Origin of the sequence: Streptomyces roseolus (genome assembly GCF_014649855.1) — a bacterium.
GTDB lineage: Bacteria > Actinomycetota > Actinomycetes > Streptomycetales > Streptomycetaceae > Streptomyces > Streptomyces roseolus.
On sequence record NZ_BMTV01000008.1, the window covers coordinates 136,579 to 194,118 of the forward strand.

At 72.9% G+C, this 57,540-nt stretch carries 49 protein-coding genes and 3 tRNA genes (1 of these 52 only partly in view); 26 read left to right on the forward strand and 26 right to left on the reverse strand.

All coding sequences use genetic code 11. The features are described 5' to 3' along the window. The first annotated feature begins 36 nt into the window (after positions 1-36). Positions 37-585 (forward strand): YcxB family protein, encoded by a 549-nt coding sequence (locus IE245_RS11930; protein ID WP_189946779.1) that lies wholly within the window; start codon positions 37-39, stop codon positions 583-585. A 64-nt stretch (positions 586-649) separates the two neighbouring features. On the opposite strand, the gene IE245_RS11935 is transcribed toward IE245_RS11930, so the two are convergent. From IE245_RS11935 to IE245_RS11950, 4 genes are read right to left on the reverse strand one after another with little or no spacing between them, the layout of a single operon-like run. Continuing rightward, a complete protein-coding gene (locus IE245_RS11935; protein WP_189946780.1) occupies positions 650-1,060 on the reverse strand; it encodes a Fur family transcriptional regulator in 411 nt (136 codons plus the stop codon). 58 nt (positions 1,061-1,118) lie between these two features. Further along, positions 1,119-2,015, reverse strand: a complete 897-nt coding sequence (locus IE245_RS11940) for a metal ABC transporter permease (RefSeq protein ID WP_189946781.1) — start codon at positions 2,013-2,015, stop codon at positions 1,119-1,121. A 2-nt stretch (positions 2,016-2,017) separates the two neighbouring features. After that, positions 2,018-2,782, reverse strand: coding sequence for a metal ABC transporter ATP-binding protein (locus IE245_RS11945; RefSeq protein WP_189946782.1), 765 nt, complete (start codon positions 2,780-2,782; stop codon positions 2,018-2,020). Between the two features lie 9 nt (positions 2,783-2,791). Further along, the gene (locus tag IE245_RS11950; protein ID WP_189946783.1) at positions 2,792-3,790 is read right to left on the reverse strand and encodes a metal ABC transporter substrate-binding protein; all 999 of its coding nucleotides are present in this window, start codon (positions 3,788-3,790) and stop codon (positions 2,792-2,794) included. 166 nt (positions 3,791-3,956) lie between these two features. Here IE245_RS11950 and IE245_RS11955 point away from each other — a divergent pair, with 166 nt between their 5' ends. Together IE245_RS11955 and IE245_RS11960 are read left to right on the forward strand one after the other, a co-directional pair. Beyond that, on the forward strand, positions 3,957-5,339 hold the full coding sequence (locus tag IE245_RS11955; RefSeq protein ID WP_189946784.1) for a glycine--tRNA ligase: 1,383 nt from the start codon (positions 3,957-3,959) through the stop codon (positions 5,337-5,339). A 203-nt stretch (positions 5,340-5,542) separates the two neighbouring features. Further along, a complete protein-coding gene (locus IE245_RS11960) occupies positions 5,543-5,719 on the forward strand; it encodes a DUF6243 family protein (RefSeq protein ID WP_189946785.1) in 177 nt (58 codons plus the stop codon). 60 nt (positions 5,720-5,779) lie between these two features. Here IE245_RS11960 and IE245_RS11965 read toward each other — a convergent pair whose 3' ends face one another. Further along, positions 5,780-7,222 (reverse strand): MFS transporter, encoded by a 1,443-nt coding sequence (locus IE245_RS11965; protein WP_373305311.1) that lies wholly within the window; start codon positions 7,220-7,222, stop codon positions 5,780-5,782. Between the two features lie 101 nt (positions 7,223-7,323). Here IE245_RS11965 and IE245_RS11970 point away from each other — a divergent pair, with 101 nt between their 5' ends. From IE245_RS11970 to IE245_RS11985, 4 genes are all read left to right on the forward strand, one after another. Then, positions 7,324-8,196, forward strand: coding sequence for an MmyB family transcriptional regulator (locus tag IE245_RS11970; protein ID WP_189946787.1), 873 nt, complete (start codon positions 7,324-7,326; stop codon positions 8,194-8,196). Between the two features lie 161 nt (positions 8,197-8,357). Beyond that, a complete protein-coding gene (dusB, locus tag IE245_RS11975; RefSeq protein WP_189946788.1) occupies positions 8,358-9,494 on the forward strand; it encodes a tRNA dihydrouridine synthase DusB in 1,137 nt (378 codons plus the stop codon). 358 nt (positions 9,495-9,852) lie between these two features. Next, on the forward strand, positions 9,853-12,564 hold the full coding sequence (ppdK, locus tag IE245_RS11980; protein ID WP_189946789.1) for a pyruvate, phosphate dikinase: 2,712 nt from the start codon (positions 9,853-9,855) through the stop codon (positions 12,562-12,564). 497 nt (positions 12,565-13,061) lie between these two features. Next, on the forward strand, positions 13,062-14,090 hold the full coding sequence (locus IE245_RS11985) for an ArsR/SmtB family transcription factor (protein ID WP_189946790.1): 1,029 nt from the start codon (positions 13,062-13,064) through the stop codon (positions 14,088-14,090). Here the strand turns inward: IE245_RS11985 and IE245_RS11990 are convergent. Next, complete coding sequence (locus IE245_RS11990) at positions 14,060-15,220, reverse strand: PhoX family protein (RefSeq protein ID WP_189946791.1); 1,161 nt, start codon at positions 15,218-15,220, stop codon at positions 14,060-14,062. The two genes, IE245_RS11985 and IE245_RS11990, sit on opposite strands and share 31 nt — an antisense overlap. A gap of 390 nt (positions 15,221-15,610) precedes the next feature. Here IE245_RS11990 and IE245_RS11995 point away from each other — a divergent pair, with 390 nt between their 5' ends. Beyond that, on the forward strand, positions 15,611-16,078 hold the full coding sequence (locus tag IE245_RS11995; RefSeq protein WP_189946792.1) for a group III truncated hemoglobin: 468 nt from the start codon (positions 15,611-15,613) through the stop codon (positions 16,076-16,078). A gap of 91 nt (positions 16,079-16,169) precedes the next feature. Next, the gene (locus IE245_RS12000; RefSeq protein WP_189946793.1) at positions 16,170-16,583 is read left to right on the forward strand and encodes a VOC family protein; all 414 of its coding nucleotides are present in this window, start codon (positions 16,170-16,172) and stop codon (positions 16,581-16,583) included. 16 nt (positions 16,584-16,599) lie between these two features. On the opposite strand, the gene IE245_RS12005 is transcribed toward IE245_RS12000, so the two are convergent. The 6 genes from IE245_RS12005 to IE245_RS12030 all read right to left on the reverse strand — a co-directional run bounded on the left by IE245_RS12005 (position 16,600) and on the right by IE245_RS12030 (position 23,585). Further along, the gene (locus tag IE245_RS12005; RefSeq protein ID WP_189946794.1) at positions 16,600-17,367 is read right to left on the reverse strand and encodes an SDR family NAD(P)-dependent oxidoreductase; all 768 of its coding nucleotides are present in this window, start codon (positions 17,365-17,367) and stop codon (positions 16,600-16,602) included. Between the two features lie 74 nt (positions 17,368-17,441). Continuing rightward, positions 17,442-18,800 (reverse strand): MFS transporter, encoded by a 1,359-nt coding sequence (locus IE245_RS12010; protein ID WP_189946795.1) that lies wholly within the window; start codon positions 18,798-18,800, stop codon positions 17,442-17,444. A 93-nt stretch (positions 18,801-18,893) separates the two neighbouring features. After that, a complete protein-coding gene (locus IE245_RS12015) occupies positions 18,894-19,478 on the reverse strand; it encodes a TetR/AcrR family transcriptional regulator (RefSeq protein WP_189946796.1) in 585 nt (194 codons plus the stop codon). Between the two features lie 56 nt (positions 19,479-19,534). Next, positions 19,535-19,870, reverse strand: a complete 336-nt coding sequence (gene nirD / locus IE245_RS12020; protein ID WP_189946797.1) for a nitrite reductase small subunit NirD — start codon at positions 19,868-19,870, stop codon at positions 19,535-19,537. Beyond that, positions 19,867-22,398 carry a nitrite reductase large subunit NirB gene (gene nirB / locus IE245_RS12025; RefSeq protein ID WP_189946798.1) on the reverse strand — a complete coding sequence of 844 codons (2,532 nt, stop codon included), beginning with the start codon at positions 22,396-22,398 and terminating at the stop codon, positions 19,867-19,869. The genes nirD and nirB overlap by 4 nt, the downstream gene beginning before the upstream one ends. Then, on the reverse strand, positions 22,395-23,585 hold the full coding sequence (locus tag IE245_RS12030; RefSeq protein ID WP_189946799.1) for an NAD(P)/FAD-dependent oxidoreductase: 1,191 nt from the start codon (positions 23,583-23,585) through the stop codon (positions 22,395-22,397). Before IE245_RS12030 ends, nirB begins: the two co-directional genes overlap by 4 nt. Before the next feature lie 180 nt (positions 23,586-23,765). Between IE245_RS12030 and IE245_RS12035 the strand changes: the two genes are divergently transcribed. Continuing rightward, positions 23,766-24,548: a sulfite exporter TauE/SafE family protein gene (locus IE245_RS12035; RefSeq protein WP_189946800.1), complete on the forward strand. Its 783-nt coding sequence runs from the start codon at positions 23,766-23,768 to the stop codon at positions 24,546-24,548. A 9-nt stretch (positions 24,549-24,557) separates the two neighbouring features. Here IE245_RS12035 and IE245_RS12040 read toward each other — a convergent pair whose 3' ends face one another. The 4 genes from IE245_RS12040 to IE245_RS12055 all read right to left on the reverse strand — a co-directional run bounded on the left by IE245_RS12040 (position 24,558) and on the right by IE245_RS12055 (position 27,689). After that, positions 24,558-25,178: a class F sortase gene (locus IE245_RS12040; RefSeq protein WP_189946801.1), complete on the reverse strand. Its 621-nt coding sequence runs from the start codon at positions 25,176-25,178 to the stop codon at positions 24,558-24,560. A gap of 136 nt (positions 25,179-25,314) precedes the next feature. Continuing rightward, positions 25,315-25,827 carry a GVDTG sorting domain-containing protein gene (locus IE245_RS12045; protein ID WP_189946802.1) on the reverse strand — a complete coding sequence of 171 codons (513 nt, stop codon included), beginning with the start codon at positions 25,825-25,827 and terminating at the stop codon, positions 25,315-25,317. Positions 25,828-26,069: 242 nt separating this feature from the next. Next, on the reverse strand, positions 26,070-26,879 hold the full coding sequence (locus IE245_RS12050; protein ID WP_189946803.1) for a sporulation protein: 810 nt from the start codon (positions 26,877-26,879) through the stop codon (positions 26,070-26,072). Positions 26,880-26,888: 9 nt separating this feature from the next. Further along, a complete protein-coding gene (locus IE245_RS12055; protein ID WP_189946804.1) occupies positions 26,889-27,689 on the reverse strand; it encodes an aminotransferase class IV in 801 nt (266 codons plus the stop codon). A gap of 78 nt (positions 27,690-27,767) precedes the next feature. On the opposite strand from IE245_RS12055, the gene IE245_RS12060 reads away from it, so the two are divergent. The 5 genes from IE245_RS12060 to IE245_RS12080 are packed head-to-tail and all read left to right on the forward strand — an operon-like array spanning position 27,768 to position 32,752. Then, entirely contained in the window at positions 27,768-28,379 is a 612-nt protein-coding gene (locus IE245_RS12060; protein ID WP_189946805.1) for an NADPH-dependent FMN reductase, read from the forward strand. A gap of 9 nt (positions 28,380-28,388) precedes the next feature. Then, complete coding sequence (locus IE245_RS12065; protein ID WP_189946806.1) at positions 28,389-30,134, forward strand: ABC transporter ATP-binding protein; 1,746 nt, start codon at positions 28,389-28,391, stop codon at positions 30,132-30,134. Next, positions 30,131-31,993: an ABC transporter ATP-binding protein gene (locus IE245_RS12070; RefSeq protein ID WP_189946807.1), complete on the forward strand. Its 1,863-nt coding sequence runs from the start codon at positions 30,131-30,133 to the stop codon at positions 31,991-31,993. The genes IE245_RS12065 and IE245_RS12070 overlap by 4 nt, the downstream gene beginning before the upstream one ends. Before the next feature lie 19 nt (positions 31,994-32,012). After that, positions 32,013-32,357 (forward strand): divalent-cation tolerance protein CutA, encoded by a 345-nt coding sequence (gene cutA, locus IE245_RS12075; RefSeq protein ID WP_189946808.1) that lies wholly within the window; start codon positions 32,013-32,015, stop codon positions 32,355-32,357. Further along, positions 32,354-32,752 (forward strand): gamma-glutamylcyclotransferase family protein, encoded by a 399-nt coding sequence (locus IE245_RS12080; RefSeq protein ID WP_229851228.1) that lies wholly within the window; start codon positions 32,354-32,356, stop codon positions 32,750-32,752. Before cutA ends, IE245_RS12080 begins: the two co-directional genes overlap by 4 nt. Here the strand turns inward: IE245_RS12080 and IE245_RS12085 are convergent. The 3 genes from IE245_RS12085 to IE245_RS12095 form a co-directional block, all read right to left on the reverse strand. Further along, positions 32,718-34,799, reverse strand: coding sequence for a molybdopterin oxidoreductase family protein (locus IE245_RS12085; protein ID WP_189946810.1), 2,082 nt, complete (start codon positions 34,797-34,799; stop codon positions 32,718-32,720). The two genes, IE245_RS12080 and IE245_RS12085, sit on opposite strands and share 35 nt — an antisense overlap. Positions 34,800-34,872: 73 nt before the next feature. Next, on the reverse strand, positions 34,873-35,550 hold the full coding sequence (locus tag IE245_RS12090) for a SanA/YdcF family protein (RefSeq protein ID WP_189946811.1): 678 nt from the start codon (positions 35,548-35,550) through the stop codon (positions 34,873-34,875). A 35-nt stretch (positions 35,551-35,585) separates the two neighbouring features. Beyond that, complete coding sequence (locus IE245_RS12095; protein WP_189946812.1) at positions 35,586-36,308, reverse strand: aquaporin; 723 nt, start codon at positions 36,306-36,308, stop codon at positions 35,586-35,588. A gap of 75 nt (positions 36,309-36,383) precedes the next feature. Between IE245_RS12095 and IE245_RS12100 the strand changes: the two genes are divergently transcribed. The 6 genes from IE245_RS12100 to IE245_RS12125 all read left to right on the forward strand — a co-directional run bounded on the left by IE245_RS12100 (position 36,384) and on the right by IE245_RS12125 (position 44,009). Further along, a complete protein-coding gene (locus IE245_RS12100) occupies positions 36,384-37,115 on the forward strand; it encodes a hypothetical protein (RefSeq protein ID WP_308436604.1) in 732 nt (243 codons plus the stop codon). Between the two features lie 248 nt (positions 37,116-37,363). Beyond that, the gene (locus tag IE245_RS12105) at positions 37,364-38,164 is read left to right on the forward strand and encodes a sirohydrochlorin chelatase (protein ID WP_189946813.1); all 801 of its coding nucleotides are present in this window, start codon (positions 37,364-37,366) and stop codon (positions 38,162-38,164) included. Positions 38,165-38,199: 35 nt separating this feature from the next. Further along, positions 38,200-39,501, forward strand: coding sequence for a deoxyguanosinetriphosphate triphosphohydrolase (locus IE245_RS12110; protein WP_189946814.1), 1,302 nt, complete (start codon positions 38,200-38,202; stop codon positions 39,499-39,501). Positions 39,502-39,685: 184 nt separating this feature from the next. After that, positions 39,686-40,945, forward strand: coding sequence for an NAD(P)/FAD-dependent oxidoreductase (locus IE245_RS12115; RefSeq protein WP_189946815.1), 1,260 nt, complete (start codon positions 39,686-39,688; stop codon positions 40,943-40,945). A gap of 29 nt (positions 40,946-40,974) precedes the next feature. Next, positions 40,975-42,879, forward strand: a complete 1,905-nt coding sequence (gene dnaG, locus IE245_RS12120; protein WP_189946816.1) for a DNA primase — start codon at positions 40,975-40,977, stop codon at positions 42,877-42,879. A 122-nt stretch (positions 42,880-43,001) separates the two neighbouring features. Then, complete coding sequence (locus IE245_RS12125) at positions 43,002-44,009, forward strand: RNA polymerase sigma factor (protein ID WP_189946899.1); 1,008 nt, start codon at positions 43,002-43,004, stop codon at positions 44,007-44,009. Between the two features lie 63 nt (positions 44,010-44,072). Here IE245_RS12125 and IE245_RS12130 read toward each other — a convergent pair whose 3' ends face one another. From IE245_RS12130 to IE245_RS12145, 4 genes are read right to left on the reverse strand one after another with little or no spacing between them, the layout of a single operon-like run. Then, complete coding sequence (locus IE245_RS12130) at positions 44,073-46,001, reverse strand: ABC transporter ATP-binding protein (protein WP_189946817.1); 1,929 nt, start codon at positions 45,999-46,001, stop codon at positions 44,073-44,075. Then, entirely contained in the window at positions 46,001-47,734 is a 1,734-nt protein-coding gene (locus tag IE245_RS12135; protein WP_189946818.1) for an ABC transporter ATP-binding protein, read from the reverse strand. The genes IE245_RS12130 and IE245_RS12135 overlap by 1 nt, the downstream gene beginning before the upstream one ends. Before the next feature lie 42 nt (positions 47,735-47,776). Then, entirely contained in the window at positions 47,777-49,225 is a 1,449-nt protein-coding gene (locus IE245_RS12140) for a xylulokinase (RefSeq protein WP_189946819.1), read from the reverse strand. 35 nt (positions 49,226-49,260) lie between these two features. Continuing rightward, positions 49,261-49,575 carry a YtxH domain-containing protein gene (locus IE245_RS12145; RefSeq protein WP_189946820.1) on the reverse strand — a complete coding sequence of 105 codons (315 nt, stop codon included), beginning with the start codon at positions 49,573-49,575 and terminating at the stop codon, positions 49,261-49,263. Between the two features lie 147 nt (positions 49,576-49,722). On the opposite strand from IE245_RS12145, the gene IE245_RS12150 reads away from it, so the two are divergent. The 3 genes from IE245_RS12150 to IE245_RS12160 all read left to right on the forward strand — a co-directional run bounded on the left by IE245_RS12150 (position 49,723) and on the right by IE245_RS12160 (position 50,123). After that, positions 49,723-49,795: transfer RNA gene (locus IE245_RS12150), tRNA-Asn, on the forward strand. Between the two features lie 5 nt (positions 49,796-49,800). Further along, positions 49,801-49,873: transfer RNA gene (locus tag IE245_RS12155), tRNA-Asn, on the forward strand. A 176-nt stretch (positions 49,874-50,049) separates the two neighbouring features. Next, positions 50,050-50,123: transfer RNA gene (locus tag IE245_RS12160), tRNA-Ile, on the forward strand. 493 nt (positions 50,124-50,616) lie between these two features. Here the strand turns inward: IE245_RS12160 and IE245_RS36865 are convergent. Next, complete coding sequence (locus tag IE245_RS36865; protein WP_229851230.1) at positions 50,617-51,060, reverse strand: hypothetical protein; 444 nt, start codon at positions 51,058-51,060, stop codon at positions 50,617-50,619. Here IE245_RS36865 and IE245_RS36870 point away from each other — a divergent pair. Further along, positions 51,041-51,616 carry a L,D-transpeptidase family protein gene (locus IE245_RS36870; RefSeq protein ID WP_229851231.1) on the forward strand — a complete coding sequence of 192 codons (576 nt, stop codon included), beginning with the start codon at positions 51,041-51,043 and terminating at the stop codon, positions 51,614-51,616. The two genes, IE245_RS36865 and IE245_RS36870, sit on opposite strands and share 20 nt — an antisense overlap. A 75-nt stretch (positions 51,617-51,691) precedes the next feature. On the opposite strand, the gene IE245_RS37685 is transcribed toward IE245_RS36870, so the two are convergent. Both IE245_RS37685 and IE245_RS12175 read right to left on the reverse strand, forming a co-directional pair. Beyond that, complete coding sequence (locus IE245_RS37685; protein ID WP_189946821.1) at positions 51,692-53,299, reverse strand: peptidoglycan recognition protein family protein; 1,608 nt, start codon at positions 53,297-53,299, stop codon at positions 51,692-51,694. A gap of 241 nt (positions 53,300-53,540) precedes the next feature. Further along, on the reverse strand, positions 53,541-54,083 hold the full coding sequence (locus IE245_RS12175) for a hypothetical protein (protein WP_229851232.1): 543 nt from the start codon (positions 54,081-54,083) through the stop codon (positions 53,541-53,543). 1,250 nt (positions 54,084-55,333) lie between these two features. Between IE245_RS12175 and IE245_RS12180 the strand changes: the two genes are divergently transcribed. Further along, positions 55,334-57,540: the 5' end (the start) of a golvesin C-terminal-like domain-containing protein gene (locus IE245_RS12180; protein WP_229851245.1), read on the forward strand. It continues 5,494 nt past the right edge of the window; only the first 2,207 of its 7,701 coding nucleotides appear in the window; it begins with the start codon at positions 55,334-55,336; the stop codon falls past the right edge of the window.

Here is a 57,540-nt window from a genome sequence, read left to right on the forward strand (position 1 = left end):
GGAGGGGCCGCCGCGGGTGACGCCACGATCCGGCGCGTGAACGGGACCACGGACGACCCCACGCTCCACGACCGGATCGAGCTCACCTGCCTCCCCGTCCTCGCCGACGTGCGCGAGGCGGTGGGCGTCACCCTGGACGCCGCCCGCTGGTGGCGGGTGCTGCGCCGGGCCGCGTACGGCTCCGCCGCCCTGGCCTTCCTCGCCGCCGCCCTGGAGCTGCTGCTCCCGGGCGAGCCGGACCCGGGGACGGTGGCCCGGACGGCGGGGCTCGGCGCCGCCGCCGTCGCCGTGGCCCGGCTGATGGGCCCGGTCGTGGCACGGGCGGTCTTCCTCGCCGTCCGCGCGCAGGGCGAGGCCCGGGCCGTCGTCGACGCCGAGGGCGGCCGGTGGACCGCCCGGGACGTCGAGCAGCTCATCCGCTGGCCGATGCTGCCGCGGTACGTGGAGACCGACCGGCTCTTCGTGCTGCTCACGCCCCGGAGGACCGGCTCCGGCTTCGCCTACCTGCCCAAGCACGGCCTCGCCGGCCCCGCCGACGCCGAGCGGCTCCGCGCCCTGCTCGACCGGCACGGCGCCCGCGTCTGACGGCGCGCGAGGGCCCGCACCGGACGCCGTCCGGTGCGGGCCCTCGCGCGGGCCGGCCATCGGCTCACTTCGCCGCGCACTCCGCGCAGGTGCCGAAGATCTCGACGGTGTGCGCCACGTTCACGAAGCCGTGCTCCGCCGCGACCGTCTCCGCCCACTGCTCCACCATCGGGCCCTCGACCTCGACGGCCTTGCCGCAGGCGCGGCAGACGAGGTGGTGGTGGTGGTCGTCGGACGAGCAGCGGCGGTAGACCGTCTCCCCGTCGCTGGTGCGCAGCGCGTCCACCTCGCCCGCGTCCGCCAGGGACTGGAGGGTGCGGTAGACGGTCGTCAGGCCGACGGAGTCGCCGCGGTGCTTGAGCATGTCGTGCAGCTCCTGGGCGCTGCGGAACTCGTCCACCTCGCTCAGCGCGGCCGACACGGCGGCGCGCTGCCTGGTCGAGCGGCCGCGTACGGGGGGTCCTGCCGTCGCCACGGGGCCTCCTTGATGTATCCGTTGCCCCCGTCATTCTGCCAGTCCCCCCTGGGCCGGGTCAGACCCTGACGTCGTCGGCCGGTCGCCGGGTGTCCGGCACGCAGCGGGCGTCGCACTCCGCCGACGCCCGTTCGGCGGTCCGGGCCCGCCGCCGGGCGAGCGGTGTCGCCAGGACGGCCAGGGCGATGAAGACGCCGATCGCGAGGAGCACGATCGTCGCGCCCGGCGGTACGTCCTGGTAGTACGAGGTGATCGTGCCGGACAGGGTGACGCCGGTGCCGATGAGGACGGCGAGCACGAAGGTGGCCTTGAAGGACCGGGTCAGCTGCTGGGCCGCCGCGACCGGGACCACCATGAGCGCGCTGACCAGGAGCAGGCCGACGACCCGCATCGCGACGGTCACGGTGACGGCGGCGGTGATCGCGACCAGCAGGTTGAGCAGCCGCACCGGCAGGCCGGTGACGCGGGCGAACTCCTCGTCCTGGCTGACGGCGAAGAGCTGCCGGCGCAGGCCGACGGTGACGAGGACGACGAAGGCGGCGAGCAGCGCGATCGCGGTGACGTCCTCCGACGAGACCGTGGAGAGCGAGCCGAAGAGGTACGAGGTCAGGTTGGCGTTGGAGCCGGTCGTCGAGAGGCTGGTCAGCATGACGCCGCCAGCCATGCCGCCGTAGAACAGCAGCGCGAGCGCCAGGTCGCCGCGGGTCTTGCCGTACGCCCGGATCAGCTCCATCACGACCGAGCCCGCGATGGCGACGAGGGTCGCCGTCCACACCGGGCTGGAGTTGAGCAGGAAGCCGAGGCCCACGCCGGTCATCGCCACGTGACCGATGCCGTCGCCCATCAGCGCCTGGCGGCGCTGGACGAGGTAGATGCCGACGGCGGGGGCGGTGATGCCGACGAGGACGGCCGCGAGGAGCGCCCGCTGCATGAAGGCAGGTTCGAGGAAGTCCATGGTCAGCTCAGCAGTCCCGTGCGGAGCGGCTCGTCGGCCGCGTGGGGGTGGACGTGGTCGTGGCCGGGCAGCGCGTGCTGGCCGACGGCCTTCGGGGGCGGGCCGTCGTGGACGACGCAGCCGTCGCGCAGGACGACGGCCCGGTCGATCAGCGGCTCCAGGGGGCCCAGTTCGTGCAGGACGAGGAGGACCGAGGTGCCGCCGGCGACCTGTTCGCGCAGGGTGGCGGCGAGGATCTCCTGGCTGCCGAGGTCCACGCCGGCCATCGGCTCGTCCATGATCAGGAGGTCGGGTTCGGAGGCGAGCGCGCGGGCGATGAGGACCCGCTGGTGCTGGCCGCCGGAGAGGGCGGTGACGGCGTCCTTGGCACGGTCGGCGAGGCCGACCAGCTCCATGGCCCGCTGCACGGCGGCCCTGTCGGCCCGGGTCGCCCAGCCGAACCTGCGGCGGGCGAGCCGGCCCGAGGCGACGACCTCGCGGACGGTGGCGGGGACGCCGCTCGCGGCGGTGGTGCGCTGGGGGACGTAGCCGATGCGGGCCCAGTCGCGGAACCGCTTCCGGTCGGTGCCGAACAGCTCGATGGAGCCGCCGGTCAGCGGCACCTGGCCGATGACCGCGCGGACGGCGGTGGACTTGCCGGAGCCGTTGGCGCCGAGCAGGGCGACGACCTCGCCGCGGCCGACGGTGAGGTCGACGCCCCGCAGCACGGGGCGGGCACCGAGCGCGGCGGTGGCTCCGCGGACGGAGATGACGGGGTCGTCGTTCACGGGTGTCTCCTACTTGGCGCCGAGCGCGGTCTTCAGGGCGGCGAGGTTGGCCTGCATGACCTCGATGTAGTCATCGCCCCGGGACCCGTCCGTGATTCCCTCCAGCGGGTCGAGGACGTCGGTCTTCAGACCGGTGTCCTGTGCCAGGGTCTTCGCGGTCCTGTCGCTCGCGAGGGTCTCGAAGAAGACGGTGGTGACCTTGTCGGCCTTCGCGATGTCCTGGAGCTCCTTGATGCGGGCGGGGCTCGGCTCCGACTCGGGGTCGACGCCGGAGATGCCCTCCTGGTCCAGGTGGTAGCGCTCGGCGAGGTAGCCGAAGGCGGAGTGGGTGGTGATGAAGGTGCGGGTCGTGGTGTCCTTCAGGCCCGTCTCGAACGCGGTGTTCAGGTCGCCGAGCTTCTTCACCAGGGCGGCGGTGTTCGCCTTGTAGTCGGCGGCGTGGTCCGGGTCGGCCTTCTCGAAGGCGGCGCCGACGCCCTTGGCGACCTCGGCGTACTTCACGGGGTCGAGCCAGACGTGCGGGTCGGCGCCGGCCTCGGAGCCGTGGTCGTGGCCCTCGTGGGACTCCTCCTCGGCGTGCTCCTCGCCTTCGTGGGCGTGGTCGTGGCCTTCGCCGGCGCCGGTGCCGTGGGCTTCGAGGGTGGTGAGGGTCGAGGCGTCGACAGTGGTCTTCACGCCGGCCTGGGCGATGGCCTCGTCGACGGCGGGCTGGATGCCCTTGAGGTAGAGGAGGACGTCGGCCTCGCCGAGCTCGCCGATCTGCTTCGGCTTGAGCTCCAGGTCGTGGGGTTCGACGCCGGGCTTGGTGAGCGTGGTGACGGCCACGTGGCCGCCGCCTATCTGCTCGGCCAGGTACTGCATGGGGTAGAAGGACGCGACGACGTCCAGCTTGCCGGCGCTCCCCTTGTCCGCCGCGTCGGAGGTCCCGCCGCAGGCGGTGAGGGTGACGAGGCCGAGGGTGACGGCTCCGGCGACGGCGGTGGTGGGTATCAGACGGCGTACGTTCATGACACTCATTTTCAACAAAATTGGAAACGGTTGTCAATTGCCCGGGGCGGCTCCGGGCTGTGGTCCCGGCCACCCCGGAGCCACCGGCCTACCGATTTGATACGGGGCCCATGGGCGCCGGTAACCTGTGGCATTCGCACTTCGTCGTCGTAATGAAGAGAGCACCGTGGCCGCCGACAAGATCGACACCATCGTCAGCCTGAGCAAGCGCCGTGGCTTCGTTTTCCCCTGCAGTGAGATCTACGGCGGTCAGCGCGCCGCCTGGGACTACGGGCACCTGGGCGTCGAGCTCAAGGAGAACATCAAGCGCCAGTGGTGGCGTTACATGGTCACCTCGCGCGAGGACGTCGTCGGCATCGACTCGTCGGTCATCCTGGCGACCGAGGTCTGGGAGGCCTCCGGTCACGTCGCGACCTTCACCGACCCGCTGACCGAGTGCACCTCCTGCCACAAGCGCTTCCGCGCCGACCACCTGGAGGAGGCGTACGAGGAGAAGCACGGCCGCCTCCCCGAGAACGGCCTCGCCGACCTCAACTGCCCCAACTGCGGCAACAAGGGCACCTTCACCGAGCCGAAGAACTTCTCGGGCCTGCTCTCCACCCACCTCGGCCCGACCCAGGACTCCGGCTCCGTCGCCTACCTGCGTCCCGAGACCGCCCAGGGCATCTTCACCAACTTCGCCCAGGTGCAGACGACCGCGCGCAAGAAGCCCCCGTTCGGCATCGCGCAGATGGGCAAGTCCTTCCGGAACGAGATCACTCCGGGCAACTTCATCTTCCGGACCCGCGAGTTCGAGCAGATGGAGATGGAGTTCTTCGTCAAGCCGGGCGAGGACGAGCAGTGGCAGGAGTACTGGATGCAGCAGCGCTGGAACTGGTACACCGGCCTCGGCCTGCGCGAGGAGAACATGCGCTGGTACGAGCACCCGCAGGAGAAGCTCTCCCACTACTCGAAGCGCACCGCCGACATCGAGTACCGCTTCTCCTTCGGCGGCAGCGAGTGGGGCGAGCTGGAGGGCGTCGCCAACCGCACCGACTACGACCTGACCGCCCACTCCAAGGCGTCCGGCGCCAACCTGACGTACCTGGACCAGGAGTCCGGCGAGCGCTACACGCCGTACGTCATCGAGCCCGCCGCCGGTGTCGGCCGCACCATGCTCGCCTTCCTCCTCGACGCGTACACCGAGGACGAGGCCCCCAACGCCAAGGGCGTCATGGAGAAGCGCGTCGTCATGCGCCTCGACCACCGCCTGGCCCCGGTCAAGGCCGCCGTCCTGCCGCTCTCCCGCAACGCGCAGCTCTCCCCGAAGGCCAAGGGCCTCGCGGCGGACCTGCGGCAGAACTGGAACATCGACTTCGACGACGCCGGCGCCATCGGCCGCCGCTACCGCCGCCAGGACGAGATCGGCACCCCGTACTGCATCACCGTCGACTTCGACACCCTCGAGGACAACGCGGTGACCGTGCGCGAGCGCGACACCATGAAGCAGGAGCGCGTCTCCCTCGACCAGATCCAGGGCTACCTCGCCACCCGCCTCATCGGCTGCTGACCCGGCCGTACGCCTGCGGGAAGCCCCCGGTCCGATCCCGGACCGGGGGCTTCCCGCGTCACGGGACGGAAAACCGGGTGCACCGGTGCCGACCGCCCCGCTACCGTGCGGGCATGCACGCACACCTCCCGATCTACGAGTGAGAGCGGCGCCGCTCCGGCGGACCGACGACCACCGCACACCTCACCGAAGGGGAGCACCCCATGGCCAAGGGCCGTAACAACCTCCTCGGCGTCGGCGGACAGCGCAAGAAGCTGTCCCGCGCCGAACAGAACGGCGCCCGGCAGGGCCGCGCCGCCGACCGCCGCTCCGCGGAGGAGAAGAAGCAGGACCTTCTCCGGAAGATGCGCGAGCGCAACCAGGACGGCGCCGCCGAGTAGTCACCCGCACCGGAGGGCCCGGGCCGCACACCAGCGGTCCGGGCCCTCCGTCGTGTCCGCTCAGGCCGTCGCCCTCGGCAGACGGAGGGCGTACAGGCCGGTGAGGAGGGCCAGGGCCAGCTGGACGAGGAGGGTCGCCGCCAGGGCCGTGCCCATCGGGGCCGTCGCCGCCAGCGTCAGGAAGAGCGAGCCCAGCGTCGCCACGCCCAGCGCGAGCGCCGCCTGCTGGGTCGTCACCATCACCCCGCTGCCCACGCCCGCCCGGTCCGCCGGCACCTCGGCGAGGACCACTCGGAAGAGGACCGGCAGCTGGAGCCCCTGGCCGAGGCCCGCCACCGCCATGCCCGGCGCCAGCGTCCACGGGGTGACGTCCGGCCAGGAGGACCAGGCCGTCCACGCCATCGCGCCGAGGCCGGCCGCCTGGAGCAGGGCGCCCGCCGGGACGACCCGGGTGCCCCAGCGGGCCACCAGGCGCGGGCCCGCGAGCGAGGCGGCGAAGAAGGCGAGCGCCATCGGCGCGAGGGCCGCGCCCGAGGCGACCGGTCCGAGTTCCAGGCCCTGCTGGAGGGCGATCGCGATCACCAGGATGAAGCCGCCGAAGCCGCCCGACAGGGGCAGGACGAGCACGAGGCCCCGGCGGAGCGGGATCAGGCGGAGGAGGGACGGCGGGACCAGCGGGGTGCCGCCCCGGAGCTCCGTGCGCCGCTCCGTGCGCCAGAACGCCGCCGCGAGCAGCGGGAACGCGGCGAGCGCGCCCCACGTCCACAGCGGCCACCCCGCCGCCCTGCCCTCCGTCAGCGGGGCGAGCAGCGACACCAGGGCCAGGGCCAGGAGGACCGTGCCCCGCACGTCCAGGGGCGCCGGGGCCGCCGCCCGGGTCTCCGGGACCGTGCGGAGCGCCAGCGGCAGGACGAGCAGCACCGCCGGCACGTTCACCAGGAAGACCGCCCGCCAGCCGAGCCCCGCCAGGTCCGCGGCGACCAGCAGGCCGCCCAGGATCTGACCGGTGACGAACGCGAGCCCGGTGGTCGCCCCGTACAGCCCGATCGCCCGCGCCCGGCGGGCGCCCGTCGTCGAGGAGTGAAGGGTCGCGAGCACCTGCGGCAGCAGCAGCGCCGCGGTGGCACCCTGTGCCACCCGGGCCGCGACCAGGGCCCAGGCGCTCGGAGCGAGGCCGCAGAGCAGGGACGTCACGCCGAAGGCCACCAGGCCCGCGAGGAAGAGCCGGCGCCGGCCGAAGAGGTCGCCGAGCCGGCCGCCGAGCACCAGCAGCACGGCGTACGCGAGGCCGTATCCGGCCACGACCAGTTCGAGGAGCGACTCGTCCGCGCCGAGGTCGCCGCCGATCGACGGCAGGGCGACGTTGACGATGAAGAAGTCGACCAGGGGCAGCGCGGCCCCCAGCAGGACGGTGAAGAGGCCCAGGGAGCCGAGGGCCGACGCCGGGGCGCCCGGGACGGGGGGAGAGGGACGGGTGGGGGAGCGGTGGGTCGTCGTGGTCACGTCTCCGACCTTCGGCGTCCCGCCTGCCTGGTACCAGAGTCTTCTTGTCCTGGTACCAGAACTGCCTGGCACCGGACTCCGCGGACGGGCACGCTGGGATCATGAGCATCGTCGTGACGACCGGGCCGGAGGCCCGGCGGCGGGAACTCGCCGCCTTCCTGCGCAGCCGGCGCGAGCGCGTCGCCCCCGAACAGGTCGGCCTGGTCCGGGGCCGCCGGCGCCGCACCCCCGGCCTGCGCCGCGAGGAGGTCGCCCAGCTCTCCGCCGTCGGCGTGACCTGGTACACGTGGATCGAGCAGGCCCGTGACATCCAGGTCTCCCCGCAGGTCCTCGACGCCCTCGCCGGGGCCCTCCTCCTCGACCCGACCGAGCGCGCCCACCTCTTCGCCCTCGCCGGACAGCCCGACCCCCGGCCCGGCCTGCCCAGTCCGGCCGTCACGCCCGCCGTGCGGGCGATGCTCGACCAGCTGGAGCCCGTGCCCGCCGCCGTCCAGAACAGCCGCTTCGACATCCTCGCCCACAACCGCGTCTTCGGGCGGCTCTTCCGCGACCTCGACGCGCTGCCGCCGGAGGACCGCAACACGCTCTGGCTCGCCTGCACCGACCCCGAGTTCCGGGCCGCCGTCACCGACCCCGACCTGATCGCCCGCCTCGCGGGCAAGCTGCGCGCCCGGATGGCCGGCTGCCTGGCCGAACCCGCCTGGAAGCGGCTGGTCCAGCGGCTCGAAGCGGCCTCGCCCGAGTTCCGCGAGGTCTGGGCCCGGCACGACGTCGTCTCCTCCGGGAGCATGGCCAAGGTCGTCCGGAACGCGCTCGTCGGGCCACTGAGCTTCGAGCACACCAACCTCTGGCTCCAGCCCGGCCCCGGACCCGTCCTCGTCACGTACGTGCCGCTGGACGAGGAGACCCGGGCCGGCTGCGCCCGGCTCCTGGGGCTGGTGACCGGGGAACGGGACGCCCGGGCCGCCGCCTGAGGCGTACGGGGAGCGGTGGCGCGGACGCGGGGCCCCGGGCTCGGCCGGGGCGGTGACGCGGACGAGGCGGTGGCGCGGACGCGGGGCCCCCGGGCCCGGGCGCGGGCGGGGCGGGGGCGTACGCCCGACGGCCGCTCCCCGCGGTACGGGACAATGGGGCCATGACCGCGTTCTCCCCCCTCTCCATCGGCCCGCACCTCGTGCAGCCCCCGGTGGTGCTCGCCCCCATGGCCGGCATCACCAACGCCCCCTTCCGCACCCTCTGCCGCGAGTTCTCCGGTGGCAAGGGCCTCTTCGTGAGCGAGATGATCACGACACGGGCGCTGGTGGAGCGCAACGAGAAGACGATGCAGCTCATCCGCTTCGACGAGACCGAGAAGCCGCGCTCGATCCAGCTGTACGGGGTGGACCCGGTCACCGTCGGCAAGGCGGTGCGGATGATCGTCGACGAGGACCTCGCCGACCACATCGACCTGAACTTCGGCTGCCCGGTGCCCAAGGTGACCCGCAAGGGCGGTGGCTCGGCGCTGCCGTACAAGCGGCCGCTGCTGCGCGCGATCCTCCACGAGGCCGTGACGAACGCCGGCGACCTGCCGGTCACGATGAAGATGCGCAAGGGCATCGACGACGACCACATCACCTATCTCGACGCGGGCCGGATCGCGGTCGAGGAGGGCGTGACGGCGATCGCCCTGCACGGGCGGACGGCGGCGCAGCACTACGGCGGCACGGCCGACTGGGACGCGATCGCGCGGCTCAAGGAGCACGTGCCGGAGATCCCGGTGCTCGGCAACGGCGACATCTGGTCGGCGGACGACGCGGTGCGGATGATGCGCGAGACCGGCTGCGACGGCGTCGTCGTGGGACGCGGCTGCCTGGGCCGCCCCTGGCTCTTCGCGGACCTGGTGGCCGGTCTGGAGGGCACCGGGGGGTACCGGACGCCGGGGCTCCGGGAGGTCGCGGAGGTGATGGTGCGCCACGCGACGCTGCTCGGGGAGTGGATCGGCGACGAGTCGCGCGGTGTCATCGACTTCCGCAAGCACGTGGCCTGGTACCTGAAGGGGTTCTCGGTCGGTTCGGAGATGCGGAAGCGGCTCGCGATCACCTCGTCCCTGGAGGAGCTGAGCGCTCAGTTGAGCGAGCTGGACCTGGACCAGCCGTGGCCGGCCGGGGCGGACGGCCCCCGGGGCCGTACGTCCGGAAACAACCGGGTCGTCCTGCCGGACGGCTGGTTGAAGGACCCGTACGACTGCGCCGGCGTGAGTGAGGACGCGGAGCTGGACACGTCCGGGGGCTGAGATTTCCGAGCGACCGGGCGAGTGATCCTCGCCACCCTTGAGGGGGGTGGTGCTCAGATGAGCAGCTTGCCGAGGGTTGTACGCCTTGAAGGGGTGGCACTGGGTGCCACCCCTTTTGTGTTCAAGAGTTGAACGCAAATGCGCAGGGAAGTCGCTCATCTGAGCGTGTTGTCCCTGGATTGGGTCAAGCGGGCTTCGGGGCGTGAATGCGGAAGCTTCGCATCGGTAACTTTCGAAGTGGGGGCGGACGGGTGGTTACGGCCGTGTGACCGGTAGGCGTACCTCCCCAGAAGCCTTCGATCTGGGTATGTTCCTCGCCGTCAGGGCAGCCAACCGAGTCGTCGAGGAGTCGGGACCCGTGTCGGAAAACAATGATCAGAAGTTCGTGTACGACTTCACCGAGGGCAACAGGGACCTGAAGGACCTGCTCGGTGGCAAGGGGGCCAACCTCGCCGAGATGACCAACCTCGGCCTCCCGGTCCCCCCCGGCTTCACGATCACCACCGAGGCGTGCAAGGTCTACCTCGAGTCCGGCTCGGAGCCCGTCGCCCTGCGCGACGAGGTCACGGCCCACCTCGACGCCCTCGAGCAGAAGATGGGCAAGAAGCTCGGCCAGGCCGACGACCCGCTGCTCGTCTCGGTCCGCTCGGGCGCCAAGTTCTCCATGCCGGGCATGATGGACACGGTCCTCAACATCGGCCTCTCCGACGAGTCCGTCACCGGCCTCGCCCGCCAGGCCGACAACGAGCGCTTCGCCTGGGACTCGTACCGCCGCCTCATCCAGATGTTCGGCAAGACCGTCCTCGGCGTCGACGGCGAGCTCTTCGAGGACGCCCTCGACGAGGCCAAGGCCGAGAAGAAGGTCGCCAGCGACACCGACCTGGACGCCGCCGACCTCAAGAAGGTCGTCGAGCGGTTCAAGGAGATCGTGAAGGCCGAGACCGGCCGCGACTTCCCGCAGGACCCGCGCGAGCAGATGGACCTCGCCATCGAGGCCGTCTTCAACTCGTGGAACACCGACCGCGCGAAGCTGTACCGCCGCCAGGAGCGCATCCCCGGCGACCTCGGCACCGCCGTCAACGTCTGCTCCATGGTCTTCGGCAACCTCGGCCCGGACTCCGGCACCGGCGTCGCCTTCACCCGCGACCCCGCCTCCGGCCACCAGGGCGTCTACGGCGACTACCTGCAGAACGCGCAGGGCGAGGACGTCGTCGCCGGCATCCGCAACACCGTGCCGCTCGCGGAGCTCGAGTCGATCGACAAGAAGTCGTACGACCAGCTCATGCAGATCATGGAGACGCTGGAGACCCACTACAAGGATCTCTGCGACATCGAGTTCACCATCGAGCGCGGCCAGCTCTGGATGCTCCAGACCCGCGTCGGCAAGCGCACCGCCGGTGCCGCCTTCCGCATCGCGACCCAGCTGGTGGACCAGGGCCTCATCGACGAGGCCGAGGCGCTCCAGCGCGTCACCGGCGCCCAGCTCGCCCAGCTGATGTTCCCGAAGTTCGACGAGAACGCCAAGGTCGAGCAGATCGGCCGCGGCATCGCCGCCTCCCCGGGCGCGGCCGTCGGCAAGGCCGTCTTCGACTCGTACACGGCCGTCAAGTGGTCCCGGTCCGGCGAGAAGGTCATCCTGATCCGCCGCGAGACCAACCCGGACGACCTGGACGGCATGATCGCCGCCGAGGGCATCCTGACCTCGCGCGGCGGCAAGACCTCGCACGCCGCCGTCGTCGCCCGCGGCATGGGCAAGACCTGTGTCTGCGGCGCCGAGGAGCTGGAGGTCGACACCAAGCGCCGCCGCATGACCACCGCCTCCGGCGCGGTCATCGAGGAGGGCGACGTCGTCTCCATCGACGGCTCCACCGGCAAGGTGTACCTCGGCGAGGTGCCCGTCGTGCCGTCCCCGGTCGTCGAGTACTTCGAGGGCCGCATGCACGCCGGCGCCGACGACGCCGACGAGCTGGTCCAGGCCGTCCACCGGATCATGGCCTACGCCGACCGCGTCCGCCGGCTGCGGGTCCGCGCCAACGCCGACAACGCCGAGGACGCCTCCCGCGCCCGCCGCTTCGGTGCCCAGGGCATCGGCCTGTGCCGCACCGAGCACATGTTCCTCGGCGAGCGCCGCCAGTACGTCGAGCGCCTGATCCTCGCCGACACCGACGCCGAGCGCGACGAGGCCCTCAAGGCCCTGCTGCCGCTCCAGAAGGCCGACTTCGTCGAGCTCTTCGAGGCGATGGACGGGCTGCCGGTCACGGTCCGCCTGCTCGACCCGCCGCTCCACGAGTTCCTGCCCGACATCACCGAGCTGTCGGTGCGCGTCGCCCTCGCCGAGTCCCGCAAGGAGCCGCACGAGAACGACCTGCGCCTGCTCCAGGCCGTGCACCGGCTGCACGAGCAGAACCCGATGCTGGGTCTGCGCGGCGTCCGCCTCGGCCTGGTCATCCCCGGCCTGTTCACCATGCAGGTCCGGGCGATCGCCGAGGCCGCGGCCCAGCGGATCGACGCCAAGGGCGACCCGCGCGTCGAGATCATGATCCCGCTCGTCGGCACCGTCCAGGAGCTGGAGATCGTCCGCGAGGACGCCGAGCAGGTCATCGCCGAGGTCCAGGCGGAGACCGGCGTGGAGCTGAGGCTGGCGCTCGGCACCATGATCGAGCTGCCCCGCGCGGCCGTCACCGCCGGCCAGATCGCCGAGGCCGCCGAGTTCTTCTCCTTCGGCACCAACGACCTCACCCAGACGGTCTGGGGCTTCTCCCGCGACGACGTGGAGGCCAGCTTCTTCACGGCCTACCTGGAGAAGGGCATCTTCGGCGTCAGCCCCTTCGAGACCATCGACAAGGACGGCGTCGGCGCGCTGGTCCGCTCCGCGGTCCAGGCCGGCCGGGCCACCCGCCCCGACATCAAGCTCGGCGTCTGCGGCGAGCACGGCGGCGACCCGGAGTCGGTGCACTTCTTCCACGAGGTCGGCCTCGACTACGTCTCCTGCTCGCCGTTCCGGATCCCGGTGGCGCGCCTGGAGGCCGGCCGCGCGGCGGCCGAGGCGAAGGGCAGCGACAGCCGCTGACCCCGCGAGGGGCCTGCCGGGCCCCCCGAGCCCCCGGGACCGCCGTCGGCCATCCCTTCCGAACCCTCACCGGCGGACGGCGGTCCCGGAACCGAAAAAGACGGGACGGACACCTTGTGCGGAGGTGTCCGTCCCGTCGTTTTCACGTCAATTTCATGCGTAATTACGTCCGCATTGAATTATTGGAAATTGAACGTCTGTGTTTGCGGGCGTTTCGGTCGCGGCCCCCGGATCCCCACCCGGGGGCCGCTCCCTTTTCACTGTGTCGGGCAGGTGAGCCGCAACCCTCGCCGACCGCCGCCGGACGGGCAAAGCCCCCCACGGTCTTCACCACGTCACCTCGGTCCTGAAGGTTTCCTGCCCGACCCGCACAGCATTTCCGTTGGGCTGTGTTCGCCGCGATGCTTTTCATCTGTGGCTGAAACACCCTGGTAACGTGCTGTGATGGTGTGCATACTCGATCGCGGGGTGGTTGCGAGTGCACAGGTGGGGACTTCATGCTTCGTATTCATTTCACCGCGGACGATCTGGCGGGTGTGCGGATCGCCGCCCGTCCTGACGTCCTGTGGGAAACGATTCTCAGCTTTCACCGTTTAAGGGACCGGCGCGGCCCGGTGGTGTTCGGCGGATGGCGCACGGAAACCAGGGCGCGGCTCGGCGGGGAGACCCGGCTGCTCGCCGCCCTCGTCCCGAGCCGCGGCTATTTCCCCGACTTCCTCACCCCGGCGGAGGGCCTCCACGGCCTCGACGACGGCCTGGGGGCGGTCCGCGGGACGCCGCCCGGCCGGCTCCGCTCGGAGCTCTCCCTGCTGGCGGCCGACCGCTCGGGCGGCCGCACCGTGCCGCACTCGCTGCGGGCCCTCGCCGACGGCGGCACGGAGCCCTTCGACCGGCTCCTCGGGGCGCTGCGCAGCTATCACCGGGCGGCCGTGGAGCCGTACTGGGCGCACATCCGGGCCCGGGTGGAGGCGGACCGGGCGCGGCGGGGCCGGGCCGTCCTGGACGGCGGCGCGGAGGAGCTCCTCGACTCGCTGCCGCCGATGCTGACCTGGCGGGCGCCGGTCCTGGAGGCGGCGTACCCGGTCGACCGGGACGTGCACCTGGACGGGCGGGGGCTGCTGCTCCAGCCCTCGTACTTCTGCCGGGGCACGCCGGTGATGCTGCGGGACCCGGCGCTGCCGCCGGTGCTCGTCTACCCGGTGACCCACGGGGAGGAGCCGACGGTCCGGCCGCCGCGCGTCTCCTCGCTGGCGAAGCTGGTGGGCCAGACCCGCGCGGAGGTCCTCCAGGCCATCGGGGACGGCGGGACGACCAGCGAGCTGGCCCGCCGGGCCGGGGTCTCGCCGGCCTCGGCCAGCCAGCACACGGGCGTGCTGCGGGAGGCCGGGCTGATCGCGACCCTCCGGCACGGGAACGCGGTGCTGCACACGCTGACGCCGCTGGGCGCCGCGCTCCTCGGGGGAGGCGAGGCCCAGCGGCGTCGTGACGAGCGCTGTTACGCGCGGAACGGGCCGGTCACCTCGTAGGTGATGCCGCCCGAGGAGCTGCCGGTGGTGCCGCGCTGGCTGGAGAAGTACAGCCGCCGGCCGTCGGGCGAGAAGGCGGGGCCGCATATCTCGGAGCCGGACTGGCCGGTGATCCGCAGGAACGGCGCGACGGTGTCGTCGGGCGTGATCAGGCAGATCTCCATGTTGCCGCCGTCCTCGGCGATGAACAGGTCGCCGGAGGAGGAGCCGGTGACGTTGTCCACGCCGGTGAGCGGGGCGGCGCCGCCGGGCACCAGCGAGTCGTCGTAGGCGAGTTCGTAGGTGTTGTTCGTGAGGTTCAGCTGCCAGAGGCGGTTGTCGCCCTTGGTGGTGAACCAGACCTTGTCGTCGGCGTAGTGGCAGCCCTCGCCGCCGTTGAACTTCTTCGCGCCGGAGACCTGGGTGCGGGTGGTGGTCGGGGAGCCGTCCGGGTCCGGCACGTTCTGCCAGGTGAAGGAGCCGGAGGTGGCCGTGCCGGCCTTGAGGACCTGGAGGGTGCCGGAGGAGAGGTTCCCCCAGGTGGTCGGGACGAACCGGTAGAAGCAGCCGTCCGACTCGTCCTCGGTCAGGTAGACGACCTTGCGGACCGGGTCGGCGGCGGCGGCCTCGTGCTTGAAGCGGCCCATGGCGTCCCGGCGGACGGCCGCGTTCACGCCGTACGGGTCGGTCTCGTAGACGTAGCCGAGGCTGACCTCCTCGCAGGAGAGCCAGGTGTTCCACGGGGTCTTGCCGCCCGCGCAGTTCTGCCGGGTGTTCGACAGGATGCGGTAGGCGCCGGTGATCGTGCCGGCCGAGTTGAACTTCACGGCGCTCGCGCCGCCGCTCGGGTTGATCTCCGAGTTGGAGACGTAGATCCAGCCGGTGCCGTCGGCGTAGCAGGCGCCGCCGTCGGGGGCGTTGTGCCAGGTGTACGAGGTGCCGGGGACGGTCTGTCCCGAGCGGGCGATGACGCGGCTGGTGAATCCGGCCGGCAGCATGATGCCGTTCGCGTCCGCCGAGCCGAGCGCGCCGTAGGGGCCGGCGCCGGGCTGGGCGGGGGCGGCGTAGGCGGCGCCCGCCATCAGGGTGCCGCCGAAGGCCGCCGCCGACGTGCCGATGACCGCTCCGCGCAGGAAACTGCGTCGCTCCACGTCTTCTCTCCAGGGGTGTGGTGACCGCCCGCCGCCCGGTCAGCGGCGGGGTCGCGCGAGGGGAATCTAGGAGGGCGGAATTGACTGTGCATCAACAAACGGTGACGGGGAAGGGGCGCGTGCGGGGCGGGGGAGTCGGCGCGGACGGGAAGCGCCGGGTTCGCGCCATGGTCGCCCCGCACCGTGGACGGGCACCGGCGCGCGGGCGCCCGGACCCGCGCCGGGTCCGGGCCGCGGTCGTCCCGCGCCGTGCGCGCCCGGTCGCCGCCGTCAGGGCCTCGTCCGAGGACTTCCCGGCGGGGCGCGTGCCGCCGCCCGTACCCGCGAAGGGAGTCACGGGCGGGACCTTCGGCACTGGGGGAGCGGGGCCGGGACCGGCAGACTGGACGCATGCGCGACATCCGGGAGCCCACCGACATCGGCGGCCGCGACGACCTCGACGTGCTGCTGCGCCGCTTCTACGGGGCCGCCTTCGCCGATCCCCTCATGGGGCCCTTCTTCACCGAGGTCGCCGGCACCGACCTGGAGGTCCACCTCCCGCGCATCGCCGACTTCTGGGAGCGGGCCCTGTTCCGTACGGCCGCGTACGCGCGGGACGCCTTCGCGCCGCACGCGGCGCTGCACTCCGCCCGTCCGCTCACCCCCGCCCACTTCGGGCGCTGGGTGCAGCTCTGGCACGCCACCGTCGACGGGCTCCACCGGGGGCCGCTCGCGGACCGGGCCAAGGCGACGGGGGAGCGGATCGCCGTCTCGATGCTGAGGCGGCTCGGCGGCCCCGGCGCGGAGGCCGAGGCGGCCTCCGGCGGGACCGGCGGTTTCGTCCCGCTGGCGGCGCTCGCCCTGCGCTCGGCCTCCTGAGCGAAAAAACTTCTCCGGGGAGCGATGAGTTCGGGCCACCCCGCCCGTCCTACCTCTCGACAGCACCGCACGACGGAGAAGAGAGCAGACCATGGCCCCGCAGATGATCTTCGTGAACCTGCCCGTGAAGGACCTCGACGTCAGCAAGGCCTTCTACGAGAAGCTCGGCTACTCGATCAACCCGCAGTTCAGCGACGAGACCGCCGCCTGTGTGGTGATCAGCGACACCATCTTCGTCATGCTGCTCACCGAGGAGAAGTTCGCCGGCTTCACCGCCCCGGGCAAGGCGATCGCCGACGCCTCGGCCACCACCCAGGTGCTGCTGACCCTGAACGCCGAGAGCCGCGAGAAGGCCGACGAACTGGCCGACCGGGCCCTGGAGGTGGGCGGCGGCCCGGCGAAGGAGGCCATGGACATGGGCTTCATGTACGGCCGTTCCTTCGCCGACCCGGACGGCCACCACTGGGAGGTCTTCTGGATGGACCCGGCCGCCACGCAGGGCTGAGCGCCCGAGCCGGGGATCAGGCGGAGACGCCGCCGTCGACCACCAGGTCCGTGCCGACGGCGGAGCCCGCCGCGTCCGACGCGAGGTAGAGGACGGCCGCCGCGATCTCGGCGGCCGAGGAGATCCTGCCGAGCGGCGACTGCTCCTTCATCCGGACCTCGCGCTCGGCCTCCGTCTCGCCGGGCAGCAGCGACATCGTGGACTCCGAGGCGCCGGGGCTGACCGCGTTGATCCGCACCCCGTCGGCGATGTGGTCGCGGGCCGCGGCACGGGTGAGCGCCGAGACGGCCGCCTTGGAGACCTGGTAGCCGAAGACGCCCGGGATCCGGACGTGCGCGCCCAGGTTGGACGAGATGTTGACGATCGCCCCGCCGCCGTGCGCCCGCATGTGGGCGACCTCGGCCTGGAGGGCGTTCAGGACCCCGGTGACGTTGGTGTCGAGCAGGGCCTGCCAGTCGTCGAGGGGGAAGTCGGCGGCGCTGTGCCCGCCCCGGAAGATCCCCGCGTTGTTGACGGCGACGTCGAGTCCGCCGTACGCCTCGACCGTGCTCCGGACCAGTGCGCGGGCGGACGCGGGGTCCGTGACGTCGGCGGTGACGGCGGTGGCGGTACCGCCCTCGGCCTCGATCAGGGCGACGGTCGCGTCGAGGGTCGCGGCCGTGCGTCCCGCGGCCACCACCCTCGCGCCCTCGGCGGCGAAGGCGCGGGCGATCTCCCGGCCGAGGCCGGAGCCGGCGCCGGTGACGAGGACGGAACGGCCGGTGAAGCGTGCGGAAGCGGACATGGGAACTCCCCTGTCGTCGGAGGTCGGTCGGAATCGCCGGTCGAGTGGAATCGCCGGCCGCGCGGAATCGTCGGTCACGTGGCGAGACGGACGGTGAGGAGGGCGAGGGCGGCGAAGAGCGCCGCCGCCGCGGCGAGCGGCGCGGCCGGGCCGCCGAGGGTGAGCAGGGCGGCGAAGAGCACGGTCGGCCCGAGCTCCATCGCCGTGTTCAGGACGCCGCCGGCGAGCCCGGCCCGGTCGGCCGGGACCCGTTCGGTGGCGAGGACGGCGGCGCCCGCGAAGGAGAGCGCCCCGCCGGCGGGCAGCAGGAGCAGTCCGGGCAGCAGCCCGTACGCGTAAGGGAGTTCAGCGCCGGTTGCGAGCAGCGCGAGCCCCGCACCGGCCGCGCCGAGTCCGGCGGCGGTGACCCGGCCGGGCCCGTACCGGCCGAGCAGCGGCCCCGCGCACCGGCCGGCGCCGAGCAGCGCGGCGGCGAAGGGCACGAAGGCGGCCGAGGTGAGCGCGACCGAGTAACCGCGCTGCCGCTGGAGGTCGAGCGAGAGCAGGACGAAGACGGTGGCGGTGCCGGCGGCGGTGAGCGCGATCGCGGTGAGCCCGAGGAGCCGCCGCCGGTCGCGCAGGAAGTCCGGCGGGAGCAGCGGGTCGGCGGCCCGGCGTTCGGCGCGGGCGAAACCGGCGAGCAGGGCGAGCCCGCCGAGCAGCGGTACGAGGACGGGCGCGGAGTCCCACGGGTGGGCGTCGGTCAGCACCAGGCCGGTGCTGGCGAGCACGATCCCGGCGGTGGCGAGCAGGGCGCCCGGCAGGTCGAGGGCGCGGTCCGCGCCGGGCGGGGTGGCGGGCAGCAGCCGGGGCGCGAGGAGCAGGGCGGCGAGCGCGACGGCGACCGGCACGGCGAAGGAGGCGCGCCAGGAGGCGGCGGCGGTGAGGGCGCCGGAGAGCAGGTTCCCGGCGGTGGCGCCGAGCACGGAGAGGCCGCCCCAGGTGCCCATCGCCCGTCCGTACGCGGCGGGTCCGGGGTACAGGGCGCGCAGCGCGCCCATCGCGGCCGGGGCGACGAGCGCGGCTCCGGTGCCCTGCGCGAAGCGGGCGCCGAGCAGGGCGGCGTAGCCGGGGGCGAGCGGGGCGAGCGCGGAGGCGGCGGCGAAGAGGAGCAGTCCGGCGGTGAGCGCCCGGCGGGCGCCGTACCGGTCCGCGAGCCGGCCGCCGAGCAGCAGGAGCCCGGCGAAGGTCAGCCCGTAGGCGGCGCTGAGCAGGATCAACCGCCCCTGGTCCAGGCCGAATTCGTCGGCGATCCGGGGAAGCGGCACGGCGAGCGAGGCGAGCGTGAAGACGAGCGTCGCCTGCACGGTCCCGAGCAGGGCGAATCCCCGGCGGGCAGCCCGGTGGCCCCCCGGGGGCGTGATCGGTGTCGCGGTTCCCTCGTACGTCGTCATGCCGTCCCCCCGTACCCTCCATATTTGACCGTACGTTCCAGAATGAGGCCCGAGAAAAGGCGCCCCCGCAAGGGCGCCCGTCCTTCCGGCCGCTCAGTCGAGCAGCCGCAGGGCCTCCTCCGCCGCGTCCCGGACCCTGGCCGGGTCCGTCGACGCCTTGCCGACCACCCGGATCCCCTGGAGCAGGACCAGGAGCATCCGGGAGAGGGCGCGCGGATCGCGGTCCCCCGGCAGTTCCCCCTGCGCGCGGGCCCGGGTGAGCGCCGCGTGCAGCAGGGTCTCGATCTGCTCCCAGCTGAGCTCCACCCGGCGGGCCACCGCCGGATCGCGCGGGGCCAGCTCCGCCGCCGAGTTGGTGACGAAACACCCGCTCAGGCGCAGTCCCTCCGCCGTCGCCTCGGCGGCGAAGCGGCGGACGAGCGCCCGCACGGCCGGCAGCGCCGGGCCCGGCGCGGACAGCTCCTCGACGAGCCGGGGGTCCCGGGTCTCCAGGTAGCGGTCCATCGCCTTCAGGTACAGCTCGTGCTTGCTGCCGAAGGTCGCGTAGAGGCTGGCCCGGCCGATCCCGAGGTGCTCCACGAGGTCCGCCATCGACGTCGCCTCGTAGCCGCGCGCCCAGAACAGGTCGAGCGCCGCCTGGAGCGCGGCCCCGGGGTCGAATTCCTTGGTCCTGGCCACGCGAGGACCGTACGCCTTTCTGGAACGACCGGTCAAGCTTTCTCGGGGCGGTCCCGTCAGGTGAGGCGGACCGGGTAGACCGCCACCGTCACCTCGTCGTCGTCCAGGCACCGACCCGTCTCCAGGTCGAAGCGCTGCTTCAGCAGCGGCGAGGCCACGAACGGCCGCCCGTCCGCCGTTCCGATCAGCCCCCGGGACAGCACCTGCGCCCCGGTGAACGGATCGCGGTTGTCGATCGCGTACGCCCGCCCCGCCCGGTCCCGGAAGACCGCCGCCTGCCGGCCGTCCGGCAGCAGCGCCGCCAGGCCGCGGCCCGGGGTCAGCCGGGCCTCCTCGCAGACCGCCATCCAGGAGTCGGGGGCCGGGGAGAGTTCGAGGGTCGCCGTGGTCATCGGGAGGCTCCTTCCAGGGTGCCGATCGTCAGGATCGTGAGGTCCGGCTTGATCTGGTCGCGCTCCGGCACGAACCGGACCGTCGGGTCGGGCGTCTCCGGCGCGTTCACGAAGGAGACGAAGCGCCGCAGCCGCTCCGGGTCGTCCAGGGTCCGCGCCCACTCGTCCTGGTAGTCGGCGACGTGCGCGGCCATCAGGCCCTCCAGCTCGTCGCAGAGGCCCAGCGAGTCCTTCACGATCACGTCCCGGAGGTGGTCGAGGCCGCCCTCCAGGCGCTCCAGCCACACCGACGTCCGCTCCAGGCGGTCCGCCGTCCGGATGTAGAACATCAGGAACCGGTCGATGAGCCGGATCAGTTCGGCGTCCGACAGGTCCTGGGCGAGCAGGTCGGCGTGGCGCGGGGTCGCGCCGCCGTTGCCGCCGACGTACAGGTTCCAGCCGTTCGCCGTGGCGATCACGCCGAAGTCCTTCGACTGGGCCTCGGCGCACTCGCGGGCGCAGCCGGAGACCGCCGACTTCAGCTTGTGCGGGGCGCGCAGGCCCCGGTAGCGCAGCTCCAGCTGGATCGCCATCTTCACCGAGTCCTGGACGCCGTAGCGGCACCAGGTCTGTCCCACGCAGGACTTCACGGTGCGCAGCGCCTTGCCGTAGGCGTGGCCGGACTCGAAGCCGGCGTCCACCAGGCGGGTCCAGATCGCCGGGAGCTGGTCGACGCGGGCACCGAAGAGGTCGATCCGCTGACCGCCGGTGATCTTCGTGTAGAGGCCGTAGTCGCGGGCCACCTCACCGATCACGATCAGCTTCTCCGGGGTGATCTCGCCGCCGGGGATGCGGGGGACCACCGAGTAGGAGCCGTTGCGCTGGAGGTTGGCGAGGTGGTGGTCGTTGGTGTCCTGGAGCGCGGCCTGCTCGCCGTCCAGGATGTAGCCGTCCAGGCCGATGGCCGGTGCGAGCGAGGCCAGGATCGAGCCGACGGTCGGCTTGCAGACCTCGCAGCCCTCGCCGCCCTTCGCGCCGTCCCGGCCGTGCGAGTCGAGCAGCGCCGCGAAGGACGTCACCCGCAGGGTGCGGGCGATCTCGTACAGCTCGCTGCGGGAGTACGAGAAGCAGCCGCACAGGCCCTGGTCGGCCGCCTTCGGCAGCAGCTTCTCGATGACCTTCACGCAACTGCCGCAGCCGGTGCCGGCCTTGGTGCACTTCTTCACCTCGGGCAGCGAGGCGCACTGGGTGATGGCGTGCTTGGTCACGTTGTGGCAGGAGCAGATGACGGCGTCGTCCGGCAGCGCCGACGGGCCGAGCGCCACCGGTGCCCCCGCGCCCGCCGGGAGCACCAGCTGCTCGGGGGAGACCGGCGGTCTGGTGCCGGTCAGCGGGCGCAGCAGGCCGTACGACTCGGCGTCGCCGACCAGGACGCCGCCGAGGAGCCGGCCCTCGCCGTCCACCACCAGCTTCTTGTAGACGCCGGCGCGGGAGTCCGCGTACACGACGTCGAGGCAGCCCTCGGTGGTGCCGTGCGCGTCGCCGAAGGAGGCGACGTCCACGCCGAGCAGCTTCAGCTTGGTCGACAGGTCGGCGCCGGTGAAGCCGTCCCCGGGCTCCTCCTCGGCGAGCACGCCGGCCACCGTCTGCGCCATCTCGTACCCCGGCGCGACCAGGCCGTAGACCCGCCCGTCCGCGGCGAGCGCGCACTCGCCGATCGCGAAGACCGCCGGGTCGGAGGTGCGGCAGTGCGCGTCGACGGCGATGCCGCCGCGCTCGCCCACGTCGAGCCCGCACTCGCGCGCCAGCTGGTCCCGGGGACGCACGCCCGCCGAGAACACCACCATGTCGACGGCGAGTTCGGAGCCGTCCGACAGCCTCATGCCGGTCACGGACCCGTCGGCCGTCACGACCTCCTGGGTGCCCGTGCCGGTGTGCACGGTCAGCCCCATCTGCTCGATCGTCCGCAGCAGCGCCGCGCCGCCGCCCTCGTCGACCTGGACCGGCATCAGCCGCGGGGCGAACTCCACGATGTGGGTGTCGAGCCCGAGGCCCTTCAGCGCGCCGGCCGCCTCCAGACCCAGCAGGCCGCCGCCGACCACGGCACCCGTCGTCGCCGTCTTCGCGTACTCCTCGATGGCGAGGAGGTCCTCGATCGTCCGGTAGACGAAGCAGCCGGTGGCGTCCTTCCCGGGCACCGGCGGGACGAAGGGGTACGAGCCGGTGGCGAGCACCAGGTGGTCGTAGGCGACGGTCCGCCCCGACCGGGCGGTCACGGTCCGCGCCGCGCGGTCGATGGCCACGACGGGCTCGTCGGTGTACAGCTCGATGCCGTGCCTCTCCATGAAGCCGTCCTCGACCATCGACAGGTCGTCGGGCGTCTTCCCGGAGAAGTACGAGGTCAGCTGGACGCGGTCGTACGCCGGGCGGGGCTCCTCGCAGAGGACCACGATCCGGGCCCGCTCGGTGACGCCCCGGTCGGCGAGCGCCTCCAGGAACCGCTGGCCGACCATTCCGTGGCCGACCAGGACGATGGTGGGGGTGGTCATGAGGAGCCTCCGTCGTGGGTGAGCAGGTGAAGCAGGGGGGCCTCCGGGAGGGCCTCGTCGCCCTCCCAGGCCCGGGCGAGCGCGCCGACCGCGGCCAGATCGCCGAGGAGGACGCCCCCGACGAGCCGGTTGTCGCGGACGACGACCTTGCGGTAGGCGCCCTTGGTCGCGTCGGCCAGCTGGACGACGTCGTCCCCCGGCCGCGGGGTGGCCTCGCCGAAGGCGGCGAGGTCCAGCGGCTGCGCACCGCCGAGGGTGAGCCGGGTGAGGGCCCGGGTGCCGGTGTAGCGGGGCCCGGCGGTGCCGGACAGCACGTCGGCGAGGACGTCGGCCTGTTCGAGCGCCGGGCCGGCCAGGCCGTAGACCCGGCCGTCGTGCTCGGCGCAGTCGCCGATCGCGTGGATGTACGGGTCCGAGGTCCGCAGCTCGTCGTCGACGACGACGCCGCCGCGGACGTCGAGCCCGGCCTCGCGGGCCAGCGCCACCCGGGGCCGCACCCCGCAGGCCAGGACGACGACCTGGGCGTCCAGGACGAAGCCGTCGGCCAGTTCGACCGCCGTCACCGCCCCGTCCCGCTGCCGCAGCCCGCTGACCCGGCACTCGGTGTGCGTCTCGACGCCGAGACCGTCCAGGTGCTCCCGCAGCAGCCCGGAGGCGTGCGGGTCCAGGTGCCGCTCCATCAGGCCCTCGCCCTGCTGGGTGAGGACCACCTCGGCGCCGAGCGCGGCGAGCGCCCGCGCCGCCGACACCCCGAGGAGGCCGCCGCCGATGACGACCGCCCGCACCCCGGGCCGGACGACGGCCCGCAGCGCCAGGCAGTCGTCGAGCGTGCGGAAGGAGTGCACGCCCTCCGGGAGCTCCGCCCCGCGCAGACCGCGCAGCGGCGGCAGCACCGGGTTGGAGCCGGTGGCGAGCACCAGCCGGTCGTACGGCACGAGCTCGCCGTCGGAGCACTCCACCGTCCGGGCCGCCCGGTCGATCCCCACCACCCGCACCCCGCGGCGCACCGGCTCGCGCGGCTCGGGCAGGGCGACGACCTCGGGGGCGTACCGTCCGGCGAGGACGTCGGCGAGCAGCACCCGGTTGTACGGGGTGTGCGGCTCCTCGCCGAGGAGGGTGACCGGCAGGCGCTGGGCGAGGCGGAGGCCCGCCGTTCCGCCTCCGACCACCACGATCCGTGTACTCATGTCCGGAAGGGTGCGGGCCCGGTGTTTCCCGGTGGCATCCCGGCTGTTTCCCGCACGGAACGCTGATCTCCGCGGGGCGGGGGGCGGGCTGTGAGGGCGCGGGGCCGCCCAAGCTCAGAGTTCGCTCAACGATCACGGGATCCGTGGACGGGCCAACGATCCCGTCCCTAGGCTCGCCGCATGCCCGAGATCACGCTCACCACCCTCGTCCTGCTGTGTCTGGCCGCGCTCGTCGCGGGCTGGATCGACGCCGTGGTCGGAGGCGGCGGGCTGCTGCTCCTGCCGGCGCTGCTGATCGCCTTCCCGAACGCGGCGAACGGATACGTCCTCGGCACCAACAAGGCGGTCGCGATCGTGGGCACGACCGGTGCGGCCGTCACGTACGCGCGCAAGACGAAGGTGCCGGTGGGGACGGCGGTGCGGGTCGGGCTCGCGGCCCTCGCGGGTTCGTCGTTCGGCGCCCTGTTCGTGACCATGGTCAGCAAGGAGGTGCTGCGTCCGCTGATCATCGTCGTGCTGGTCGCGGTGGCCGCGTTCGTGATCCTGAAGCCGTCGTTCGGCGTGCGGGCGGAGGAGGACCGGGCGCCGCTCACCCGGGCCCGGATCGTCACGGCGATCGTCCTCGTCGGCGGCGGGATCGGCTTCTACGACGGGCTGTTCGGGCCCGGCACCGGCACCTTCCTGGTGCTCGCGCTGACCGCCGTGCTCCACCTCGACCTGGTGACGGCCTCCGCCACCGCCAAGATCGTCAACGTCTGCACCAACGGGGGCGCGCTCGCCATGTTCGCCTACCAGGGCACCGTCTACTGGCAGCTGGCCGCGCTCATGGCTGCCTTCAACCTGACCGGCGGGATGGTCGGCGCCCGGATGGCGCTCAGCAAGGGCTCGGGGTTCGTCCGCGGGGTGCTGCTGGTCGTGGTCCTGTCGATGGTGGCGAAGCTGGGCTGGGACCAGTGGGCGTGAGCCGCCGGCTCAGCGCACGCCGATGAGGTGCCCGAAGGCGACGACGTTGCCCTGGTAGCCGCCGCCCTTCTCGGAGAAGCCGCCGCCGCAGGTGATGACGCGGAGCTCGGCGCGGTCGGTGGCGCCGTACACCTTCTCGTCGGGGAAGGCGTCGTTGTCGTAGACCTCGACGGCGTCGACGGTGAAGACGGCCGTCTTCCCGTCCTCCCGGTCGATCTCGATCCGGTGCCCCTTCTTCAGGGCGCCGAGCGTGTAGAAGACGGCGGGGCCGCCGGCGTTGTCCACGTGGCCCGCGACGATCGCGGTGCCCTTGGCACCGGGCGTGACGCCGTCCCCGTACCAGCCGGCGAGGTTCCGGTCCTCGGCCGGCGGCACCTCCAGGGAACCGTTCGCGGCGAGGCCGAGCCGGGTCATCGGCGCGTCCACGTCCGTCTCCGGGATGCGCAGCCGCACCGGCGGGGACGACGGCAGCGGGTCGGCGGCGGCGTCCGTGTGGACGCTCGGGCCGGCGGCGAAGGCCTGGGCGGCGGACGGGACGGGCGGGGTGACGTCCTGCGAGCCGTTCTGGACGAGCCAGAGGCCGACGCAGGCGGCCACCGCCAGGCCCCAGCCCTTGCTCCTGTTGCTCACGTCGGTTCCTCACGAGGTCACGGGGACACGGGGATCGGGCATCGGGCGGAGAGGGGGAGAGGGGGAGAGGGGCGAAGGTCCCGCCCCCGGCCGGCCGTGTGCGGATGCCGGGCGGGGGCGGGACGGGGCGGTGTGATCAGTGGCCCTGGGCGCCGCTCGCCCGGCGCCGCATGAGCCACACACCGCCGACGGCGGCCGCGGCCAGCACCGCCGCGCCCGCCGTGACCTGGGCGGTGTCGGGGCCGATGCTGCCGCCGACACCGGTCTTGACGTGACCGCTGGGCTCGCGGTGCTTCACGGTCAGCTCGCCGCGGGCGGTCCGGCCGTTGTCGCAGGCGACGGCGATCCAGTGGGTCCCGGGCCTGGCGTGCTGGGGCAGCGTGAACTGGCCCACCACGACCTCCTTGTGCGTGCTCGGGCGGAGCTGGAACTCTCCGGCGCCGACCGAGTTCGCGTCGCCGACGCCGTGGCCGTTCTTGCCGCAGGCCAGGGTGTTCACGGTGACGGTGGTGCCGGGGGACGCGGAGGAGGGGTAGATCTCCAGCGTCTGGGGGCCGTCGTCGTTCGCGTACGCGGCCGGCGCGGCGAAGGCGCCGAGCGCGACGACCGTCAGCGCGGTTCCGGTGAGCAGGCGGGCAGTGGGGCGCATGGTGGGGTCCTCCGGGGCGCGCGGTCGTTCGGTCGTACGGTCTTCCGTACGACCGAGCAAACGGCCCCGGCGCGCCGCCCGCCTGCTGATGGCGCGTCAGGATTGCTCCGTCCGATACGGCGCGTCGGCTGGAGGCGGTGCGTTTCCGCAGGTCAGAGCTGGTTGTGGGCCGTCGGGCGAGGTGGCGTGCCGAACGGGTGAGCGGGCCCCGGGGAAGGTCCGCGCACACCCCGGCCGCTCCGTCAGTCCTCGTCCTCCGGGGCGTTCTTGCCGCCCTTGCGCCGGGCGAGGGCCTCCAGCCACGCCTGGGCGTCGGCGCCGAAGTCGCGGCTTCCGACCTCGTGGTGCGCGGCGACGAACCGCAGCGCCTTCGGCTGGTCCCTCCAGTAGCCGTCGCGGCCCTGCCGGAACCGGCGCAGGAAGATCTCGGACCCGACCGCGTTGGTGTGGAAGGTCAGCTCCACCTGCGACGGGCGGCCCTCCCCGCCCCGCCGGTCGGTCAGCCTGAAGCCCTGCCACAGGTAGAGGTGGTACTCCGCCGAGCTGATCGAGTTCTCGTGGACGCGGGAGCTCTCGAAGGCGTACCCCTCGGCCTCGAAGGCGTCGAGGACGGCCTCGTGCAGCGGCAGCGTCTCCACCCGCACCGGGTCCAGGTCCGTCGCCGCCTTGACGCCGACCGCCTCGACCTCGGTCCGGACGCCGATCGAGACGCCGAGCCGCTCGCCGCGCATCTCGTTCGGCGGCGTCTCCCACTTGAGGCGCTCGGAGAACGGGATGCGCCGCTCCTCGCCCTTCTTCAGCTCGAACCAACCGCTGGCGCTGGGGTAGCAGAGCGTCGCGCCGTCGTCCTTGCCGTCGTCGTCCCCCTTGTGCGCCAGGGACGCGTTGACCACCATCCGCATGCGTATCGACTCGATCTTCAGGTCGCGCTCGGGCGCGCGGACCACGACCTCGCCCTTCAGCTTCCCGCCCGGGCGGACCGGCTCGTCGGGGACGATCGTGTCGATCTCCAGCGGGATCCCGCCACTGCCGAAAAGTCTCTTGAACACCATGGCCGCAGGCTAACCGGCGGAACCGTCCCCGTCACCGGAATCGATCTCCTCGCCCGGCACCTCCGCGTAGGCCCCCAGGACCCGTGCCATCAGCGCCTCGTCCACCGGGTACGTCACCCCGTCGACCGCCGTCACGGGAGCGATCGTGCGCGAGTTGGCGGTGAAAGCGGCCCGGAACCCCGGCAACTCGCCCAGGGCGACCGGGCGGTGGACCGACGGCAGCCGGGGTGCGAGCAGCGCCATGGTGATCCCGGTGAGGTGCGGCGCCGTCGGCCACACCAGCGAAGTGCCGTCCCAGAAGGCGATGTTGGCGACCGCGCCCTCGGCGACCTCGCCCGCCGGCGTCGTCAGCAGCGCCCCGTCGAAGCCGGCCCGGCGCGCCGCGTCGCCGTGGTACGTCTGCCCGAAGCCGCCCAGGTGCTTGAGGTGCGCCGCCGGGCGCAGGTAGTCGACGGCCGTCAGCCGCTGCGGCGCGCCGAGGCCGTCGGGCGCGGCCTCGCGGACGGTGACGACCACCCGGACCCGGGGGCCGTCCCCGTACACGTACACCCGCGCCGAGGAGTCCCGCCGGCCGGAGGCCCCGACGGCCCGCGCGAGGAGGTCCCGGACCCGTCCGCCGGGCAGCGGCTCGCCGAACAGCTCGCGGGTGGCCCGGTCGAGGCGGTCGAGGTGCAGGCCGAGGCCCTTCACCCGGCCGTCCCGCACCTGCATCGCGGTGAAGTGGCCGTAGCCGCTCAGCACGGCCGCGAGGGAGGCGGGGTCGGCGGCCGGGACGCCGTCGATCTCGATGTGCGCGGGCGAAGTCGTCATGCCCTCACCGTAGTCCGGAGGAGGTGCGGAAAATCCCCGCTTGACCTCAACCAAACTTGAGGTACCAGGATCCTCGGCATGGACATCACGAACGCCACCACCGCCGCCCGGACCGCCCCCCTGACCCTCGCCCTCGTCGTCGCCAGCGACCGCGAAGGCCGCTTCGCCCCCGTGATCGCCGACTGGTTCCGCTCCCGCGTCGCCGAGCGCGAGGACTTCGCCCTCACCGTCCTCGACCTCGCCGAGGTCACCCTCCCCACCTCACTCTCCTACGACCCCGACCCCGCCGTCCGCGCCGAACTCGCCCGCGTCACCCCGGTCCTGGAGGCCGCCGACGCCTTCGTCGTCCTCACCCCCGAGTACAACCACTCCTTCCCCGCCTCCCTCAAGAACCTCATCGACCGCCACTACACCCAGTGGCGCGCCAAGCCCGTCGGCTTCGTCTCCTACGGAGGGATCTCCGGCGGCATCCGGGCCGTCGAGCAGCTCCGCCAGGTCTACGCCGAGATGCACGCCGTGACCGTCCGCGACGGCGTCGTCCTGCCCAACGCCCACGGGCAGTTCGACGAGGACGGCCGGTTCAAGGACCCGACCGGGCCCGAGGCCGGCGCCAAACTCATGCTCGACCAGCTCGCCTGGTGGGGCACCGCCCTGCGCGACGCCAAGGCCGTCCGCCCCTACGCCGCCTGAGGTGCCGTCATGACCCTGCTCCGCCTCCTCGCCGGGCGGCTGCGCCCGCACCGCGCCCGGCTCGTCTTACTCGTCCTGCTCCAGCTGGTCCAGAGCCTCGCCTCGCTCGCCCTGCCCGCGCTCAACGCCGGCGTCATCGACGAGGGCGTCCTCCGCGGCGACACCGGCCGCGTCCTGTCCGGCGGCGCCGTCATGGCCGCCGTCACCCTCCTCCAGGCCGCCGCGGCCGCCGCCGTCACCTGGACCGCCGCCCGGATCGCCCTCTCCGTCGCCCGCGACCTGCGCTCCGAGGTCTTCCGGCGGATCCAGGACCTCTCCGTCCTGGAACGGGGCCGCTTCGGCACCGCCTCGCTCATCACCCGCGCCACCAACGACGTCCAGCAGGTGCAGACCTTCGCCGTCCTCGCGCTCACCATGCTGGTCGCCGCCCCGCTGCTGTGCGTCGGCGGGCTCGCGATGGCCCTGCGCCAGGACGTGCCGCTCGCCCTCGTCCTGCTGCTCTTCGTCCCCGTCATGACCCTCGCCGTCGGCACCGTCGTGCTCCGCATGCGGCCCCTCTTCCGGGGCATGCAGGAGCACCTCGACGGGGTCACCCGGGTGCTGCGCGAGCAGATCACCGGCGCCCGGGTCGTCCGCGCCTTCGTCCGCGACGGCCACGAGCGCGCCCGCTTCGCCGGCGCCAACACCGCCCTCCTCGACACCGGCCTCCGGGCCGGCCGCCTCCAGGCCGTCATGTACCCGGTCGTCCTGCTGGTCTGGGAGGCCACCACCATCCTCCTCGTCTGGGCCGGCGCCCACCGCATCGACTCCGGCGCCGTCCAGGCCGGCACCCTCGTCGCCTTCCTCGGCTACCTCCTCCAGACCGCCATGTCCGTGATGATGGCGCTCTTCCTCCTCATGCACCTGCCCCGGGCCGAGGCCGGCGCCGCCCGCGTCCGCGACGTCCTCGCCACCACCCCCGCCCTCGCCCGCACGTCCTCCACCACCCCCGCCCCCGCCGCCGTCCCCGGCTCCGGACACCTCGCCCTGGAGGACGTCACCTTCCGCTACCCCGGCGCCGAGGAACCCGTCCTCGACGGCGTCACCCTGCACGCCGCCCCCGGCGAGACCACCGCGGTCATCGGCGCCACCGGCAGCGGCAAGTCCACCCTCCTCGGCCTGGTGCCCCGGCTCCTCGACGCCACCGGAGGACGGGTCCTCCTCGACGGCGCCGACGTCCGCGCCCTCGATCCCGCGGTCACCGCCGCCACCGTCGGGCTCGTCCCCCAGAAGCCGTACCTCTTCTCCGGCACCATCGCCTCCAACCTCCGGTACGGAAGGCCCGCCGCCACCGACGAGGAGCTGTGGCACGCCCTGGAGACCGCCCAGGCCGCCGACTTCGTCCGCGCCCTGGAACAGGGGCTCGACGCTCCCGTCAGCCAGGGCGGCGCCAACCTCTCCGGCGGCCAGCGCCAGCGGCTCGCCATCGCCCGGGTCCTCGTCGCCCGCCCCCGCCTCTACCTCTTCGACGACTCCTTCTCCGCCCTCGACAACGCCACCGACGCCCGGCTGCGCGCCGCCCTGCGCCGCGAGACCGCCGACGCCGCCGTCGTCCTCGTCGCCCAGCGGGTCTCCACCATCCGCCACGCCGACCGGATCGTCGTCCTCGACCGGGGCCGCGCCGTCGGCACCGGCACCCACGAGGAACTCCTGGCGAACAGCCCCGCCTACCGGGAGATCGTCCGCTCCCAGCCCACCGAGGAGGCCGCCGCGTGACCACCGCGACCGCACCCCGCCCCGCCGCCCCCGCCCGCCGCGGCCCCGCCCCCCAGCAGGGCGGCGGGCCCGGCGCGCCCGGCACGCCCTCCCTGGAGCGCTCCCTCCGCTTCCGCGCCTCCGCGATCCGCCTGCTGCGCACCCTCGCCCCCGACCGGGCCCGGCTCGCCGCCGCGCTCGCCGCCGGCGCCGTCGCCGTCGGCCTCGCCGTCCTGATCCCGCTCCTCCTCGGCCGCGCCACCGACCTCGTCCTCGCCGGCGCCGCCGGGCCGGGCGGCGTCGACTTCGCCGCCGTCGGCCGGCAGCTCGCCCTCGCCGCGGTGACCGTCGCCGCCGTCTCCCTGCTCACCTGGGTCCAGCAGCGCCTCGTCACCGACGTCGTCCAGCGGGCCGGCCACCGGCTGCGCGAGCGGGCCCAGCACAAGCTGGCCCGGCTGCCGCTCGGCTACCTCGACGGGCAGCCGCGCGGCGAGGTCCTCTCCCGCGCCACCAACGACGTCGACAACGTCACCCAGACCCTCCAGCAGGCGCTCAGCCAGATGATCAGGGCCGTCCTCACTCTCCTCGGCGTGCTCGCGATGATGCTCTGGATCTCCCCGGGGCTCGCCCTCGTCGCCCTCGGCACCGTGCCCGTCTCGCTCGGCCTGGCCGCCCTCGTCGCCCGCCGCGCCCAACCGCAGTTCGTGAAGCAGTGGGCGGTCACCGGGCGGCTCGGCGGCCACGCCGAGGAGACCATCACCGGCCACACCGAGGTCGTCGCCTTCGGCCGCCGCGACGAGGCCGTCCGCCGCTTCGACGAGCTCGGCGAGGAGCTGTACCGGGCCGGGCTCCGCGCCCAGGTCGTCTCCGGCCTCGTCCAGCCCGCCGTCACCCTCGCCGGCAACCTCGGCTACGTCCTGATCGCCGTCCTCGGCGGCCTGAGGGTGGCGAGCGGCACCCTCACCGTCGGCGACGTCCAGGCCTTCGTCCAGTACTCCTACGAGTTCAACGGCCCGGTCAACCAGGTCGCCGCGATGGCGAGCCTGCTCCAGTCCGGCGTCGCCTCCGTCGAACGGGTCTTCGACCTCCTCGACGCCGAGGAGGAGCGCCCGGACCCGGCCGACCCCGAGAAGCCCGCCGTGCGGCGCGGCCGGGTCGTCTTCGAGCACGTCTCCTTCCGCTACGAGCCGGACCGGCCGCTCGTCGACGACCTCTCCCTCACCGTCGAACCCGGCCGCACCGTCGCCCTCGTCGGCCCCACGGGCGCCGGCAAGACCACCCTGGTCAACCTGCTGCTGCGGTTCCACGAGCCGACCGGCGGCCGGATCCTCCTCGACGGCGTCGACACCGCCCGGATGGACCGGGAGGAGCTGCGCTCCGGCATCGGCATGGTCCTCCAGGACACCTGGCTCTTCGGCGGCACCCTCGCCGAGAACATCGCCTACGGGGTCCCCGGGGAGGTCTCCCGCGAACGGGTAGTCGCCGCCGCCGAGGCCGTCCACGCCGACCGCTTCATCCGTACCCTCCCCGACGGCTACGACACCGTCCTCGACGAGGACGGCGGCGGCCTCAGCGCCGGCGAGCGCCAGCTGGTCACGCTGGCCCGCGCCTTCCTCTCCGAACCGGTGATCCTCGTCCTCGACGAGGCCACCAGCTCCGTCGACACCCGCACCGAACTCCACGTCCAGCGCGCCATGTCCGCCCTGCGGGCCGGCCGCACCAGCTTCGTCGTCGCCCACCGGCTCTCCACGGTCCGGGACGCCGACACCATCGTGGTCATGGACGGCGGCGGCATCGCCGAGCAGGGCACCCACGAGGAGCTGCTCGCCCGCGGCGGCGCGTACGCCCGGCTGTACGAAGCGCAGTTCGCGACCGGCTGAGGGACCGTACGGTGGGGGCGTGACCGACCAGAAGCCGGGCGCGCCCACCGCCCTCACCGTGACCACGACCACCGACAGCCGGGAGAAGGCGGAGGCGCTCGCGCGCGGCGCCGTCGAGGCCAGGCTCGCCGCATGCGCCCAGGTCACCGGGCCCGTGACCTCCGTCTACCACTGGAAGTCGGCCGTCGAGACCGCCGAGGAGTGGCAGGTCCTCTACAAGACCACCGAGGGCCGGTACGCCGCCCTGGAGGCCCACCTCCTCGCCGCGCACGACTACGAGACCCCGGAGATCCTGGCCGTCCCGGTCGTCCACGGCTCCGCCGCCTATCTGGAATGGCTGGAAACCGAGGTCGGCACTTCGTGACCCTGCCATTCTTCGTCTACGGCACGCTCCGCCCCGGCGCGCGCCACCACGACCGGCTCCTCCTCGGGCGCACCGCCACCGAGGAGGACGCCCTCCTCCCGGGCGCGCTCCTCCACGACGGCCCCGGCCACCCGTACGCCGTCCCCGGCGAGGGCACGGTCCGCGGCAGCCTGGTGACCCCGGTCCCCGAGGCGTACGGCGAACTCCTCGACGCCCTCGACCGGTTGGAGTACGAGGCCGGGTACGAGCGGGCGGCCCTCGACACCGTCCGCACCGGAGACGGCGCCGCCGTCCGCGCCTGGGTCTACCTCGCCGCCCCCGGCACCCCGGTCGGCCCGCTCATCGCCTCCGGCGACTGGTTCAGCCGCGTTCCAGACGCACCGCGCACACCTTGAACTCGGGCATCCGGGAGACCGGGTCGAGCGCAGGGTTCACCAGCGTGTTCGCCCGCCCCTCCCCGTACCAGTGGAACGGCATGAAGACGGTGTCCGGGCGGATCGCGCCGGTGATCCGGGCCGGCGCCACCGCCCGCCCGCGCCGCGACACCACCGCCACCGGCTCGCCCTCCGCGACCCCGACCCGCTCCGCGAGCCGCGGGTGCAGCTCCACGAAGGGGCCGGGTGCGGCGGCGTTCAGCTCCGCCACCCGCCGGGTCTGCGCCCCGGACTGGTACTGGGAGACGACCCGGCCGGTGGTGAGGACCACCGGATAGTCCGCGTCGGTCTCCTCGGCGGCGGGCCGGTGCGTCACCGGCACGAAGCGGGCCCGCCCGTCGGCGGTCGAGAACCGGTCGAGGAAGAGCCGGGGCGTGCCCTGGTGGCCCTCCTCCGGACAGGGCCAGAAGACGCCCTGTTCCTCCTCGATCCGCCGGTAGCTGATGCCCGCGTAGTCGGCGGGGCCGCCGGCGGAGGCCCGCCGCAGCTCCTCGAAGACCTCCTCCGGGTCGGTGGGGAAGCCCTTCTCCCAGCCGAGCAGCCCGGCGAGCGCGTGCAGCACCTCCAGGTCGCTGCGCACCCCCTCCGGCGGGGTGAGGGCGCGGCGGCGCAGCAGCACCCGCCCCTCCAGGTTGGTCATCGTGCCGGTCTCCTCGGCCCACTGGGTCACCGGCAGGACGACGTCGGCGAGCGCGGCGGTCTCGGAGAGGACGACGTCGGCGACGGCGAGGAAGTCGAGCGAGCGCAGCCGCTCCTCGACGTGCGCGGCGCGCGGCGCGGAGACGACCGGGTTGGAGCCCATGAGGAGCAGCGACCTCACCTCGCCGCCGAGCGCGTCGAGGAGTTCGTAGGCGCTGCGCCCCGGCCCCGGCAGGGTCTCGGGGGCGACGCCCCACACGCCGGCGACGTGGGCGCGGGCGGCGGGGTCGTCGAGCTTGCGGTAGCCGGGCAGCTGGTCGGCCTTCTGGCCGTGCTCGCGGCCGCCCTGGCCGTTGCCCTGGCCGGTGAGGCAGCCGTAGCCGGAGAGCGGCCGGCCGGCCCGGCCGGTGGCGAGGCAGAGGTTGATCCAGGCGCCGACGGTGTCGGTGCCCTTGGACTGCTGCTCGGGGCCGCGCGCGGTGAGCACCATGCCGGCGGGGGCGTCGCAGAACAGCGCGACGGCCTCGCGCAGGGCGGGCACGGGGACGCCGGTGATCCGCTCGACGTGCTCGGGCCAGTGGGCCATGGCGCCGGCCCGGGCGGCCTCCCAGCCGGTGGTGCGCCCGGCGACGAACTCCTCGTCGACGCGGCCCTCGGCGACGACCAGGTGCAGCAGGCCGAGGGCGAGCGCGAGGTCGGTGCCGGGGCGGGGGGCGAGGTGGAGGTCGGCCTGTTCGGCGGTGCGGGTGCGGCGCGGATCGACGACGATCAGCTTTCCGCCGTTCTCCTTCAGTTCGGTGAGGTAGCGCAGGGCGGGCGGCATGGTCTCGGCGAGGTTGGAGCCGACGAGGATCACGCAGCCCGTCCTCGGGACGTCCTCCAGCGGGAACGGCAGGCCGCGGTCGAGGCCGAAGGCCCGCTGGTGGGCGGCGGCCGCCGAGGACATGCAGAAGCGGCCGTTGTAGTCGATCTGCGAGGTGGCGAGGACGAGCCGGGCGAACTTGCCGAGCGCGTACGCCTTCTCGTTGGTGAGTCCGCCGCCGCCGAAGACCCCCACGGCGTCGGGGCCGTGGTCGGCGCGGGTCCGGCGCAGCCCCTCGGCGACGGCGGAGAGCGCCTCCTCCCAGGAGGCCGGTTCGAGCGCCCCGGAGTCAGGGCGGCGGACCAGGGGCTCGGTGAGCCTGACCCGGGAGGAGAGTACGGAGGGGGCGGTGCGGCCCTTGCCGCACAGCGCGCCCCGGTTGACGGGGAAGTCGGTCCGCTCGACCACCTCGGCGGGCAGCTCCGCCGTGCCGGTCGGGCGGAGCTTCATGCCGCACTGCAGGGCGCAGTAGGGGCAGTGGGTGGGGACCGCGGTGGCGTCGGGCATGCCGTCAAGGGTGCGTCGGGCGTGTTACGGGCGGCGGCGTCCCGTATTACGGGCGCGGTGCTCTCCGCTCAGGTCACGGGGTGGCGCGGGGTGAGGCGAGGGCCTCCGCCACCCCGGTCTCCCGGGGGCCGAGGAAGTGCGGGTCGGGGCGGGTGGCGGCGTCGAGGGCGGCCTTCCCGGCGGCGAGGAGCTCGCGGGTGGTGCCGTAGTACCAGGTGGTGTCGTGCGGTTCGGCGACGCCGACGCCGTACGAGGCCACCCCGGCCCGCTCGCAGAGGGCGACGGCCCGCTTGACGTGGAAGTCCTGGGTGACGAGGACGGCCCGGTCGACGCCGAAGACCTTCCGGGCCCGGACGCAGCTGTCCCAGGTGTCGAAGCCCGCGTGGTCGCTGACGACCTTCTCGTCCGGGACGCCCCGGGCCGTCAGGTAGGCGCGCATGGCGCTCGGCTCGTCGTACGCGGTCCGGCTGTTGTCGCCGGTGACGAGGAGGACCTTCGCCTTGCCGGTGCGGTAGAGCTCGGCGGCGGTGTCGAGCCGGTGGGCGAGGTACGGCGTCGGGCGGCCGTTCCACAGTCCGGCGCCGAAGACCACGGCGACGTCCCGGGCGGGCACGTCGGCGGTGGTCCGCAGCTTTCCGGCGGCGGCGGTGTGCGTCCAGGTCGCGGGCGCGAGGGCCAGGACGGCGGCGGCCATCACGGCCTGGACGGCGCGGCGGCGGGCCCGGACGGTGCGGGGGAACCGGACCTGCATCGGCTGCCTCCAGGGGCGGGGAAGGGGACGGGCTGTCACCCGGTCGGACGCGCGGGGGCCTTCCGCGGTTCGGCGGCGGTCCGGTCCGTTCCGTACAGCACGCTCGCGAGCCCCATCCCGAGCAGCATCCCGAGGAGCTGGGCGCAGGCGTAGGCGGGCACCGAGGCGGGGGCGATGCCGGTGAAGGAGTCGGTCAGGGAGCGGCCGAGGGTGGCCGCCGGGTTGGCGAAGGAACCGGAGGAGGTGAACCAGATCGCGGCGCCGATGTACCCGGCGACGGCGACGGGGGCCAGCTGGGGGCGGCCGATGTGCCGCAGGCCCTGGACGACGAGGACGAGCCCGGCGGTGGCGACGGCCTCGCCGAGCAGCAGATGGAGCGCGGCGCGCGGCTCGGTGGACCAGGAGCCGGGCGCCCGGCCGAACATCGCCTCGGCGAGCAGGGCGCCCGCGACCGCGCCGGCGACCTGGGCGGCGACGTAGGCGAGGACCTCGCGGCCCTCCTGCTCGCGGCGGCGGCCCCACCACTCGGAGAGGGTGACGACGGGGTTGAAGTGGGCGCCGGAGAGCGGTCCGAGGAGCGCGATCAGGAGCCCGAGGCCGAGGGCGGAGGCGGTGGCGTTGGCGAGCAGCCGGACCCCGATGTCCTGGCTGAGGGAGTCGGCGCGGAGGCCGGAGCCGACGATCACGGCGACGAGGGCGGCGGTGCCGGTGAACTCGGCGGTGGCGCGCCGGGGGAGCGACGCGGGGGACATTCTCATAACGGAAAAGATATTCCGTGATTCGGAACGAAAAAAGAGGGGAGGGGAGGGGCGGGTCCTCCGTACGATCCGGCGGTGATCAACGAAGAGCTTCCGACCCGAGCCCTCCCGGCCGGCGACGCGCTGCTGACCGCCGCCGTGTGGAACAACGCCGCGTGGTGCGCGAGCATGTGCCGGGCCCACGGCCTCGCCCCCACCACCGGCCCCCGCGCCTGGACCAGCCCCCGCCGCACCCCGCTCTACTACCCCGACGCCGTCTCCCTGACGGCGGACGCGACCGCCGCCGACGTCCTCGCGGGCATCGACCTGAGCGCGCCCGGCGCCTCCGTCAAGGACTCCTACGCCCGCCTCGACCTCGCCCCCGAGGGCTTCCGGCCGCTCTTCGACGCCACCTGGATCGGCCGCCCGGCAGGCCCGCCCGCCGTCCCCGGCCCCTCCTGGACCCGCGCCGGCACCCCCGGGGCCCTCGCCGTCTGGGCGCACGCCTGGAGCGGCGGCGACGCCGACGGGGCGGCGCTCTTCCGCCCGGCCCTCCTGGACGATCCGGACGTCACCGTCCTCACCGTCCCCGGCCCCGACGGGCGGATCCTCGGCGGAGCCGTCCTCTCCACCGGCGCCGGCGCCACCGGCGTCTCCAACCTCTTCGCCGCCGACGGCACCGACCCGGCCCTCGTCTGGGCCGCCGCCCTGGCCGCCGCCGACCCCGCCCTCCCCGTCGTCGGCTACGAGTCCGGCGACGACCTGGCCGCCGCCCTCGCCGCCGGCTTCACCGGGCTCGGCCCCCTCCGCGTCTGGCTCGCCGCCTGACAACCCGCCCCACGCGCGCGTGAGCCCGGTGAAACACCGGTGTGCGGTGCTGGAAAGGAGCCGTGACCGGCGCGCAACGGGCAGGCAACGTCCCGGGGCCAGGATCGGTCCGTGACGGAGCCGGACAGCACGTTCGCGGACGCCGCCGCCCTGCTGGGGCGGGTCGCGGAACAACTCGGACTCCAGCTCCGCCGGGTGCGTCCGTACGACGCCCCGGCGGGGAAGACCGAGCAGGAGGTACGCCGCCCATGCAGCCGTTCGCACAGCTCCCCGCCCTCGCCCCCGCGCCCGTCGCCGCCCCCGTCCTCGTCGCCGTAGGACACGGCAGCCGGGACCCCCGCGCGCGTGCCACGCTCGCGCGGCTCCTCGACCGGGTCCGCGAACTGCGCCCCGGGCTCGACGTGCGGCTCGCCCACATCGAGCTGAACGCGCCGCTCCTCGACGACACCCTCGCGGCCCTCGCCGCCGAGGGGCGCGAGGCCGTGCTCGTCCCGCTCCTCCTCGCCCCCGGGTACCACGTCACCCACGACCTGCCCGCCGCCCTCGCCGCCGTCCCCGCGCTCCGGGCCCGCGTCGCCGCACCCCTCGGCCCCCACCCGCTGCTCGTGGAGGCCCTCGCCGACCGGCTCGCCCGGGCCGGCTGGACGCCCGCCGACTCCGCCTCCCGCGCCACCGGCGTCGTCCTCGCCTCCGCCGGCTCCCGCGACCCCCGCTCCGCCGCCACCCTCCGCCGGATCGCCGCCGCCCTCGGCGAACGCCTCGGCGGGGTGCCCGTCGTCGCCGCGTACGCCTCCGCCGCCGCCCCCACCGTCCCCGAGGCCGTCGCCGCGCTCACCGCCCGCGGACACCACCGCGTCGCCGTCGCCTCCTGCTTCACCGCCCCCGGCCTCTTCGCCGCCCGCGCCGCCGCCCACGCCCCCTGGATCGCCGCCGACCCGCTCGGTGCCCACCCGGCCCTCGCCCGGCTCGTCCTGCACCGCTACGACCTGTCCCGCACCGGCCGCCCCGCCGCCCCCGCCACTCCCTCGCGGGAACTCGCCGCCATCTGAACCCTTTTGTCGGCCCCGCCGGTTACCGTCGAGACATGGCAGGCTACGACGGCACCAGCGAGACCCCCGGGTACGACCCGACCGCCACCGAGCGCTGGGCCGCCGAGCCCGACAAGCGCCCCGGCCGCACCGCCTTCCAGCGCGACCGCGCGCGCGTGCTGCACTCCGCCGCCCTGCGCCGGCTCGCCGGGAAGACCCAGGTCGTCACCCCCGGCACCCGCGGGTACGCCTGGGACGCCAGCCCCCGCACCCGCCTCACCCACTCCCTGGAGTGCGCCCAGGTCGGCCGCGAGCTCGGCGCCGCCCTCGGCTGCGACCCCGACCTCGTCGAAGCCGCCTGCCTCTCCCACGACATGGGCCACCCGCCCTTCGGGCACAACGGCGAACAGGCGCTCAACGACGTCGCCAAGGACTGCGGCGGCTTCGAGGGCAACGCCCAGTCGCTCCGCCTCCTCACCCGCATCGAGCCCAAGCGTTTCGTCCCCGGCCCCGACGGCGAACCCGTCTCCGTCGGCCTCAACCTCACCCGCGCCGCCCTCGACGCCGCCACCAAGTACCCCTGGCCGCGCGGCGGCCACCCCACCGACCCCGGCTCCTCCAAGTTCGGCGTGTACGAGGACGACCTGCCCGTCTTCGATTGGGTCCGGCGCGGCGCCCCCGACCAGCGCAAGTGCTTCGAGGCCGAGGTCATGGACTGGTCCGACGACGTCGCCTACTCCGTCCACGACTTCGAGGACGGCCTGCACGCCGGCCACATCGACCCCAACCTCCTCCACGCCGAGCCCGAGCGCGCCGACGTCTTCGCCGTCGCCGTCGGCCGCTACGTCCCCGAGGACACCGACCCCGCCGAACTCGCCGCGGCCCTCGACCGCCTCCTCGACCAGGAGTGGTGGCCGCACGGCTACGACGGCTCCGCCACCGCCCAGGCCCGCCTCAAGGACGCCACCAGCCAGCTCATCGGCCGCTTCTGCCTCGCCGCCGAGGGCGCCACCCGCCAGGCCTACGGCTCCGGCCGGCTCACCCGCTACGGCGCCGAACTCGTCGTCCCCCGCGCCACCCGCAACGAGTGCGCCGTCCTCAAGGCCGTCGCCGACCGGTACGTCATGCAGCGCGCCGAACAGGAGGCGCTCCGCGCCGACCAGCGGATCGTCGTCGCCGAACTCGCCGAGGCGCTCGTCGCCCGCGCCCCCGACGGACTCGAACCGCAGTTCCGCGCCCTCTTCGCCGCCGCGCCCGACGACCGTTCCCGCAAGCGGGTGATCGTCGACCAGATCGCCTCCCTCACCGACGCCACCGCCCGCGCCCTCCACGCCCGCCTCCGAACCCCCGGCGCGTAGGGGACCTGTCCGAGGATTCCCGCCTGATTCGGCGCGCATCCTCGGACAGGCCCCCCGGGGCCGTTCGCCCCCTTTCGCCTTCCGGCACCGTGCGGGACCCTCGCATGCACGTCCCGGGTGGTGCGGCCGGGGCCGGGCCCGGGGGCGTAGCGTAGAGAATCGGTCGCAACGAGGAGGAATCAACGTGGTCGACGCAGATCAGACCTTTGTCATCGTCGGCGGGGGCCTGGCCGGCGCCAAGGCGGCGGAGACGCTCCGCGCCGAGGGCTTCAACGGCCGGGTGATCCTCATCGGCGACGAACGCGACCACCCCTACGAACGGCCCCCGCTCTCCAAGGGCTACCTCCTCGGCAAGAAGGACCGCGACTCCGCCCTCGTCCACGAACCCGCCTGGTACGCCGCCCACGACGTCGAGCTCCACCTCGGCCAGACCGTCACCGCCGTCGACCGGGACGCCCACACCGTCCGCCTCGGCGACGGCACCGTCATCCGCTACGACAAGCTGCTCCTCGCCACCGGCTCCGAGCCCCGCCGCCTCGACGTCCCCGGCACCGACCTCGCCGGCGTCCACCACCTGCGCCGGCTCTCCCACTCCGAGCGGCTCCGCGACGAGCTGAAGGCCCTCGGCCGGGACAACGGCCACCTCGTCATCGCCGGCGCCGGCTGGATCGGACTGGAGGTCGCCGCCGCCGCCCGCACCTACGGCGCCGAGGTCACCGTCGTCGAGTACGAGCCGACCGCGCTCCACCGGGTCCTCGGCCCCGAGCTCGGCCAGCTCTTCGCCGACCTCCACACCGGGCACGGGGTCCGCTTCCACTTCGGCGCCCGCATCACCGAGATCACCGGCCAGGACGGCATGGTCCTCGCCGTCCGCACCGACGACGGCGAGGAGCACCCCGCCCACGCCGTCCTCGTCGCCGTCGGCGCCGCCCCCCGCGCCGCCCTCGCCGAGAACGCCGGCCTCGCCCTCGTCGACCGCGCCGACGGCGGCGGCATCGCCGTCGACTCCTCCCTGCGCACCACCGACCCCGACATCTACGCCGCCGGCGACGTCGCCGCCTTCGAGCACCCCTTCCTCCGCCACCGCATCCGCGTCGAGCACTGGGCCAACGCGCTCAACGGCGGCCCCGCCGCCGCCCGCGCCATGCTCGGCCAGGAGGTCTCCTACGACCGGATCCCGTACTTCTTCACCGACCAGTACGACCTCGGCATGGAGTACTCCGGCTGGGCGCCCCCGGGCTCGTACGACCAGGTCGTGGTCCGCGGCGACACCGGCAAGCGCGAGTTCATCGCCTTCTGGCTCCACGAGGGCCGGGTGATCGCCGGCATGAACGTGAACGTGTGGGACGTCACAGAAACCGTCCAGAAGCTCATCCGCTCCCGTGCCACCGTGGACCCGGACGCCCTCTGCGACCCGTCGGTCCCCCTGGAGAGCCTGCTCTGACACGTACGGGCGAGCCGTAGACTCTACGCGTGGCAGGCAGGATCAACGATGACGACGTGAAGGCGGTCCGGGACGCGGTCCCGATCGACTCCGTGGTGTCCGAGTACCTCCAGCTCCGCAACGCCGGCGGCGGGAACCTCAAGGGACTCTGCCCCTTCCACGACGAGAAGTCGCCCTCCTTCCAGGTCAGCCCCAGCAAGGGACTCTTCCACTGCTTCGGCTGCCAGGAGGGCGGCGACACCATCGCCTTCGTGATGAAGATCGACCACCTCTCCTTCTCGGAGACGGTCGAGCGCCTCGCCGCCAAGGCGGGCATCACCCTCCGCTACGAGGAGGGCGGCTACAACCCCGGCCACCAGCGCGGCGAGCGCATCCGCCTGATCGAGGCCCACAAGATCGCCGCCGAGTTCTACGCCGCCCAACTCGACTCGCCCGAGGCGGAGATCGGGCGGAAGTTCCTCGCCGAGCGCGGCTTCGACCAGGCCGCCGCCGAGCACTTCGGCGTCGGCTACTCCCCGGCCGGCTGGGACCACCTCACCCGCTTCCTGCGCGGCAAGGGCTTCTCCGACAAGGAACTGATCGTCTCCGGCCTCTCCCAGGAAGGCCGCCGGGGCCCCATCGACCGCTTCCGCGGCCGCCTCATGTGGCCCATCCGGGACGTCGGCGGCGAGATCGTCGGCTTCGGCGCCCGCCGCCTGCGCGAGGACGACAACGGCCCCAAGTACCTCAACACCCCCGAGACCCCGGTCTACAAGAAGTCCCAAGTGCTCTACGGCGTCGACCTCGCCAAGAAGGAGATCGCCAAGACCAGCCGGGCCGTCGTCGTCGAGGGCTACACCGACGTCATGGCCTGCCACCTGGCCGGCGTCACCACCGCCATCGCCACCTGCGGCACCGCGTTCGGCGGCGAGCACATCAAGATCCTCCGCCGGCTCCTCATGGACAACGGCTCGGCCCGGGTCATCTTCACCTTCGACGGCGACGCCGCCGGCCAGAAGGCCGCGCTGCGCGCCTTCGAGGACGACCAGAAGTTCGCCGCCGAGACGTACATCGCCATCGCCCCCGACGGCATGGACCCCTGCGAACTGCGCCTCGCCAAGGGCGACGACGCCGTCGTCGACCTCGTCGAGCCCCGCACCCCGCTCTTCGAGTTCGCCCTCCGCCAGATCGTGAACCGCTACGACCTGGACACCCCGGCGGGCCGGGCCGCCGCCCTCGACGAGGCCGCCCCCGTCGTCGCCAAGATCAAGAACGTCTCCTCGCAGCACGAGGTCGCCGTCCAGCTCGCCGGCCTCGTCGGCATCCTCGACACCCAGTTCGTCGTCCGCCGGGTCGCCCAGATCGCCCGCTGGCAGCGCGGCGGCGGCAAGGACCAGGGCGGCCCCCAGCGCGGCGACGGACGGCGGCAGCAGCGCTCGTACGGCGAGGTCCAGGCCCCCAGCGGCCCCGCCGGGCCCGCGCTCAACCTGCGCAGCCCCGCCCACCGCACCGAGCGCGAGCTGCTCAAGCTCGCCCTCCAGTACCCGGCGCTCGTCTCCCCGGCCTTCGACGCCTACGGCACCGACGAGTTCACCGCCCCGCCCTACGCCGCCGTCCGCCAGTGCATCCAGGACGCCGGCGGCGCCGACGGCGCCCCCGCCGACTACCTCGACGCCGTCCGCGAGGCCGCGCCCGACGACACCGTCCGCGCCCTCGTCACCGAACTCGCCGTCGAGACCGTCTTCGCCAAGACCGTCGACGAGGTGTACGCCGGCGCCCAGCTGGTCCAGGTCCGGCTCCGCGCCGTCGACCGGCGCATCCGCGACGTCCAGGGCACCCTCGCCCGGCTCGGCGCCCACGGCGACCCCGAACGGCTCGCCGCCGTGCAGAACGAGCTGTGGGTCCTCACCCAGTACGGCCAGTCCCTCCGCAACCACGGCGCCGCCGCCCTCTGAGGCACGTTCGGTCACGGCCCGGACTCAAAAAGTCACCGCACGCCCCTCGTGGCGGCGATGTGTCGTACTCCACACTGGGCCGGGTGACGGATCCGTTCCGCCCCTCCTGGAGGTCGCCCGCCGTGCAGACCGAGATCCAGACCACCGACCCCGAGGAGCTGCCCCCGCTCCCCGAGGTCCCGGCCCAGCGGCGCCGCGCCGCCGACCCCGGCGGCAACGGCCCCTCCGCCGACCTCTTCCGCCAGTACCTCCGCGAGATCGGCCGCATCCCCCTCCTCACCGCCGAGGAGGAGGTCGAACTGGCCCGCCGCGTCGAGGCCGGCCTCTTCGCCGAGGAGAAACTGGCCCGCACCCCCGACCTCGACTCGCAGCTCGCGTACGACCTCGACCGGCTCGTCGTCCTCGGCCGGATCGCCAAGCGCAGGCTCATCGAGGCCAACCTCCGCCTCGTCGTCTCCGTCGCCAAGCGGTACGTCGGCCGCGGCCTGACCATGCTCGACCTCGTCCAGGAGGGCAACCTCGGCCTCATCCGGGCCGTCGAGAAGTTCGACTACGCCCGCGGCTACAAGTTCTCCACCTACGCCACCTGGTGGATCCGCCAGGCGATGTCCCGGGCCCTCGCCGACCAGGCCCGCACCATCCGCGTCCCCGTCCACGTCGTGGAGCTCATCAACCGGGTCATCCGCGTCCAGCGCCACCTCCTCCAGGAACGCGGCACCGAGCCCACCGCCGAGGAGGTCGCCGCCCACCTCGACCTCACCCCCGAGCGGGTCGTCGAGGTCCTCCGGCTCGCCCAGGAGCCCGTCTCCCTGCACACCCCCGTCGGCGAGGAGGAGGACGTCGACCTCGGCGACCTCATCGAGGACGGCGACGCCGCCTCGCCCGTCGAGTCCGCCGCCTTCCTGCTGCTCCGCCGCCACCTGGAGGACGTCCTCTCCACCCTCGGCGAGCGCGAGCGCAAGGTCGTCCAGCTCCGCTACGGCCTCGACGACGGCCGCCCCCGCACCCTGGAGGAGATCGGGCAGCTCTTCGGCGTCACCCGCGAACGGATCCGCCAGATCGAGTCCAAGACCCTCTCCAGACTCCGCGACCACGCCTACGCGGACCAGCTGCGCGGCTACCTGGACTGAGGACGCGCGAAGGGCCCGCGCCGCCTCCGGCACGGGCCCTCCGCGGGGCGGACGGACACCCGGTCAGTCGACCTCGGCGACCGCCTCCGCGAACTGCGCCGCGTACAGGCGGGCGTAGGCGCCGCCCGCCGCGAGGAGCTCCCCGTGGGTGCCCTGCTCCACGATCGAGCCGTTCTCCATCACCAGGATCACGTCCGCGTCCCGGATGGTGGAGAGCCGGTGCGCGATCACGAAGGAGGTGCGGCCCTGGGCGAGGCGGGCCATCGCCTTCTGGATCAGCACCTCGGTACGGGTGTCCACCGAGCTCGTCGCCTCGTCGAGGACCAGGATCACCGGGTCCGACAGGAACGCCCGGGCGATGGTGATCAGCTGCTTCTCGCCCGCGCTGACGCCCGCGCCCTCGTCGTCGACGACCGTGTCGTAGCCCTCCGGCAGGGTGCGGACGAAGCGGTCGGCGTGGGCAGCCCGCGCGGCCTCCTCGACCTCGGCCCGGGTCACCTCGCGGGTGGCGCCGTACGCGATGTTGTCGGCGATCGTCCCGCCGAACAGCCAGGTGTCCTGGAGGACCATGCCGATCCCGGCCCGCAGCTCCTCCCGGGACATCGCGGCGACGTCCGTGCCGTCCAGGGTGATCCGGCCGCCCGTCACCTCGTAGAACCGCATGAGGAGGTTGACGAGCGTGGTCTTGCCGGCGCCCGTCGGACCGACGATCGCGACCGTCTGGCCGGGCTCCACGGTGAGCGACAGGTCCTCGATGAGCGGCTTGTCGGGCTCGTAGCGGAAGGAGACGTGCTCCAGGGCGACCTTGCCCTTGAAGTCCCGCTCCTCCTCGGAGGCGGGCGCGTCCGGCGCCTGCTCCTCGGCGTCGAGCAGCTCGAAGATCCGCTCCGCGGAGGCGACGCCCGACTGCACCAGGTTCGCCATCGACGCCACCTGCGTCAGCGGCATCGAGAACTGGCGCGAGTACTGGATGAAGGCCTGCACGTCACCGATGGAGAGCGTGCCGCTCGCCACCCGCAGACCGCCGACCACGGCCACCAGCACGTAGTTGATGTTCGAGACGAAGAACATCACCGGCTGCATCATGCCGCTGTTGAACTGCGCCTTGAACCCGGCCTCGTACAGCGCCTCGTTCTGCTCCCGGAAGCCCTTCGCCGCCTCGTCCTGCCGGCCGAAGACCTTCACCAGGGTGTGCCCGGTGTACATCTCCTCCACGTGCGCGTTGAGCGCGCCCGTGGACTTCCACTGCTGCACGAAGTGCGGCTGCGAGCGCTTGCCGATCCGCGCCGCCACCACCACCGACAGCGGCACCGTGACCAGCGCGACCAGGGCGAGCAGCGGCGAGATCCAGAACATCATCGCCAGCACGCCGACGATCGTCAGGAGCGAGTTGATGAGCTGGCCCATCGACTGCTGGAGCGTCTGCGAGATGTTGTCGATGTCGTTGGTCGCCCGGGACAGCACCTCACCGCGCTTCGCCCTGTCGAAGTACGACAGCGGCAGCCGCGACAGCTTCGTCTGGACGTCCTCCCGCATCCGGTACACGGTCCGGTTGATCACCTTGATCGACATCCGGGTGGAGACCAGCATCAGCAGGCCCGCCACCACGTACACCGCGAGGGCGAGCAGCAGCACCTCGCCGACCGCGCCGAAGTCGATGCCCCGGCCGGGCGTGAAGTCCACCCCGGACAGCATGTCGGCCATGCCGCCGTCGCCGTCCGCGCGCAGCTTCTCCAGCGCCTGCGCCTTGGTCACGCCCTCGGGCATCCGCCGCCCGACCACACCCGCGAAGATCAGGTCCGTCGCCCGGCCGAGGATCTTGGGGCCGACGACCGCGCCCGCCACCGACAGCACGCCGGCGGCCAGCATCACCCAGAGCGCGGTCCGCTCCGGCGCCAGCTGCCTCAGCAGCCGCTTCGACGAACCCCTGAAGTCCATCGACCGCTCGCCCGGGGCGCCCCCGGCCATCATGCGTCCGCCAGGACCGGCCATCAGGCTGCCTCCGCCTCGGTCAGCTGGGAGAGCACGATCTCCCGGTACGTCTCGTTCGCCGCCATCAGCTCGTGGTGCCGGCCCGTGCCGACGACCCGGCCCTCGTCGAGGACCACGATCCGGTCGGCGTCCCGGATGGTAGACACCCGCTGGGCGACGATCACCACGGTCGCGTCCGAGGTCTCGTCCGCCAGCGCCGCCCGCAGCCGGGCGTCCGTCTCGTAGTCGAGCGCCGAGAACGAGTCGTCGAAGAGGTAGATCTCCGGCCGCTGCACCAGGGTCCGCGCGATCGCGAGCCGCTGCCGCTGACCGCCCGACACATTGGTGCCGCCCTGCGCCACCGGCGCGTCCAGGCCGCGTTCGAGCTTCCGCACGAAGTCGGCGGCCTGGGCCACCTCCAGGGCGTGCCACAGCTCCTCGTCGGTCGCGTCGGGATTGCCGTACCGCAGGTTCGACGCCACCGTCCCCGAGAAGAGGTACGGCTTCTGCGGGACGAGCCCGACCGTCCGCGCCATCAGCGCCGGGTCCAGCCTCCGCACGTCCACCCCGTCGACGAGGACCTCGCCGCCGGTCACGTCGAACAGCCGCGGCACCAGGCCGAGCAGCGTCGACTTGCCGGAGCCGGTCGAGCCGATGACCGCGGTGGTCTCGCCGGGGCGGGCCACCAGCTCCACGTCCCGGAGCACGGGCTCCTCGGCGCCCGGGTAGCGGAAGTCCGCCGCCCTGACCTCCAGGTGCCCGCGCCGCTCAAGGGTCGTCACCGGCTCGGCCGGCGGCACCACGCTGGACTCCGTCGCGAGGACCTCCTCGATCCGCTCGGCGCAGACCTCGGCGCGCGGCACCATCATGAACATGAAGGTGGCCATCATGACCGCCATCACGATCTGCATCAGATAGGCGAGGAAGGCGGTCAGCGCGCCGATCTCCATCCCGCCGCTGTCGATGCGGTGCGCGCCGAACCAGACCACGGCGACGCTGGACACGTTCACGACCGTCATCACGGTCGGGAACATCAGCGCCATCAGCCGGCCCGTCGACATCGACACGTCGGTCAGCTCGCCGTTGGCGCCGCGGAAACGCTCCTCCTCGTACCCGTCCTTCACGAAGGCGCGGATCACGCGGTTGCCGGTGATCTGCTCGCGCAGCACCCGGTTCACCGTGTCGAGCCGCTCCTGCATGGTCCGGAAGAGCGGCCGCATCCGCCGGACGATGAGCGAGACGGAGATCCCGAGCACGGGCACCACCGCGAGCAGCACGCCGGAGAGCGGCACGTCCTGGCCGAGGGCCATCACGATGCCGCCGACGCACATGATGGGCGCGGAGACCATCAGGGTGAACGCCATCAGGACCAGCATCTGGACCTGCTGGACGTCGTTGGTCGTGCGGGTGATCAGCGAGGGCGCGCCGAACCGCCCGAGCTCGCGCGCCGAGAAGGACTGCACCCGGTCGTAGACGGCGCCGCGCACGTCACGGCCGAGCGCGGCGGCGGTCCGCGCGCCGTGGTACACGGCCCCGATGTTGCACAGCACCTGGACGACGGAGACGCCGATCATCAGCGCGCCGAACCGCAGGATGTAGCCGGTGTCCCCGTTGACGACGCCCTCGTCGATGATGTCGGCGTTCAGGGTGGGCAGGTAGAGGCTCGCGCAGGTCGCCAGGAACTGGAGCAGGACGAGCAGGGCGATGGGTTTTCGATAGGGCCGCAGGTGGGTTCGGAGAAGTCTTATGAGCACGGTTCCCACTATCGCCCCGGGGCGCCGCGCGTTACGACTGGTTTAGGCCTCTCGGCCGCCGAACGCCCCCGGGTGGATCTGCTCCCGCGTCGCCACGTACTGCTGGCGCACCGCCTGACCGACCGCCAGCTCCTCGCCCGGCTCCAGGACCTGCGCGGCGGCGCCCTGCCAGGCCGGGGGAGCGGACGGCGAGAGCGTGCCGCGGGCGACGCCGAGCGCCCAGGCGGCCTGCTTGGCCGCGCCGAGCGCCGCGTAGTCGGCCGGCTGGGGGACGACGACCTGGGTGCCGAACAGCGCGGGCGCCAGCGCCTGGACGGCGGGCAGCGCGGCCGCGGCGCCGAGCAGGAAGATCCGCCGGACCTCGACCCCGCGGCCGCGCACCACGTCCAGGGCGTCGGCGAGCCCGCACAGCATGCCCTCGAAGGCGGCCCGGGCGAGGTGTTCGGGCTTCATCGCCTCGCGGCGCAGCCCGGTGAGGGTGCCGGCGGCGTGCGGCAGGTGCGGGACCCGCTCGCCCTCCAGGTAGGGGAGGAGCACCAGGCCGGAGGAGCCGGGGGTGGACTTCAGGGCGAGCGCGGAGAGCTCCTCCAGCGACTCGGCGCCCAGCATCTCGGCGGTGCCGCGCAGGGTGCGGACGGCGTTGCTGACGGAGACGACCGGCAGGTGCATGCCGGTGGCGTCGGCGTACGAGGTGACGGCGGCGCCCGGCCGGTCGAAGGCCTCGTGGTGGACGGCCATGACGGAGCCGGAGGCGCCGAGGGAGACGACGGCGTCGCCGGCGCCGAGGCCGAGCCCGAAGGCGGCGGCCATGGTCTCGCCGGTGCCGGCGGAGATCAGCAGCCCCTCGGGGGTGGTGCCGGCGGGCTCCGCGGGCCCGAGGACCTCCGGGAGCGCGACCTGGTGGCCGAGCGCGAGCTCGACGAGGTCGGGGCGGTAGGCGCCGGTGCGGGCGGACCAGTAGCCGGTGCCGGAGGCGGCGCCGCGGTCGGTGGTGCGGCGGGCCGGGCGGCCGAGGAGCTGCCAGACCAGCCAGTCGTGCGGCTGGAGGACGGCGGCGGTCCGGGCGGCGTGCTCGGGTTCGTTCCGGGCCAGCCAGCGGAGCTTGGCGACCGGCTGCCCCGACTGGGGGACACCGCCGACGGCCTCGCCCCAGGCCTCGCGCCCGCCGAGGGCCTCGACGAGGTCGGCGGCGGCGACCTGGGCCCGCTTGTCGTTGCCGACGAGCGCGGGGCGGACCAGGCCGCCCCGCGCGTCGAGCGGGACGACGCCGTGGGCCTGGGCGCAGACACCGATGGCCTCCACGCCCTCCAGGAGGCCGCCGGACGCGGCCTCCCCGAGCGAGAGCAGCCAGGCCTGCGGATCGACGTCGGTGGCCTTGGCGTCGACCGGGTGCGGGGCGTGCCCCTGCCGCAGTACGGCCCCTGTGTCCGTGTCACAGACCACGATGCGCGTGGCGTCCGAAGAGCTGTCGAGTCCGGCGACTATCCCCATGGCACCGATTCTGCATCACGCGGGCCGCTCGCGGCTCAGGTGTTGCTCGTGCCCCAGTCGTCGTCCTCCCCGATCTGCCCGTTGGCGTGGGCGCGACCGCGCAGCGCGGCCACCCGGTCGGTGACGGCGGGCGGCAGGCGGTCGCCCACCTTGTCGCCGACGACGTGCGCGGCCTTCCCCGCGTACTGGCGGCCGGTCTGGGCGGCGGTCTCCGCCACGTTCCGCACGGCGGGGTTCCGCGCGAACTCCTTGGCGGCCTTCTTCATCTGCTCGTACCGCTCGCGTCCCGAACGCGTCCCGATCACGTAACCGAGCGCGAGACCCGCGACGAACGTCAGCTTGTACCGCACGCTGCGATCCTTCCCTGGAGGGCCCTGGGGATGTCCCGGGATACCGATTGGCGGAGCACCCCCCTGCTTGCGCTAATGTATGTCTCGCAGCGAGCGCCCGCCGCCCGAGGAGACCCCGGGCAGGACCGTTCGGTGCAAACGCAGCAATCCCCTGTAGCTCAATTGGCAGAGCAGCCGGCTGTTAACCGGCAGGTTACTGGTTCGAGTCCAGTCGGGGGAGCGCGATCCCCTGTAGCTCAATTGGCAGAGCATTCGGCTGTTAACCGGAGGGTTACTGGTTCGAGTCCAGTCGGGGGAGCAGAGCGAAAGAGGACCCTCAGGGGTCCTCTTTCGCGTTTCCGGGAACCATCCGTCCCCGCCCGCGGTCTTCATGGTCGAGCAGCACCGATCGTGCCGATCACCCGGAGCAGGAGATCGTATGAGCGGCTATGCTGCGGCAGGACGGCGCGCACACTTGTACGCGCCTCGCCGCCGGGGGCGGTAGCTCAGCCGGTTAGAGCAGCGGACTCATAATCCGTCGGCCGTGGGTTCGAGTCCCACCCGCCCCACCGAAGAAAAACGTTGCGACCTGCGGAAACGCCCCTGGAGGGGTGTTTCCGCGTGCAGCGGCCGCCTCGCGTCGGTGCGGCGAAACGGGCGCCCTCGGCTTGTCTCGCAGGGGCCGGACCTTCCTGACCTGCGGTTTCGGGTGGAGCGTTGACGTGGAGGCATGTCGATGATCCCACGGCGATCCCACGGCTCCTGTGTGTGACGCGCCGCACATCGTGTCGAATTCTGCGTGCTTGCTGTCACCCCACGGGTGGGCCTGTCGCCGTCTTCGGTGCCGGGCGTAGACCGTCTTCCGGTAGATCACTCAGCTCACGGATCACGCCTTGGGAGGCAAAGGCGGACCGGTCGGCCGCAGGGGGCATCAGGTCGGCAGGGGCGCCGGTGACCGTGTCCGCAATGTCCGCCGCCTGGTACCTGTGGCTGCGGAACCTGTATAACCGGCCGCCTTGATGCGCGGTGGTGCGTGCCGCGCTGTTCTGACGAACCGAGGAATCACTTCGTGCTGCGCTCTTCCTGTAGGTACGCGTCCGTTCTGGCCGTCATCGGGGCGATGACCCTCGTGTCGGCCTGCGGCGGCCAGAAGGAACCCGTCGGCTCCGCGGCCTCCGTCGCGCCTGGTGCCGACCTGGGCGACCACGAGGCCCAGAGCAGCTCCGCATCGGCGAGCCCGTCTGCCTCCGCCACGGCTTCCGCCTCCGTCCCTGCTTCCCCCTCCACCTCGCTTTCCGCGTCACCCTCGACGTCACCCTCCACCTCAGCCCCCGCGCCCAGGTCCCCGTCCGCCTCAGCCTCCGCCCCTGCCCCCGTGAAGCCGTCCGGAAGCGCGGCCCCGACGGCGAAGCCCACGAGCGCTACGGCCGGCGGGTCCGGACAGCAGACGTCCGAGCCCGCGGCGGCGCCGGCCTTCCCCGTGCCGGTGAACGTCGGCAATGCCACGCAGGTCATCACGGTCAAGGCCGGCGGCTCGTACGCCACCGTCACCGCGTGGCAGAAGGGATCGACCGGCTGGAAGGCGCAGTTCTCCACGAGCGCCGGACGCGTGGGCTCCAACGGCGTCGTGGACGGCGCGACCCGCCGGCAGAACACGTCCACCACGCCGTCGGGCACGTACACGATCACCGAGGGCTTCGGGGTCGAGTCCGGTGGAACCGCCATGCCGTACACGAAGGTCGACGACCGTCACTGGTGGGTGCAGGACCCGGAGTCGACGTTCTACAACCAGATGCACACCGCTGAGGGCGCGGACTTCCCGCTCGTCGAGTCCGGCGAGCGCGGCAGCGAGCATCTGATCAACTATCCGACGCAGTACGCCAAGGCACTGGTCATCGACTTCAACCGGTGGCCCGCCGTTCCCGGCCGCGGTGCCGGGATCTTCCTGCACGTCAACGGCAGCGGCGCGACGGCCGGCTGCGTGTCGGTGCCGCGGGCGACGATGGACCGGTTCATGGGTTGGGTCGAGCCGTCGGCGAACCCGCGGATAGCCATCGGCTGAGTCGTCGCGTGAGGGCAGGCGGCCGGGACCCTGTGCAGGGTCCCGGCCGCCGTGTGTTCGTGGTGGTCGTGCTCGTCAGTTTCCGGTGGCGTACGGCGAACCGCCCGCGGCCGTGCGGATTCCGGGGAGCGCGGAGTAGAGGGTGGCGCCGGGGCAGAGGGTGGCGTAGCCGTCGCGGTGTCCGGAGACGGTGTGCAGCGTGGCGGCCTGGCCCTTCGTCCACACGCCGGTGTCGGCGGCGGCGGTGAGGGTCACCTTGGCCTGCGGGTCGACGCCGTGCAGACCGAGCTTCCAGGCGGCGAGGTCGGCGATGGCCTGCTGGGCCGCGGCCGTCGGCGTGCCGCCGCTCTCGTAGTTGCCGAGCAGGGAGATGCCCGAGGAGTAGCTGTTGAAGCCATAGGTGTGCGCGCCGAGGACGGGCCGGTCCACGCCGCCCGCACGGCCCTCGAAGACCGTGCCGCACTTGTCGACGAAGAAGTTGTAACCGACGTCGTTCCAGCCGTTCGTCCGCACGTGGTAGGTGAGGATCGCGCGGATGATGGCCGGGGAGTCGGCGCAGGCGTAGTCGTTCGTCCCGGCGGTGTGGTGGACGAAGACGGCGTCCACCTTGTTCAGGTACGAAGGCGGGTTCTGGACGAGCGCCTCGTCCGCGCCCCAGCCGGCACGGCTGACGATGGTCGGAGTCGTCGGAGTGGTGGTGCTGGGTTCGGGGGTTTGGGTCGGCTCGGTGGTAGGGGCGGGCCCGGTGGGCTCCTGCGTGGGCACCGTGCTGGGGGACGGGTTCGCGGGGGCTTGGCTGGTGGGGGGTTCGGTCGAGGGCCCGTCGGTGGGGCCGCCGGCCGGAGTTCCGGTGGCCTCGTCCGTCGGTGCTGCCGTCGGGTCAGTGCCCGGTGTGGATTCGGTCGGGTTGGCGGACGGAGTCGGGTCCTCGGGCGTACCGGTCGAACCCGTCGGCTCCTCGCTCGGAGGCTGCGATGCCTCGCCGCCGCCGGAACCTCCGGACGTGTCGCCGGGAGCCGTGCTGGATGCGTCCGTCGTCGGCGCGGGTCCGGAGGTCTCCGGCGCGGCGCCGACCGGGGTGGTCTGCGTGGCGTCGGGGGAGACGGTGGGCTTGACGCCCCCCCTTCCGCCCCCCTTCATGCCGCCGTTGCCCCTGCCCTTGACGGTCTCGCCGGGGTCGATCATGTCGAGGCGGAGCGCCTCGGGTACCGCGGTCTCTTCGCCGTCCGCGACGACCCGTGCCTCGACCCCGTCCGACGGGCCGACCCACAGCGGCTCCGAGGCGCCCCGCACACTCGGCTCTTCGCCCTCGGCGGACTCCGGCGCCCGTACGTCGAAGTCGAGGTCGCGCCATTCGCTCCACTCGCCGGTGGCGGCCTCGCGGGTACGGATCTGAGCGGTGCCCTCGAAGGTGTCGCCGCTGTCCTCCCATGAGACGCCGACGAGCGAGAACGTCTGTGTTCCGGTACGCGGGAGCGCGCGCCTCTTCGGGTCCTTGCCGTCCAGCGCCAGCACATGGGCCTTCGCCCGGTGCGTCCCGTCACCGGGCCCGGCCTCCTCGCCACCTGCCGAGGCGGCGACGGCGGTCAGCGCCGTGCCTCCCAGGACGACGACTCCTGCCGCCAGCCACGTCACGTGCTTCTTGCCGTTCGCCCGCCTGGCGCGGGCTCCTCTCGGACTCATGTCCCATCCCTTTCAGGCATTTGATCGATCTTCGGCCGGCCGCCGTCAGTTGTTCATCTCATGGAACGGGAAACGAGGGGGCAGCACGGCTTCGGGAATTCTTGACTGCCAACCGAATCTCTAATTGTGGGAGCTCGAACCCTGTATTCCCACCGCACGGTTCAGCGGTTGTGCAAGACGCGCCTGGTCTGGTGCACCTGTGCGTGCGAACCGGACACCGGGTGTTCCGAAAAGTGACGTGTCACCCTTTCTCGTCGTCGGAGAGCAGGCCGCCGGAGCACGTGGCCCGCCCGAACTCTCCCATTGCGGTGGCGCGCTGGACATGCTTGCCGCGGATCGCCAGTGTGCAGGCCGCCTGTCCGCCCTTTCCGTCGAGGACGACGGCGACGGTCGGGGTCTTGCCCAGGGGTGCCCGGACGGACTTCTTCCAGGGGAGAGCGACGTCCTTCTCGACCGTTGCCGTGCCGTCCTCGCTGCGGGCGAGATAGGAGATCTCGGCGGTTCCCGTCCCCGTGACCTCATACGTCACCTCGGCCGTGGGCGCGGCTTGCGGCTTCGGGTGCTCATCGGTGTCGAGCGCGCCGTAACCGACGAGCCCGAGGCAGGCGAGCAGCACGACTCCGGCGACCAGCAGCCCTCGTCGGTCCGGCGAGCCCTCGGTGCTCTCGTGTTCGCTCTCCTGCTGTGCGGTGTTCGCCGCGATTTCGCTGGACGACATGAAAGAGCCCGGCTTTCGATGGACTGACGGATGAACCGGGCGTTTATACATCATGTCGACGTCCACGCGCGAGCGAGCGGAGAAAACGGGCGAACGGCACCTCTTCGGAGCGTGCGATTGTCCCTAATGTCACCAGGGTTGACTTGCTTTCACAAGGCTGGTTAGAAAGCCCCCGCAGCTCCGCGAGTTCGCGTTCTTCTGCTTCTTGTGGTCGGCTCGCACTGCTCCAAGCCGGGCGGAAAAATCCGCTCCGGCTCGTTCGGCATGCCCATTTCGCGTACAGCGATGCGGGTGCGTCGATACCGAAAGGTATTGTGGTGAAAGTTCCACACAGGAGATTCCTCTCCTGTCTGGTCGTATCGGCGGTGGCGGGCACGTTGTTGCCGCAGGCCGCCTATGCGGCTCAACCGTCGTCGTCCACGGACGACGGCCCCGGTGTCTTCGACACGATCGCCGGCTGGTTCTCGGAGGACGACGAGGAGACGACCGAGCCCCCGGTCGGCGGAGCGCTGGAGATACCCAGCCGGGAGAAGCTGCCGAAGGGTGAGAAGCTTCCGAAGGCGAAGCGGGTCAAGGAGCTGACGGCCAAGCGTACGTCGCAGGCGCGCTACTGGCAGCTCTCCGACGGCCGGATCGAGGCCGAGCTGACGGCGGTGCCGACGTCGTACAGGTCTGGGAAGTCCTGGAAGCCGGTCGAGACCACCGTGCGCGCCACCCAGGACAAGGGCTTCGACTTCGCCAACACCGCGAACACCGGCAAGAGCTGGTTCGGCTCCGACGCGGAGAAGTTCATGCGCTTCGAGGCGGAGAGCGGCGGGGCGGTCACGTTCGGCCTGTCCGGTGCCGGCGCGCTCAAGCCGGAGGCGAAGGGCGACCGGGTCCTCTACAAGGACGCCGTCGCCGGCGCGGACCTCTCGTACCGGGTCGGCAACGGCCAGGTGAAGGAGGACATCGTCCTCACCGAACGCCCGGCCGGTCCGGTGTCGTTCACCTTCACCCTGGACACCGAGGGCGGCCTGACACCGAAGACCCGCGAGGACGGCTCGGTCGCCTTCTTCGGAGAGGTCCCGGGTACTCCGGTGATGGTGATCCCGGCTCCGTACATGACGGACGCCAAGAAGGATCCGCAGTCGGTCACGGGTGGTACGTACAGCACCGCGGTCACCCAGAAGCTGAGCCGCGACACGGACGGCAAGGGCTGGAAGCTGACCCTCACGCCCGACGCAAAGTGGCTCGCGGCGAAGGAGCGCCAGTACCCGGTCGTGATCGACCCGACGATCACGATCACGCCGCTCGCCTCGGCCTCCGAGGACACGATGGTCCTGTCGGACCAGCCCGGGGTGAACTTCAACAACACCTGGAAGCTGTCGGTCGGCAAGACCGACACCGGCATCGCCCGCTCCCTGATCAAGTTCCCGCTGAACGAGATCCCGGCCGGGGTGAAGGTCGACGCGGCCCGGCTGAGTCTGTACTACGACCAGTCGCACACCACCAACGGCAACACGGTCGCCCTCGAAGCACACCGGGCCACCGGTTCATGGAGCGAAGCGGGCACGACGCCCGCGACCTGGTCCAACACCAGCGCGCTGGTGGGCGAGCTGTCCGGCACCACGGTGGCCCTGGACGACGGTGACGCCGGTACGGCGGCGGTCGGTGAGTGGCCGCGCGGCACCACGACCGGCGGTGCGGCGACCAACGACGACTACGCGTACAACAAGAACGCGCTCACGGGCGAGTCGTACACCTGGCAGCCCAGGGTCCCGGAGAGCGACACCTACCGGGTGGACGTGCACTACCCGGCGGCGGCGGACGCGGCCACGGCCGCCCCGTACACCGTCACCCACAACGGCGGCACCAAGAACTACACGGTCAACCAGACCGGTACGGGTGGCGTGTGGAAGACCCTGGACGCGGCGGAGCTGAGCTTCGCCAAGGGGACTGCCGGGAAGATCGTCCTGGGTGACACCGGCTCGGCCACGACCCGTACGCTGGCCGACTCGGTGCGCCTGGTGAACCCGGCCGAGATCACCAAGGCTGCCTGGGACTACAACAAGTGGCACGACTTCCCGGTCGCCGACACGGTCCAGAAGTGGGTCTCGGGCACGGCCGCCAACCACGGCTTCGTGCTCAAGGCCAAGGACGAGTCGGCCACCGCCCCGACCGGTGGCCCGCGCTACGAGGCGGCCGACGGCAACGCCTACGGCGGCGAGACGTCCACCTACCCGCGCCTCACGGTGACCTACGGGGCGGTCGGCACGTCGCTGAACTCGCCGACCGTGGTCCACTCGACCGGCCCGGAGCTCTCGTGGCCCGCGTACGCCAACGTCAGCGGTGACACCGGTCTGGACATCGTCGAATACCAGCTGCACCGCTCCACGCAGCAGGTCTTCACGCCGTCCGCCGCGACGCTGATCGCCCCGATCCCGACGGGCACCACCGCGTACACGGACACCACGGCGGTGCCGACCCCGGACTCCTCCTCCAGCGAGATCGGGAAGTCGTACTACTACCAGCTCGCGGTCAAGACGAAGAACGGGCAGCTGCTCGGCTCGCCGACCCGCATCGTGGGAATCCCCAAGGCCGGCCGGACCATGCGGATCATCCAGGCCGGCCAGGTCGACACCACGCTCTCCTCGCAGCAGCCGACCGTCAACCACGACGGTCTGGTCTCCGGCAAGGCGCAGACCTGGCTGAGCGTCGGCAACAACTCCGGCACGTACGGCAAGACCCGCGCCGTCCTGAAGTTCCCCACCACCGCCATCCCCACCACCGCCACGGTGCTGGAGAACAAGATGTACATGTGGGGCGCCGAGACCACCAGCACCACCAACGGCGCGATCTACGAACTCCACTCCCTGACCCGGGACTTCACCGAGACCCAGGCCACGTGGAACAACGCCAACTCCACCACCCCGTGGACCACGGCAGGCGGTGACTTCTCCGCCACTGTCTCCGACACCGTCCCGCAGATCACCGACGAGGTAGGCCGCCACTGGTGGGACGCCACCGGACTGATGCAGTCCTGGGTCAAGACCCCCACCAACAACAAGGGCGTCCTGGTCAAGCTGAAGGACGAGACCACCGCCGGCCCGCAGGAGCGCACCCTGTTCCTGTCCGCCGAGGCCTCCGACCCCCAGCTGCGCCCGTACATGCAGGTCATCTACGTCGACTCGACCACCGAGGACACGTACTACGCGCCGACCACCCCGGCCCGGATGACGCCGAACACCACGTACACGGTGGAGTTCACGGTCACCAACACCACGCCCGCGGCGTGGGCGGCCGGTGAGCGGGAGCTGTCCTACACCTGGAAGCTCCCCGACGGCACGGACGTGACGACCGGCGGCAACCAGCTCAAGACGGCGATTCCGGCCCTGCTGCCGGGCAAGTCCGCCACGATCCAGGCGAAGGTCGCCACCCCGATCAACTCCGACTCGGGAAACAAGCGCAACGAGTACGTGCTCGGCTGGGACGTCCGCAAGATCTCCGACGGCAGCTGGCTGTCCGCAGGCACCGGCGGCAT

Excerpts from the sequence above, each read along its gene's own strand:
- IE245_RS12090 (WP_189946811.1), bottom strand. The coding sequence starts at position 35,550 with ATGCAGGTCCGGTTCCCCCGCACCGTCCGGGCCCGCCGCCGCGCCGTC.
- IE245_RS12110 (WP_189946814.1), top strand. The coding sequence starts at position 38,200 with ATGGCAGGCTACGACGGCACCAGCGAGACCCCCGGGTACGACCCGACC.
- nirD (WP_189946797.1), bottom strand. The coding sequence starts at position 19,870 with ATGACCACGGCGACCCTCGAACTCTCCCCGGCCCCCGACTCCTGGATG.
- IE245_RS12065 (WP_189946806.1), top strand. The coding sequence starts at position 28,389 with ATGACCCTGCTCCGCCTCCTCGCCGGGCGGCTGCGCCCGCACCGCGCC.
- IE245_RS12005 (WP_189946794.1), bottom strand. The coding sequence starts at position 17,367 with ATGTCCGCTTCCGCACGCTTCACCGGCCGTTCCGTCCTCGTCACCGGC.
- IE245_RS12035 (WP_189946800.1), top strand. The coding sequence starts at position 23,766 with ATGCCCGAGATCACGCTCACCACCCTCGTCCTGCTGTGTCTGGCCGCG.
- IE245_RS37685 (WP_189946821.1), bottom strand. The coding sequence starts at position 53,299 with ATGAGTCCGAGAGGAGCCCGCGCCAGGCGGGCGAACGGCAAGAAGCAC.
- IE245_RS12060 (WP_189946805.1), top strand. The coding sequence starts at position 27,768 with ATGGACATCACGAACGCCACCACCGCCGCCCGGACCGCCCCCCTGACC.
- IE245_RS12095 (WP_189946812.1), bottom strand. The coding sequence starts at position 36,308 with ATGAGAATGTCCCCCGCGTCGCTCCCCCGGCGCGCCACCGCCGAGTTC.
- IE245_RS11940 (WP_189946781.1), bottom strand. The coding sequence starts at position 2,015 with ATGGACTTCCTCGAACCTGCCTTCATGCAGCGGGCGCTCCTCGCGGCC.
- IE245_RS12130 (WP_189946817.1), bottom strand. The coding sequence starts at position 46,001 with ATGGCCGGTCCTGGCGGACGCATGATGGCCGGGGGCGCCCCGGGCGAG.
- IE245_RS11985 (WP_189946790.1), top strand. The coding sequence starts at position 13,062 with ATGCTTCGTATTCATTTCACCGCGGACGATCTGGCGGGTGTGCGGATC.
- IE245_RS11950 (WP_189946783.1), bottom strand. The coding sequence starts at position 3,790 with ATGAACGTACGCCGTCTGATACCCACCACCGCCGTCGCCGGAGCCGTC.
- IE245_RS12085 (WP_189946810.1), bottom strand. The coding sequence starts at position 34,799 with ATGCCCGACGCCACCGCGGTCCCCACCCACTGCCCCTACTGCGCCCTG.
- IE245_RS11995 (WP_189946792.1), top strand. The coding sequence starts at position 15,611 with ATGCGCGACATCCGGGAGCCCACCGACATCGGCGGCCGCGACGACCTC.
- IE245_RS11970 (WP_189946787.1), top strand. The coding sequence starts at position 7,324 with ATGAGCATCGTCGTGACGACCGGGCCGGAGGCCCGGCGGCGGGAACTC.
- IE245_RS12045 (WP_189946802.1), bottom strand. The coding sequence starts at position 25,827 with ATGCGCCCCACTGCCCGCCTGCTCACCGGAACCGCGCTGACGGTCGTC.
- IE245_RS11960 (WP_189946785.1), top strand. The coding sequence starts at position 5,543 with ATGGCCAAGGGCCGTAACAACCTCCTCGGCGTCGGCGGACAGCGCAAG.
- IE245_RS12030 (WP_189946799.1), bottom strand. The coding sequence starts at position 23,585 with ATGAGTACACGGATCGTGGTGGTCGGAGGCGGAACGGCGGGCCTCCGC.
- IE245_RS12050 (WP_189946803.1), bottom strand. The coding sequence starts at position 26,879 with ATGGTGTTCAAGAGACTTTTCGGCAGTGGCGGGATCCCGCTGGAGATC.
- IE245_RS12010 (WP_189946795.1), bottom strand. The coding sequence starts at position 18,800 with ATGACGACGTACGAGGGAACCGCGACACCGATCACGCCCCCGGGGGGC.
- IE245_RS12105 (WP_189946813.1), top strand. The coding sequence starts at position 37,364 with ATGCAGCCGTTCGCACAGCTCCCCGCCCTCGCCCCCGCGCCCGTCGCC.
- IE245_RS12140 (WP_189946819.1), bottom strand. The coding sequence starts at position 49,225 with ATGGGGATAGTCGCCGGACTCGACAGCTCTTCGGACGCCACGCGCATC.
- IE245_RS12055 (WP_189946804.1), bottom strand. The coding sequence starts at position 27,689 with ATGACGACTTCGCCCGCGCACATCGAGATCGACGGCGTCCCGGCCGCC.
- IE245_RS12000 (WP_189946793.1), top strand. The coding sequence starts at position 16,170 with ATGGCCCCGCAGATGATCTTCGTGAACCTGCCCGTGAAGGACCTCGAC.
- dusB (WP_189946788.1), top strand. The coding sequence starts at position 8,358 with ATGACCGCGTTCTCCCCCCTCTCCATCGGCCCGCACCTCGTGCAGCCC.
- nirB (WP_189946798.1), bottom strand. The coding sequence starts at position 22,398 with ATGACCACCCCCACCATCGTCCTGGTCGGCCACGGAATGGTCGGCCAG.